This window comes from Brevibacillus brevis (assembly GCF_031583145.1).
GTDB lineage: Bacteria > Bacillota > Bacilli > Brevibacillales > Brevibacillaceae > Brevibacillus > Brevibacillus brevis_E.
Map to the genome: position 1 here is coordinate 5,597,501 of NZ_CP134050.1, position 57,671 is coordinate 5,655,171.

Genomic DNA, 57,671 nt, shown 5'->3' on the forward strand with positions numbered 1-57,671 from the left:
AAAAATAATGAACAGGATAATAAACGAGGCGGAAACCGCAGTTGCGTCGCCAAAAATTCCTTCGGTGGTGACGTACATGTAGTTTGCAATGTCGCTCAGCGTGTACCCCCGGTGTCCGAAGTCACCGGGCAAGTACGGGCCCACGTATGCGTACACGACAAATATGGCTGCCATCGCCGTCAGCTCCCAGCCGGCTACGCGACGCGACGCTTCCAGCACGAGTATGCACGTAATCGTCGCAAACACGACATCCAGCATCGACGGGATCCCGCCCCGATTCACAATGTCCAGGTAATAGATGAAAATGTAACCTGCGGTGCCTAATGACAGGACGGCCAATACACCATCCAGCAAGGACAGCGTTTTGCGCGACGCCTTTTTCCAGCCAGGATAAAGGATAAAGATCAGGCAGAGGACGATTGCGACATGCAGGGAACGATGCTTTAAGGTCACGAGCGGAACCGCATAGGCAGCGTACATGTGGTACAGGGCGAAAGCGACCGCAATAGCCGAAACCAGAACAGTCGGCCATTTCTTCGTAAAAACGCGGTATCCCGCTTCCTTGTCGTACTCCTGCAGGATGGCCTGCGCCTTGCTTTCATTGCTGCGGATCTCTTCTTCATTCGGCAGTTGATCGTGCGCGTTCATTCACTCATCACTTCCTCTCTTCCAATCCGTGTATATACAGGTACCACCAAGGGTACCAACTGACGGACAGCTCCAGCGAGGTACCCAGCGGCAAAACTTCAGACAGCTTCCAACTGGCATTCCCCACCGTCAGCGTGTAATCGTCGCGCGTGATCAGGTACAAGACGGTATCTCGACGCTCATTCAATCCGGAGACGGTAATCCAGCCATTTTGAACAGTCACACGCACAGCTTTCCGATCGGGAAAGTCGGCCGGGACACCTGCCCCGAACGAGCGGAAGGAGGTCTCGGACAGTTCCATTTGCGACAGGCCGGACAACCGATACGTTTCGCGCCATGGCGTCAATTCCACGGAGTGAACCCACCCGACCGTAAACGTGTCCTGAAGACGCAGCGGCACTACGCCGATCACAGCCTGACGCTGAAAGTCGCGTAGCTGCAAATAAGGATGGGGCCCTGCCAGGATGAGCCCCACGATCAGCAGGAGGAATATACGAGCCAGCCATTTTTTCATGATGTACCCTCACCTCCTGCCTGTCCCCTCGAATCGTCCGCCCCTTGAAAGCCAGCCTAGTTCAAGGCGCCGACTTCCTTGTAGTATTTTTCTGCACCTGGATGAAGCGGAACGACGAGATTTTTCCCCGCTTCCTTCACATCGATTTCATTGGCTGCGTTGTGCGCTGCCTTCAGCGCAGGCATTTCGTCGAAAAACGTCTTGGTCAGCTTGTAGACCTGATCGTCGGACAGGTCGCTCCTCACCAGCAAAATGTTGCGAATCGCGGCCGTCTGGATCGGCTGGTCGTTTTTATACAGGCCAGCCGGTATTTCCGCCGAGACGAAGAACGGGTACTGCTGCGCCATTTTGTCCACATCTTCTTTTTTGATCGGCACGATCTCGACGTCTTTGGTTGTACTAAGGTCAATGACGGTGGAGTTGGGCAGACCCGAAGTGACAAAGGCGGCGTCTATCGTGTTGTTTTTGAGCTGTTCAATGGCCTCCGCATACGAGAGGTAGTCCGCTTTGATGTCGTCGTACGTGATGCCGTGACCGGCCAGCACCATGCGCGCATTGACTTCCACTCCGGAGTTCGGCGCTCCCACGCCGACGCGCTTGCCTTTCAGATCGGCGACGGACTTGATATTCCGATCCTTGAGCGTCACGATCTGCACGTAGTTCAAGTACAGACCCGCCATGGCCCGCAAATCCTTGATAGCCCCGCCCTCCTTGAAATTTTCCTGGCCGGCGTAGGCAAACGTCGTCACGTCCGACATGACAAATGCCACATCCGCTTTCTTCGCCTTGATCAGGTTGATATTTTCCACAGAGGCTCCCGTCGATTGCACGGATGCGTTGTAGCCCAGCTTGTCCTTGTAGATTTTGGCCATCGCGCCGCCAAGCGTGTAGTAAGGCCCGGAGCTTCCTCCAGTGGCGATCGTCAAAAATTTTTGCTCGGCTCCTCCGCCCGACGTCGCTTCCCCTCCTTGCGGCGCAGCTCCCGGCGCTGTTGCAGCCCCGCCACCACAAGCCGAAACGGTCAATACGAGCAATACAGATGACAGGACCGTCAGCATCTTTCTTTTCAACACCTTTCATTCCCCCTTTATGTTTCTGAAACCGCTTACAACATTTGCTGAAAATGCAACTTCTGTGCCAATTCCGAAGTGGAGGAAGCTACCCGTCATGTCGGCACCCGCCAATAAAAATCCGGCAAAAAAATCCCCTTCCGTGAGGAAATTTTTGCCGGTTCCCTTTTATTCCGTTTCCAAATACTGCTTCAGCTTTTGCCGCAGTCCCCGTTCGCTGATCCCCAGCTGATCGGCCGTTTTCTTGCGATGCCCCCCGTTTCTCTCCAACGCATGCAGGATGATCCTCCGTTCCGCTTCTTCCAAGGTAATGCCGCCCGGGATCGTCACGCCGTCCGGCTCAAGCGGACGTTCTTGTCCCTCTCGCTTGCTTCCGGTCAGGGCAGGCGGCAGGTCTTCTACCGTAATCAGCTCCCCTTGGGACAGCGCAACCGCGTACTCGACGATATTGGACAGTTCCCTGACATTCCCGGGGTACGAATAAGCGTACAGCCGTTTTTTGGCCTCGGGAGTAAAGGCTTTCTCCCGCTTCCCCATGCTCAGCGTGCATCTCTGCAAAAAGTAGTCGATCAGAACCGCCACGTCCTCCATCCGCTCCCGCAGCGACGGCGTGCGAATCGGGATGACATTGAGGCGGTAAAAGAGATCTTCCCGAAAGGCTCCTCGGGCCACCTCCTCCTCCAATTGCCGGTTGGTCGCCGCGATGATGCGGATATCGACCTCTTTTGGCTCATAGCTGCCCAGCGGAGTCACGACTCTGTCCTGAATGACCCGCAGCAGCTTTGCTTGCAACGAGAGCGGCAATTCTCCGATCTCGTCGAGAAAAACCGTGCCGCCGTGGGAGCGCTCGAACAACCCCTTCTTGCTTTGATAAGCGCCGGTAAACGCCCCCTTTTCGTGCCCGAACAGCTCGCTTTCCAGCAGAGGCTCGGGGATCGCCGCGCAGTTGATCACGGAAAAGGGAGCCGCAGCGCGATTGCCTTCGAAGTGGATGGCCCTCGCCACCAGTTCTTTGCCTGTCCCGCTTTCCCCCGTGATCAGGATGCTGGACGGTATATCCTTCACTTTTTCGATCAGTGCGAACAGTCTTCCCATGACAGGGCTCTTCCCGATGATTCCGGCGTACGACTGCTGCTGTTTGACGGCTTCGCTGAGCACTCGCACCTGTTTGTGCAAGGCTTGAAATTCCAGCGCCTTCGCCAGCAGCAGCTTGACCTCATCGACGTGCAGAGGCTTGGTCAAGTAATGGTACGCTCCGGCTTTGATCGCCTCCACCGACGATTCGATCGTTCCGTAGGCTGTCATCATGATGACGGTCAGCTCGGGCCGGACAGCCTTGAGCCGGGGCAACAACGCGAGCCCGCTCGTCTGTCCCAGGCTTTGGTCCAGCAGCACGCAATCGATTCGCTCTGCCTGAACCATTTCCAACGCCGCATGGGCATCCGTCGCTGTCCAAACCACGTAGTCGTCTTCAAGCGCAAACGAGAGCGATACGCAAATCGAGGGTTCATCATCGACAATCAACAAGTGCTTCATCGCTGGCCTCCTGTTCAAACCTCAAGGTAAAAGTCGTGCCCGACCGCTCGACGCTGCTCACTTCCAGGCGAGCCCCGTGCTCCCGCATAATCTTTTGGCTGACGTACAGGCCGAGGCCGATCCCTTGGGCTTTGTTCGTATAAAACGGCTCAAACAGCTTGTCCAGCTGCTCCGGCAAGATGCCTTCACCCGTGTCCGAAACCGCCAGCCACACTCCTTTGGCATCCGCACCCGCCTGGATGATCAGCCGTTTTTCCCTGCTGGCTCCCATCGCTTCCAGCGCGTTTAAGACCAGGTTGATCAACACTTGCTTGAGCCTGGCTCTATCCACTGCAATCGTCAGCTGTTCCGGCACATTCACCCGCACCGCGATTTGCTCGGTTTCCAATCGTCTGGCAAATAGGCCAAGAACGGAATCGACGAGCTCTTTCACCCGGGTGTGCTGCATCTGGAGAGGTCTGGTGCGGGAATAATCCAGCAAATCCTCGAGAATCCGGTTCATCCGCTCCATTTCCTCGGGCATGTACCGGAGCATCTCTGTGCGAAAACGCGGGTCGTCTATCTTTTTCGGCAGCAGCTCGACGAAAGTCTTGATGGCTGTTAACGGATTGCGCAGCTCATGAGCGATCCCCGCCACCAGCTGTCCGAGCGCACGCAATTTCTCCTGGTCGACCAGCCGCGCTTGCATCCGTTTTTGTTCGGTCCGATCCTGCAAGGTGACGATCCACCCGACATGCTCCTGTGCCGCATTGGAAAACGGCGCCATGTAAAAGTGGTACACTTGCTGCGCGTCCCGGTCCCAGTAAAACTCATCCTCGTACTGCCTGCGTCCGTCCGCCGCAGCCGCTTCCCACGGCAGCTGCGGCAAGACGGAGGCGATATGCCTGCCGATGGGATCGCCCCGCAGCGACAGCATCCGCACCGCGACCTGGTTGACCAGCGTGATATGCCCATGGACGTCGAGGGAAAGGATCGAGCTCTCCGTGTGGTCCAGAACTTTCCGCTGGAAGGCCAGGACATCCGCCAAAGCTCCCGTCTGCCTTCTGACCTCTGCCTGCAGCCGCTTATTCCACGTGTAAAAGGTGGCGAGGGAAATAATCCCCACTGCCAAGACGATGAGCAGTCCCGCTACGACCTTGCGCCACCAGTCCGTGAGATGAGGGGAGTACGGCTCGAAAAATTTGCTGTACAGCCGGGTGTACGTCCCGTCGCGATACAGCTGATTCAACCCTTCATTGAGGGCCCCGATCAGCTCCCCATGCCCGTCTCGGACCGCGAAAGCGTAGTCGGTCGGATTGATCAGGCCGGATCGCATCGTAAAATCATCCCAGCGGTTTTCTTTTCGCAGCAGGTACTCAGCCGTCCAGCGATTGCCGATAAACGCGTCTGCCCTTCCGCGAAGGAGATTCGACAGCGCCTCCTGCTGGCTGAAGGAGACGATCATTTTGACTCTTCTGACACTTTCCAACAGATCCATGCTCGAATGCCCCCGCTGGACAGCCACCACTTTCTCCGACAATTGATTGAGTGTATAGATGCCGCGATCGGTGGCAGGGACGAGAAGCACCTCCGACATGGTAAAAAACGATTCGCTGAAGTCGAACAGCTCATCGTACCGGCTCGTGTATTTCATGCCGAGGAGCACATCAACTTCCCCGTTTCGGAGGGCATCCACTGCCTCCTCCCAGTCGAGCGGTACATACTCCAGCTCCCAGTTGTTGTGGCTGGCGATGGCTTGGATCAGCTCGATGTTGAAGCCGGATATTTCTCCGTGTTCATCCACGGACGAAAAAGGGGGCAGCGCTTTGTCTAAAGCAACGCGCACGACTTTTTGTTCGGCTTGCGCAGCGACGGGAAACGAGCAAAGCAAGCAGCTGCAGATGACTAGCCATATCCACGATCTTTTCCGCATACCCATGTCCACTCTTCCCCCCTTGTCCGAACTGGCCAGCTCACCGCTGCCCCAAACTGATCCTCGCATAGAAAAGCCCCCCGCGGCGGCAGGGGACGAAGGTTTTTACGCTTTGCCAAGAAACTCTTCCCGTAAGAGCCCCATCACGATCGTATCGTAATATTGGCCATCCACGTACTCGTTCTGACGCAGACGCCCTTCCAAGACGAAGCCGCATTTTTCATAAGCGCGGATCGCGCGCGTATTGCCGCTCCACGTATCCAACTGCACCCGGTTCAGATTCAGCTTGAGAAACAGAAATCGGAGCAAGACCTGAAGCGTATCGGTTCCGTACCCTTTGCTCCAGTAATTCTTATCCATGATAGCGATGCCGATGGTGGCAGTGCGCGTAATCGGATTGACATCGCGATAAGAGCAGCTGCCGATATGAACGCCTTCACGTGTATAAACCGAAAAATGCGATCGTTTTTCCGAAGCTTTTGGCTGAATATTCTCATCATACGCAGCGTACAACGTATCCAGCGAGACATTGCCGTAGGACGCCGCCGATGAACCCGCAGCCCATGTGACTGCCTCTTCATCGTTCCGCCAAACGTACTGTCTTTCCATATCTTCTCTGCTAACCGGCCGCAGTTCGACCAACTTTCCTGTATACATGCAGACTTCTTCCTTTCGATAGAGAATGAGCATATGCGTCGCGTCGAATGCATCTCTTTCTTTTCACCATGGTCACCACGCTCCTCGAAAGCAAGATGCCCTAATCATAACAAAAAAGCCACTCTCTGGTAAAGAGAGCGGCCTTCGCACGCAAAGCGGTCAGCGGCGGCTTTGGAGCTCAGCCAAGACCTGGTCCAGCGGCAGCTTTTGTTCCCGCAAGAGCACCAGCAGGTGGAAAATCAGGTCCGACGCTTCGTAGCGCAGTTCCTCGTGGCTGCGGTTTTTCGCGGCGATGATGACCTCAGCGGCTTCCTCGCCCACCTTTTTCAAAATTTTGTCGACGCCTTTTTCAAAGAGGTACGTCGTGTAGGAGCCTTCGGGGCGCTCTGCTTCCCTGGCGGCAATCAACTGCTCGAGCTCTCCGAGAATGGCAAAGCGATCGGCCTCCGATGAACCGGCAGTCTCCGCTGCTCCCTCCACCAGCTCCCCGGCAAAGCAGCTGTAAGCACCCGTGTGGCAGGCCGGACCGTTTGGTACCACCTGCACGACCAGGGCGTCACTGTCGCAGTCCGGGCGGATGGACACGATTCGCTGTGTATTTCCGGAAGTAGCGCCTTTATGCCACAGCTCCGCACGCGAACGGCTCCAGAACCACGTCTCCTTCGTCTCCAGCGATTTTTGCAGCGATTCCTTGTTCATGTACGCGAGCGTCAGCACTTCCTTGCTGACGGCATCCTGCACAATGGCGGGAATGAGGCCATTTTCGTCAAATTTCAATTGTTCCCACAGGGTCTCTGCTGTCATGGCCGCACTACAACTCCTTTGGTCTGGAGATACTCTTTCACCGCTTGGATCGAGGTCTCCTCATAATGGAAAATGGATGCCGCCAAAGCCGCGTCCGCTTTTCCTTCTGTCAGCACATCGTAAAAATGCTCCCGGGCTCCCGCGCCGCCGGAGGCAATCACCGGAATGCCTACCGACTCGGATACCCGTCTGGTCAGCTCGATGCCAAAGCCCTTCTTCTCGCCGTCGTCGTCCATGCTCGTCAGCAGGATTTCCCCCGCGCCCAATGCCTCGGCTTCCTGGGCCCATGCCACGACGTCTCTTCCCGTAGCATTGCGTCCGCCGTGGGTGTACACTTCCCAACGATCCCCACCCACGTTGCGGGCATCGATCGCGACGACGATACATTGCGATCCGAAAACAGTCGCCCCTTCGCCGATCAGCTCCGGCCTCAGCACGGCCGCTGTATTCAACGAGATCTTATCGGCTCCGGCCCGCAATATGCGCCTCATGTCATCGACGCTGTTGATTCCGCCGCCGACCGTAAACGGGATCGTGATGTTGGCAGCGGTGCGTTCAATCACGTCCACCATCGTCTTGCGGCCCTCATGCGAAGCGGAAATGTCGAGAAATACCAGCTCGTCCGCCCGCTGCTCGCTGTATTTTTTGGCGAGCTCCACCGGGTCTCCCGCATCGCGCAGCCCGACGAACTGTACGCCTTTTACGACCCGTCCGTCTTTTACGTCCAGGCAGGGAATGATTCGTTTTGCCAGCATTTCACACACGCTCCCCCATGCGATTCAGCGCCTCATCCAAGGAGAACGCCTCTGTATACAGGGCCTTTCCGACGATGGCACCGGAGACTCCGTCCTTTTCATGAGCGGACAGCGCAAGCAGATCGTCGAGGCTGCTGACTCCGCCGGATGCGATGACCGACTTGCCTGTGGCAATCGCCAAGGCCGTAATTTCCTCCACATTGGGGCCGGTCAGCGTGCCGTCCCTTGCGATGTCGGTGTAAATGAAGGTCTCCGCTCCGTACGACACCAGCCGTTTAGCCAGCTCCGTGGCGGATACATCCGTCGTGTTCAGCCAGCCGCGCGTAGCGACCATGCCGCTTCTGCAATCGAGTCCAATCGCGATTTTGTCCCCGTACGTCTCGAGAATGCGACGGGTAAACGGCTCGTCTTCGATGGCCGCCGTCCCGACGATGACCCTCGCTACCCCCGCTTGCAGGTAATCCGCGATCTGCTCCTCGGTCCGGATACCACCGCCCACCTGCACGGGGACCGGGATGCTGCGGGCGATTTCCTTGATCAGCTCGGCATTGGCAGGCTTGCCTTCCTTCGCCCCGTCCAAATCGACCAGATGCACCCAGGAAGCGCCTTGCGCGACCCACCGCTTCGCCATTTCCACCGGAGAGTCGGCATACACCGTCTCCTGCTCGTAATCCCCCTGGAACAGCCGAACGCATTTTCCCCCGCGTATGTCAATGGCCGGATAAATGAGAAAGCTCATGCCAATACCCCCTCGCACTGTACCGCGAAATTTTGCAGCAGACGCATCCCCGTCTCTCCGCTCTTCTCCGGGTGGAACTGCATGCCGTATACGTTCTCCCGTCCGACGATGGCCGTCACATCCTGGTGATAGTCGCTCGTTGCCAGCAAGATGTCCGGGCTTCCTACCCGCACATGGTACGAGTGCACGAAATAGACGTAGTCGCCGGTCTGTACGCCGTCGAGCAGCCAGTGGCTTTGCGCAAGGGTGAGCTGGTTCCAGCCCATGTGGGGAATCTTGTACTCTCCACCGGCAAAACGAACCGCTTCTCCATTCAGGAGCCCAAGCCCGATGTGCTCGCCATGCTCTTCGCTTTTCCCGAACAACAGCTGCATGCCGAGGCAAATGCCGAGGATCGGACGTCCGGAAGCTGCATAGTCGTGAATGGCCTGTTCCAGCCCCAGCTCCCGAATATTCGCGACAGCATCTCCAAACGCTCCCACGCCGGGGAGAATCAGTCCGCTGCATTCATCCAGACGCTCCGGCTGGGAGACGAAATCATAGGAATAGCCCAGACGCTCCAGCGCCTTGCTCAAGCTGAACAAATTCCCCATGCCGTAGTCGATAATGCCGATCATGTCACAAAACCCCTTTGGTAGACGGGACCCCTTTGACTCTCGGGTCGATCGTCGTCGCTTCGTCCAGCGCGCGGCCCAGCGCCTTGAAGATCGCTTCAATCATATGATGGGTATTGTGCCCATAGTGCAGGATTACGTGCAGGTTGATCCGCGCTTCCAGGGCGAACTTCCAGAGGAACTCATGGACGAGCTCCGTAGGGAATTGCCCGACGACGTTGGAAGGGTAAACCGCCCGGTACTCCAGATGCGGCCGGTTGCTGATGTCGATCACGACCTGCGCCAGCGCGTCATCCATCGGGACGAAGGCGTTGCCGTAGCGCTTGATGCCCTTTTTGTCGCCCAGCGCCTCACGCAGCGCATGCCCCAGGCAAATGCCGATGTCCTCCACCGTGTGATGGTAGTCGATTTCGATGTCGCCCTTCGCTTTGACGTTCAGATCAAAGTGTCCATGCCGCGTAAACAGGTCCAGCATGTGATCGAGAAATGGAACGCCGGAGTCCTGCTTGCTCTCCCCCGCGCCGTCGATTCCAAAGGAAAGGGCAATCTGGGTCTCATTGGTGTTGCGTTCGATTCTGGCTTCGCGCTTTTGCAGCTCACTCATCCGTTTTCACGCTCCTGCTCTTCGCTATCAAAGTCCCGCAGACGTTCGGCAATCGCCCGTCCGTGTGCCGCCAGCCCTTCCTGCTCGGCCAGCGCTACGATTTTATGTCCGTTCTCCCGCAAGTCGCGCTTGGAGTAGGAGACGACGCTCGATTTTTTGATGAAGTCGTCGACCGAGAGCGGCGAGGAGAAACGAGCCGTCCCGTTGGTCGGAATGACGTGGTTCGTCCCCGCGAAGTAATCGCCGACCGGCTCCGAGCTGTACGGCCCGAGGAAGATGGCCCCGGCATTCTCCACTTTTCCCAAGTGCTCGAGGGGATCCGCAATCATGATTTCCAGGTGCTCCGGCGCGATCCGGTTAATGGCGGCGAAGCCCTCTTCCAGATCGTCGACCAGCAGGATCGCTCCGAAATTGCGCACGGCCGCCTCTGCAATTTCGCGGCGCGGCAAGTCAGCCAGCTGGCGCTCGACCTCGCCTGCCACTTCTTCCGCTACCTTTCGCGACGTAGTCACGAGGACGGCCGCCGACATCGGGTCGTGCTCCGCCTGTGACAGCAGGTCCGCCGCTATGTAGCGCGGATTGGCGGTCTCGTCGGCCAGGACGGCGATCTCGCTCGGTCCCGCCACCATATCGATGCTCACCAGGCCGAATACTTCCCGCTTGGCCAAAGCGACGTAGATATTGCCCGGGCCCACGATCTTGTCAACCGCCTTGATTTGCTCCGTCCCGTAGGTAAGGGCCGCAATCGCCTGCGCTCCGCCTACCTTGTACACTTCCTTCACGCCGGCGATCTGCGCCGCCACGAGAATGGCCGGATTGACTTTGCCATCCCGTCCGGGCGGAGTCGTGATGACGACTTCGGGCACTCCGGCGATTTTGGCAGGAATGGCGTTCATCAGGACGCTGGAGGGATAGGCGGCGGTTCCGCCCGGCACGTACAAGCCCGCGCGTCTGAGCGGCCGCACGATCTGCCCGAGCAGCGTCCCGCTCTCCTTCGTCGTAAACCAGGACTGGCGCACTTGACGGCTGTGGAAATCACGAATGTTCTCTGCCGCTTCCTCCAGAGCCGCCTTCACTTCCGGCGATACCTGCGCGCTTGCCTCCGCAAACTCTTCTTCGGTTACCAGAAACCGCTCCAGGCGCACGCGATCGAATCGCTCCGTATATTCCCGCAGCGCCTCGTCTCCCCGCGCCCGCACCTCGGCAAGGACGGCTCTGACTGTTTCCTGCTGCTCTCTCGTGCCGGCGTCCACCGACCGCTTTCCATCGAACTGACTGGCTGACATGATGCGCATCGCTTGCGTCACCTCTCCACTTTTTCTCTATGCTCGTTTCGGAATGACTTCGAGGAACTTGCCCGCGATGTCATCCACTGCTTCGCTTTTCATCCGGTAGCTTGCGCGATTGGCAATCAGCCGCGTCGTGATCTCGCAAATGTGCTCGAGCTCCACCAGCCCGTTTTCCTTCAATGTCCGCCCCGTCGATACGATATCGACAATGCGGTCCGCAAGTCCAATCATCGGCGCCAGCTCCACAGAACCGTTCAGCTTGATGACCTCCACCTGCTGACCTTGCTCGCGGAAGTAACGGGAGGCGATCTTCGGGTATTTGGTCGCCACCCGCGGCGCGTCTGTCGGCTTCCAGTCCGGCATCCCGGCCACCATCATCCGGCAGTACCCGATCTGCAGGTCCAAAAGCTCGTAAACATCCCGCTCTTCCTCCAGCAAGACGTCCTTTCCTACCACACCCACATCGGCCACGCCGTATTCCACGTAGGTGGGCACATCAGTCGGTTTTGCCAGGATGAATTCCAGCCGGGCGTTCTCCACAGGGATCACCAGCTTGCGGGAATCTTGCAGCTCTGCCGTCACCTGCAAGCCGGCCTGCTGCAAAAAGTGGACGGCCTCTTCAAAAATCCGCCCTTTCGGCATCGCGATCGTCAATTTTTGCGAGTGATCGGAAAAAGCCATGTCCTATTCCTCCTGTGTCGTCAAGCAGATGATTTTGCTGTACGCCGCCCCTTGGGCTGCATCTGCCTCCGCCTGATTGTTCACGAGCCGCGTCACGACTACCAGTCCGTCTTCCCGGAGCAATTGCGCCTCCGCCAGCGCCTCCGTCCGCTTGTCTTCCGTGTAGCATAGCAGTACCCGGTTGCGAGGTTCGGTTTCCACAGCCGGCGTCACCTGCAGCAGGCGGTCCATCTTGATGGCAAAGCCCGTCGCATGAGCCGGACGGCCAAACTGGGCCAGCAAGTGATCGTATCGTCCCCCGCCGAGCAGCGGTGAGCCCAGATCAGCGGCGTAGCCTTCAAAAACCACGCCCGTGTAGTAGTTCAGATTGATGATCAAATTGAAGTCGAGCAGCAAATCATCCGTGACGCCGTACGCCTCCAGCGATTCCCACAGAGACGCGACGGTTTCTACTGCCCGTCTCGCTTTCCCGTTTTCCGTGAGCTTCCGTGCCTCCTCGATCTTCCCTTTGCCGCCGCGAAGCCGCAGCAGCGCTTCCAGACGTTCCTTGGCGCTGGGAGAGAGGTCGAGAGTAGACAGCAGCTGGCGAAATCCGACGAAGTCCCGCTCCGCTAAATGCTGTCGGAACTGGTTGCGGATCGACTCGTCAGCGATCCATTCATCCAGGAGGCCATCCACAAAATCCACATGTCCGATGGCGATGCGGAACGTCTCCACCCCTGCAGCCCGCAAGCAAAAGACGGCCAGCGCGATCGCCTCGGCATCCGCATCGACGGACGCATCTCCGATCAGCTCAATTCCGGTTTGGAAAAACTCGGCGTTCCGCCCCGCTTCCTTTTCCTGCGCCCGGAACACATTGGCCTGATAAAACAAACGGATGGGCAACGGTACATCTTTATATAAAGAGGAGACGACGCGGGCGATCGGCGCTGTCATGTCTGGTCGGAGTACCACCGTATGTCCCTGTTTGTCCAGCAAACGAAACATCCGGTCCGTCAGCGTCGCGCTGGCTGCCCCTACCGTGTCGTAGTATTCCAGTGACGGCGTAGAGATTTCTTCGTATCCCCACGGCTCGATGCACTGGCGCAGCGCCCGCTCCAAATGCCGTTGTTTGGCCAATGAATCCGGCAAAATGTCCCGCATCCCCAGCGGCTTTTCAAATCCCAACGGCTTTGCCATCGTACTTCCCTCCATCTCATGTGCTTTACTCTGCTAATATGGTAACAAGTTAAAGTATTATGAAGAAGAGTACCACGTTCGTTCCCTGTGGTCAACACAGATAAGAATAGTCAAAAAATTCGATATTGGTCTACCTTCCTTCCTGAAAGTAACAAAAAAGGAGTGTCCGCCCAATGCAGCAGACACTCCCTAGTATGACCTTCTCTCCGTTGTTTGTTGCTATTCCCGCTCTTCTCCCGAGGCATTCCCGCTGCGGATGAGCTGCATGGGATTTCCTCCGACAAACGCCCCCGGCGGCACGTCCTTGTGCACGAGCGTTCCCGCGGCAACAATGGCGCCTTTTCCAATCGTCACCCCCGGCAGGATGGTAGTGTTGGCCCCGATCAACACTTCATCCTCGATGCGCACTTCGCCGAGCCGGTACTCCTTGATCAGATATTCGTGGGCGAGAATCGTCGTGTTGTAGCCGATGACGCAGTTGCGGCCGATTTTGATCAGCTCGGGGAACATCGTGTCCATCATGACCATCAGGGCCACTGCCGTGTGCTCTCCTACTTCCATTCGGAGGAAAGTGCGGTACAGCCAGTTTTTCCAGGACAAAAACGGCGTATATCTCGCCAGCTGAATCACGAGGAAGTTTTTCATGACCTTCCAAAAGCTCACCGTCCGATACATTTGCCACAGCGGGTTCGCCCCTTGGACGGAGTAGCGCGTCGTATTTCTCATGAGAGGGTCTCCTTCTTGCTGATTCTACAAATCGGCATCGGCATCTTCGAGGATGGCATCCGACTGCTTGCGGGAGAAGTGAACAGCTGCGTTGTACCCCATCCGTTTCAAACGGAAGTTCATCGCCGCTACTTCGATGATGACTGCCAGATTTCGGCCGGGACGGACAGGTACGGTGATGATCGGAATATCGGTATCCATGATCTTCAGCGTCTCTTCATCCAGCCCGAGGCGCTCGTACATTTTTTGCGGTTCCCACAGCTCCAGCTGCACGACCATCTCGATATTTTTCACATTGCGTACGGCTCCGGCTCCGAACATCGTCATGACGTTGATGATGCCTACGCCGCGGATTTCCAGCAAGTGCTGAATCAGCTCAGGCGCGCTTCCGCTCAGCTGCCCTGCTTGTGTCTGGCGAATTTCGACGGCGTCGTCCGCCACCAGCCGATGACCGCGCTTGACCAGCTCCAGCGCCGCCTCACTCTTACCGATCCCGCTGGAGCCCATGATCAGGACGCCCACACCGTAAATATCCGTCAAGACGCCGTGTATGGTCGTCGTCGGGGCCAGGCGGTTTTCCAGGAAGTTCGTCATTTTTCCTACCAGTGTCGTGGTAGCGAGAGGAGATTGGAGGACAGGCACACCGCGCGCATTCGACACTTCTATCATTTCTTCCGGAACAGGCTGATTGCGAGTCACGCAAAAGCAAGGCGTCTGCCCCTGCATGAGGAAGTTCATTCTCTCCAGGCGCTTCTCTCGATTCAATGTCTGAAAGAAGTTGATTTCAGTCAGCCCAAAGAGCTGGATCCGCTCTTCCGCGTAGTATGAATAATAGCCTGCAAGCTGCAAACCGGGTCTGCTGAGATCGGTTACGGTAATTTCCCGTCCCAAGCCTTCTTCGCCACTGAGGATGGCCATGTTGAAGTGCTCGGCGAGATGACTAACATTGGTCTTGCGCATGAGAGTTCCCCCTACCTTGGGATTTCCGTCCCTTTTGTGTACCCCTATTGTATCGAATAGGCAACAGTGGCGACAACCACCGAGGTCCGAATCCAGACCGGGATAATTGTCGTATCATTTACATTTTTCGCGTTATTTTTTAAGATAGAAAATGTATTGGTCTCAGACGCCGCATGGGTTACAGTAAATTTGACATCATTTGCACTCCGAATTTCGGACTGAGGGGAGGCAACACCTTGGATTTTCTACTTCGCTTTGTACTCGTGGACATACCTGAAGCCTTCTTGCTGCTTACGATCGGACTTGCCATGTTCAACCACTCGGTATTCGAAAAAAAGAAGCAAGCGCTCATTTTCAGTCTGCTTTATTCGATTGCCGGCGAAGTCCTGTCGTTTTTGGAAGTCTCCTATCAGCCAAAAATTTTGCTCATGTTTTTGCTTTTCACCCTGACTGTTTTTCTGCTCTACCGATTCCATCTGCTTAAGACGGTCTTTCTCGGAATCGCAGCCATTTGCACGCTGATCATCAACGAATCCATTGTCATCATGATCTATAATATTCAGCACATTTATTGGGAAGAGATTCTTTCCACGACGATGCAGACGGTTACCATCCGGTCTATTTACCTGGGCATCTTCCTGTTTATCGCTGCAATTCTGCGGTTCACGAAGTTTGATGTCCATCGGCTGCTGCCGGAAAACCGCTACAACCGCTACCTATTTTTACTGGTGCTCGTGGGTAGTGTCGAGTTTCTCTTAATCTTGTTTTTAAATACGTCTTACTTCCTAAAAGATAACAACTCACAATTCCTTACATTTTATTTGCCAAAGTTCCAGCTCTTGTTTCAGCTCCTGATTCTCGCTTTTTTTATTGTCATTGTCATCCTCTTTCGGATTTATTTAAATTTGACGATCAATCGCGTGGAAGAAGAGACAGAAACTCCCTACTTAAACAGCATCCACGATCTGGTCACCGCAATTCGTTCCATCAAGCACGATGCCTTGAACCATTACACGGCAATCAACGGATTTTTAAAAACAGGGTACGTGGACCTGGCGAAAGAATACGTAGGGCAGCTTTTGCAAGAGACCGTCACCGTAGAAAAAACGGTCGACTCCAGCTCGCAAGAACTGGAAACCGTCAAAAACCCGGCAGTCTCAGCGCTGCTACAATCCAAAATGGAAGTTTGCCTGGCGGAACGCATTCATTTGTCCATGAACATCCGAACCGTCAGCCAGCTCTCTCAGTTGAAGACCTATGATTTGATCAAGGTTCTGGGCAATCTGTTTGACAACGCGATTCGAGCCACTTCGTACGAGTTGGAAGAAAACCGTTTTATCCGTTTTGAATGGGGCCAGAGCGAGGGAGAGCATTACCTGGTGATCGAGAATAGCGGTCCGACCATCCCGCAGGAAAAGCTCTCCAGCATTTTTCAGTCCGGATACACCACGAAAAAGGACGGAGATGGCGGGCTCGGGCTGGCAATCGTCCGAACGGTCACCGATCGTTATGGCGGAAAAATTCAGGTCCGCTCGGAAGATGGGATCACCAGTTTCCGCATTTCCTTTCTCAGCCGTTAATGTTTTCGTTTTGGACAGGCATCACGTGTGCTAGGAGGAGGGGTAGTATGACTTGGACGGAAAAGGTGTCGTTATACATAGCCAAACGGATCCAAATAGAAGGAGCCCCCCACTCGCTGGGTCAACTCGCGCACGGCGTAGAGATCTTCCTTCTCAACGTCATTCATGTCCTGGCACTGGTGATTTGCTCCGCAGTCTTCCATATGTTCAAAGAAGTGATGCTATTATTTACGCTCTTCTACCTGCACCGGCTGTTCACGGGCGGCGTTCACATGCGAAGCCCGTGGACATGCCTGCTCGCCACCCTCCTCCTGATGCTGACGGGCGGAGTTGTGCTGAAGCACCTGCCGTTACTTCCGGCTCCCTTTGCCCAACTGGTAATCTTGCTAGGGTACGGGTTCTCTTTTTGGGTGAACGTTCGACATGCGCCTGCAAAGCATACCTATGTGCCGACAGATCCACAAATCCAGCGAAGAAGTAAACTTATTGTGCTATGTCTGATTCTCGCAGGTTGCGTTCTCTCAATCGCTTTGGTAGGATATACCTATACACTCTCTATGACTTTCACATTAGCTGTACTATTGCAATCCGTTCTTCTCATGCCGATTTCCTTTCGATTCGTATCACTATTGGAAAAAACATTTTGAGAGGATGATTGTCAGTGAAGCAGTTAAAAATGGCTTTTTCCTTGTTCTTCGCTTTGATTTCCACGTTGAACATTTCTGGTGTATTAAAAGTCGGCGCCATATATGAACCGCGCCCACCTCATCTTCGCGAGAAAGACAAGCAGCCGAATCGCAAATAGATTTCAGCCCATACGAAAACCCGCGGTCTCCGAGCCCCGCGGGTTTTCTTTTTTCATGTCCGCTATTTTTGCGTCTTCCTTATCGCCCAATCAATGAGCCAGCCAAACAGGCTCATGAGGGCGGATGCTACGATGACGATCCCGATATTGTCCGGCCATGGGCCGACTTCGAAGCCGCGTATGAAAAAGGCGGTGAGTGAAAACGTAATGGCATTGATGACGAACCAGAACAGACCCAACGTCAAAATGGTCAGCGGCAGTGTGAAAAACGTCAGCACCGGGCGAATCAGCGAGTTGACGATACCCAGAATCAGGGCGGCCCATACCGCGATGCCATAGCTGGATACTTGAATGGACTGAAACCAGCTGCTGATCAGAAGCAAAGCCGCTGCATTCAACAGCAATTTGATTATCCACCGGATCATCCTTATCCTCCCTTCTCGTCACACGGGTCACCGATTAGCGGATTCCCGCCACTTCTTCTTTCCAACGCTTAAAAAACTGAGCCATGAACCGATGCCGCTCCTCCGCAATCTGCCTGGCCGTTTTCGTAAACAGCTTTTCCCGGATCCTCTGCAGCTTCCACTCGTATTCCGCGAGCGGCGTATGCTGGCCGGGCTGGTCGGATTGGATGGGCTGACCCAATACCCCGGAATAGGCAAAGGCGCGCGCAACCCCGATGGCACCGATGGAATCCAGCTTGTCGGCATCGAATAAAATCTGTTCCTCTAGTGTAACAGGCGGACGGTCCTTGCGAAAGCGATGGGCGAGGATGGCACGCTGTACCGATTCAATTACGTCGTCTGCACAGCCTACCTCCCGCAGAAGCACCCCGGACGCTCTGGCACTGATCTCTGCGTGGCACTCCCCCGTTCGCCTTTCCTCTGCCCTGCCGATATCGTGCAGCAGCGCGGCCAAGCCCAAGACGTCCATGCTTGCTCCTTCTGCTCGCCCGATTCGCTCGCACATAGCCATCACCCGAAGGTTGTGCTGCCAGTCGTGCGCAGGGTCTTGCCCATCAAAACGCTCTCTCGCCACCTCGACCAGTCTCCCCGGCAATCGATCCAAGGCGGCTGCGAGATAGTCCGTTGTCGTCTCCTCTGCCATCTCCAACCCACTCTCCCTTTACGGCAAGAGGGGCGCTCTCCTTCGCTGAGAACGCCCTTCTGTGATCCCTTACTCATCCTTATTTGGAAACGAGCTGTTCCATTCTTGCCGCCGTACGCGCGCGATCGCGCTCCAGGATCGGCTTCAAGTATTCCCCGGTATACGAGCCTTCCATCTCCGCCACCTCTTCCGGCGAACCGGTGCCGATGATCTGGCCGCCACGGGTACCGCCCTCCGGCCCCAGGTCGATGATGTAGTCGACCGTCTTGATGACGTCCAGATTGTGCTCGATCACCAAAACGGTTTCGCCGCTTTCCACCAAACGCTGGAGCACCTTGAGGAGGCGGTCGATGTCATCGGTATGCAGACCTGTGGTAGGCTCATCGAGAATGTACAAGGTCCTCCCCGTACTGCGACGGTACAGCTCGGAAGCCAGCTTGACGCGCTGCGCTTCCCCGCCTGACAGCGTGGTCGCCGGCTGGCCCAGCTTCATATAGCCCAGTCCGACGTCGACGATCGTTTGCAGCTTGCGCTCGATTTTGGGCAGATTGCGGAAAAACTCCACCGCGTCCTCGATCGTCATGTCCAGCACGTCGGCGATGCTCTTGCCTTTGTATTTCACATCGAGCGTCTCCCGATTGTAGCGCTTGCCATGGCACACTTCGCACGGCACGTAAACGTCCGGCAAAAAGTGCATTTCGATCTTGATGATCCCGTCGCCGCTGCACGCCTCGCAGCGTCCGCCCTTGACGTTGAAGCTGAACCGGCCCTTTTTGTAGCCGCGCACCTTGGCTTCGTTGGTAGAGGCGAACAGGTCGCGAATGTCGTCGAACACACCGGTGTACGTGGCCGGATTGGAACGCGGCGTTCGCCCGATCGGGGACTGGTCGATGTCGACGACCTTGTCCAAATGCTCCAGGCCCACGATGCGCCGGTGTTCGCCCGGCTTGACCTTCGCGCCGTTCAGATCGCGCGCCAGCGTCTTTTGCAGGATTTCATTGATCAAGGTACTTTTCCCCGAACCGGATACGCCCGTCACCGCCACAAACAGCCCGAGCGGTATCTTCGCGTTCACGTTTTTCAAGTTGTTTTCCTTGGCGCCCTCGATCTTGAGCCATTTGTCGTTCGGCTTGCGGCGCTCCATCGGCACCGGAATGAACTTGCGTCCGCTCAGGTACGCCCCCGTGAGCGATTTGGGGTCTTTCATGATTTCCTCCGGCGTGCCGGCCGCGATGACCTGGCCGCCGTGGATTCCCGCTCCCGGTCCGATGTCGATAATGTAGTCGCATGCGAGCATGGTGTCTTCGTCGTGCTCCACGACAATGAGCGTATTGCCCAGCTTGGTCATATGCTCCAGCGTGCGGATGAGGCGGGCGTTGTCCCGCTGATGCAGCCCGATGCTCGGTTCGTCCAAGATGTACAGGACGCCCATCAGACTGGAGCCGATCTGCGTCGCCAGGCGAATCCGCTGCGCTTCTCCACCGGACAAGGTCCCGGCAGCTCGGCTCAGCGTCAGATAGTCGAGTCCGACATCGATCAAAAAGTTGAGACGCGCCTTGATTTCCTTGACGATCAGGTTGGCGATCTTCTCTTCCCGCTCGGTCAATTCCAATCCGTCCACAAATTGATGGGCGTCCAGAATCGACAGATTGGTCAGCTCGGAAATGCTCCGTTGGCCGACCTTGACGGCCAGGCTCTCCTGGCGCAGACGATGGCCCTTGCAGACCGGACACGGCTTCTGGCTCATGAATCCTTCGATTTGCTCACGAATGTACTCCGAGCTTGTTTCGAGATGGCGCCGTTGCAGATTCGGAATGACCCCTTCAAAGGGGACGACCGCTTCCCGCACTTGGCCGAACTCGTTTTCGTAGCGAAACTCGATCTTTTCTCCGTTGCTGCCGTACATCAAGATCTGCCGCTGATCCTCGGGAAGCTCTTCGTACGGAACGTCCATGCGGATCCCAAAATGGCGGCATGCGGACTCCAGCAGCTGCTGATAATACGTGGAGGACTTGGGCTCCCAAGCCCCGATCGCGCCGTCGTGCAGCGTCTTGGTCACGTCAGGCACGACCATATCCGGGTCTACCTCCAGCTTGACGCCCAATCCGTCGCACTCAGGGCAGGCGCCAAACGGACTGTTAAAGGAGAAGATCCGCGGCTCCAGCTCCCCGATGGAAAAGCCGCAGATCGGGCAGGCGTGCTTCTCGCTGAAGAGCAGCTCCTCCTGCTCCATCACATCGACGATCACTTTGCCGTCGGCCAGGCGCAGCGCAGTCTCCAAAGAGTCGGCCAGTCGGGGCTGCACCTCCGGCTTGATGACGACGCGGTCCACGACCACTTCGATGTTGTGCTTCTTGTTTTTCTCCAGCTTGATGTCTTCAGACAGGTCGCGGATTTCTCCGTTGACGCGCACGCGCACAAACCCTTGCTTGCGGATGTCCTCCAACAGCTTGACGTGCTCGCCCTTGCGCCCCTGTACCATCGGCGCGAGAATTTGCATGCGGGTGCGCTCCGGATATTCCATTAGGCGGTCGACCATTTGCTCCACCGTCTGGGACTGGATCTCGATCCCGTGCTCCGGACAGATCGCCCGACCTACGCGGGCGTACAGAAGCCGCAAGTAATCGTAAATTTCCGTGACGGTCCCCACTGTGGAGCGAGGGTTGCGGCTCGTCGTCTTCTGGTCGATGGAAATGGCCGGAGAAAGCCCCTCGATGGAGTCGACGTCCGGCTTGTCCATTTGCCCGAGAAACTGCCGGGCGTAGGCGGACAGGGACTCGACGTAGCGGCGCTGCCCTTCTGCGTAGATCGTATCAAAGGCGAGGGAGGATTTTCCCGAGCCGGACAAACCCGTGAGCACCACGAATTTGTCCCTCGGAATCACCACGTCGATATTTTTCAGGTTATGGGCGCGGGCACCCTTTACCACAATATGTTCCAAAGGCATGAAAAAATCTCTCCTTAGAGTTCGGCCTTCAGCTCCAGAATCAAATCGCGCAATTCCGCCGCACGTTCGAACAAGAGATTGCGGGCCGCTTCTTTCATTTCTTCTTCCATTCGTGCAATGACTACCAGGCGATCTTTCTTCGGCATCTTTTTGAAATCTTCATGCGGCAGGTAATCGGCTTTTTCCTCCGCCACCTTGGTCGCCTCGATCACATCGCGGACCGCTTTCTTCACCGTTTGCGGCGTGATTCCATGAGCTTCGTTGTAAGCCATCTGGATGGAACGCCTCCGCTCCGTCTCCTGGATGGCCGCTTTCATCGAATCGGTCATCTTGTCGGCGTACATGATGACGCGGCCCTCGGCGTTGCGCGCCGCCCGTCCAATCGTCTGGATCATTGAGCGCTCGTTGCGCAGGAAGCCTTCCTTGTCCGCGTCGAGGATTGCTACCAGCGACACTTCCGGAAGGTCGAGACCTTCCCGCAGCAGGTTGATTCCGATCAGGACGTCAAACTCGCCGAGACGCAAGGAGCGCAGGATTTGCATGCGCTCGATCGTCTTGATGTCCGAGTGGAGGTACCGTACCTTGATCCCCACTTCCTTCAGGTAGTCGGTCAAGTCCTCCGCCATCTTCTTCGTCAAGGTCGTGATCAGCACGCGTTCGTCTTTCGCGATGGTCGCCTGGATCTCGCCGATGAGGTCGTCAATCTGTCCCTTGATCGGACGCACCGTGACGATCGGATCGACCAGACCGGTCGGCCGAATGACCTGCTGCACCACTTCCGGGCAGTGCTCCAGCTCGTACTGACCTGGCGTCGCGGATATATAGATAGCTTGGTTGACTTTTTTCTCGAACTCAGCAAAGGTGAGCGGCCGGTTGTCCTTCGCAGAAGGCAGACGGAATCCGTGCTCCACCAGAACGTCTTTGCGTGCCCGGTCGCCGTTGTACATCGCCCGCACCTGCGGCAGCGTCATATGGGACTCATCCATCAGGAGAAGGAAGTCGTCCGGAAAGTAATCGAACAGCGTATACGGCGGATGCCCTGCCGGCAAGCCGGTCAAGTGGCGGGAGTAGTTCTCGATCCCGGAGCAAAAGCCCATCTCCATCATCATTTCAATGTCGTAGCGGGTGCGCTGCTCCAGCCTCTGCGCTTCCAGCAGCTTGCCTGCACCGCGAAGCTCGGCCAGCCTCTCTTCCAGCTCCGCCTCGATGCTTTTGACAGCCAGCTTCATTTTTTCCTCGCGCGTCACGTAGTGGGAAGCCGGGAAAATCGCGACGTGATCGCGCTGGCCCAGGATTTCTCCGGTCAGCACGTCAATGGAAGTGATCCGCTCGATTTCGTCGCCGAAAAACTCCACGCGAATGGCCTGCTCGCTCTGCGAAGCCGGAAAGATCTCTACCACGTCGCCGCGCACACGGAAAGTACCGCGGGTGAAGTTGATGTCGTTGCGCGTGTACTGGATGTCCACCAGACGGTGCAGGATCTCGTCCCGGCTTTTCTCCATGCCTACGCGTAGGGACAGGAGCAGCTCCCGGTACTCCTCGGGTGAACCCAAGCCGTAAATGCACGAGACAGATGCCACGATGATGACGTCGCGTCTCTCGAACAGCGCGCTGGTCGCCGAGTGGCGCAGCTTGTCGATCTCGTCGTTGATGCTGGAGTCTTTTTCAATAAACGTATCCGACTGGGGAATGTATGCTTCTGGTTGATAGTAATCGTAGTAGCTGACGAAGTATTCCACGGCATTGTTCGGAAAAAACTCCTTGAATTCCGCGCATAGCTGAGCCGCCAGCGTCTTGTTGTGGGCCATGACCAAAGTCGGCTTGTTTACCTGCGCGATCACCTGGGCGGCAGTAAACGTCTTCCCCGTACCTGTCGCTCCCAGGAGGGTCTGGTGCCGCTTGCCCGCCTGGATCCCAGCCACCAGTTCAGCGATGGCAGTCGGCTGGTCACCGGAAGGCTGATACTCCGATACCAATTCAAAACGCTCCATTCCCTCGTTCATCTCCTCATTGCCTAACGATTTCTATTTTCCATTATAACACATTCCGTACAAAAATAAGCCGAAATTCGAACAAATGTTTGTCTTTAGCACACTCTCCCATTTTCCGATACTGATAATGGAAGTACATGCCCGCACGGATAAGACCCGTACAATGAGGGAGGAGCACCATGTCTGACGCCAACACACAGGTTAGCAACCGTTCGAATATACCATCCTATCTCAGCTACAAAGGCAAGAAGGAGTTTTCCACCGAACTGGACAACGATGCCTTCATGAAGCTGCTCCTCGAGCAGCTGAAGAATCAGGATCCGATGTCTCCGATGGATAACTCCCAGTTTATTCAGCAGTCCAGCATGATGACCATGGTCGAAAAGATGACCAAGATGGCCTCGCTGATGGAACAGTCCAACAACAGCATGCTGACGCTGGAAAAATACGAGGCGCTGGTCGGACGTTCCGCGAAGTACGAACTGACAACTACCGATGACATCACGGGAGAGACTACGACCGTGACCAAGAAAGGCATCATTCAGTCCGTCTTCATGGACAACAGCAAACTCTACTTCCGCATGGCCGATGAACCCAATCCGATTCCGCTGGCGAATGTAAAAGGACTGGAATCGCAAGGCATGACAGGAAATGCCCTGGACAGCAGCCTCAAGTATATGGACATGATCGGCAACCAAATTTCGTACAAGACACCTGCCAGCGACTCTTCGGTCGGCGATGTCAGCAACGCCGTCATCACAGGGTTTACCATGAAAGACGGCACCGCCCAGTTCCAGCTGGACAACGGCTCTACCGTCAAGCTGGATCAGATCGTGGGCATGACCGTCAAGCCGGACAACCAGGCGATGAGCAATTCGCTGCAATACGCCCAGATGATCGGCTTTACCGTCACGTACAACGACTCCCAGACCAATGCGGACGGCACGACCGCCGGCACCAGCCAGACCGGCGTGATCCAGGCGGTCAGCATGAAAAACGGTCTTGTGGAGTTCGTCCTGGAGGATGGCAAGAAAGTGTCGCTGAACCAAATCACCGGATATGAGGCAAAGGCGTAACGGCCATTAGAAAACCTGGCTACGCCATGCCTTTTGGCGAAGCCTCGGTACCCAAAGGGCACAAGTCTTGCTATCTCACTGTGTTCGAAGTCTCGCTATGTTGCCCTTATCCTGGATAGGAATTTTATAAATTCCTGTCTGTAAAATGAAAATCCGCGCTTTCCCCCATGGAGGAGCGCGGATTTTTCCGTTGTCCCGACTCTTATTCGCTTGCGATGACTTTTCCCGTCACAGCATCTACCTGAACAGTGAGATCCACCTTGCTCTCGCCGCCGCAGAAGCAATGGGCTTCTGACTGCCGGAAAGAAAGGTCGTAGCCCAGCTTCCAGGTGATTTCTCCCGTCTGTGGATCAGTCTGATGAATGTAGGTCAGCTCCAGCGGATACGCCTGCAGCAGGCGATCGACGGCAGCCTGCTCCGTCAGCGCCTTCGCTTTGGCCGGTGCGATCACTTCTGCCGGACGATTGACAACGATCTCTTTCACTTTTCCCGTAGAGGAGTCCACCTGGATGGTGTACATGCCTTGCTCGGCGGTGTGGTCTTCCTGATAAACGGGAATGCCATCGATCATCGGATCTGCTGTGTAGAGGGTAAAATTCTCATCCCCTGCATCGTGAATGCGCATTTGACTCGATCCAGTCGGGAGCAGACGCTTGAGCACCGCCTCTGCCGATTGCCAGTCTCTTTTCTTGTCAGTCTTCAGACGGCTGTTCACTCCGTCGCTCATGACAAGCCGGAGCAGTTGGCCTGTCTTGGCGTCCGCCTCCACCAGTACGTGCAGACGCTCCGCCGGCTTTACTCCGGAAGGAATTTGACCGATCTGATAGCGCTTGTCTTGATCGGACGTCCCCTCTTCGAAGTACCCCCAGATGAAGAAGCGTCGCTCCTGTCCGTTTTCGTAGGTCTCCGTGAATGTCCCGAGCGGCAGCGTATTGGGCTCTACCCGCAGCAGCTTCCTCACGACATCCTTTGCCTGATCCGCGGATTGGACGATCCACTTTTCACCGGTTCCGTTTATCGAAACACTCTGGGCTTGCAGCTTTTGTTGTGAAGAGGCCAACCGCTTTCCGCTAAACGCATCAAGCGCGCTTCCCGTATGCGGCGCCCTGATGATCCCGTCCTTGACGACGTACGTCAGTTTCGCTTGTACCGACCCGTTCCCATCATATTGGCTGGGGAGCAGATAGATGAGCTCCAAGGGATGGCTTTCTTTATATTTGGCAATCGCCTGCCCTGCCGAGATGACACGCTGCGGCGAAGGTAGCCCTGTCTGGCTGACTTTTTCGTAAAGCCTGCCGTCAAACGTGCGAAACGCAATGATTCTGCCCTTCCCGTCCAGCGTGACGAAAGCGTCGTATGCATCATCCAGCGCGATGTTGTTCAGCTTTCTGACCAGCCGCACAGTCGTCTGGCCTTGTTCGCGCGTCACCTCTCTCGGCTGATACGCGTTGCCGACCGGGAGCAGACTCGCGACAAAGGACGACGCCTTTGCTTTTGCCTGTTGATCGGTTATTTCCGCCGGCTTCTGCGCCGTTTGGGGCTGCAGGTCGAGGATAAGCAGATTGCCCGTCGCTGCGTCGAAAACGGCCCGATCTTTGGCCGTCTCCGCTTCGGCAGCAGATGGGGCAAACGTCACACTCACACCGCTGACTCCCGGTCCGTCCACTTCTCCGCCGTAGACGACATAGCGATTGGACAGCTCCGGGATCGCCCGGACCAATTGCTGCACGCCTTTCGTTACCTGCACGGGCACAGGCACGACGACTCTCGCCAGCATCCCCTCGTCATAGCTGGCGGCACTTGCTCCGTTCATGGCCGGGATCGGCGCGGTGTACAGACTCACAGCGGCCAGCGCCCCCGCAAGCGCACACAAGACAGGTTTGCGTTTCATTCCCACGATGTTTGTTCACTCCCCTAATTTTCCATCATAGGTTGAGACGCACTGCCGGCCAAATTGTTTCTGAATCCATCCGGCATTCTGAAAAAGAATTTCTTCACTTCCAACATCAAAAGGGAGTGAGACACGTGCCATCCCGACGCGGATCCCACTCCCTTGCTTACGCTCCGATGTGCAGTTTTTCCAGCCGCTGCTTGATCAGCTCCACCACACTGGCCCGTTTGAGGTCGACATAGACGCTGGTGCCTGCATCCGGGACAACGATGATGCCCAGTTGATGATGGTTCCCCGCATAGACCGCACATTGCACAAACTTGAGCTCGCCGCCGTGCGTCAGCACTTCCATTTTGCAAAAGGCCGGGTTCGCTTGGAGAGCCGGATACAGCTCTTCCCGGTTGCGTACGCTGATCCCGTTTACCTTGACGATAATTTCGCCAGGGACAATCCCGATCTCCTCCGCACGCGTGCCCGGGATGACCCCCATCACCTTGACACCCTTCGAAGACTGGATGAAATACGGCGTATGTCTGCGCTCCTGACGCTGACTCATAAAAAACAGGGCTTCATGTCCCAAAAGGGCAAACAGTGCAGGCAGAAGCAACAATGCCGGGACCCATGCGGCAAGCGCGGCCAGCCCGAGCAAGACCACTGCGTAAACCGCCAGCTGCTTCGCAATGTCCCTCGACTTTTGCCGTGGCGTCATCGTCTGGGTCATATCCGAAAATCCCGTCACCGTCGGCAACAGCATCAAGCCAAATGTGGAGGCGTCCGGCCAAAAGAGCGGCCAGCCCGGGTAAAGCGCCCCGCTCAAGGCACCGTTATCCTGCTGGACAAACAACACGACCGGCGTCAGCCAAAAGGAATGCAGCAAATACGCTCCCACGATTCTTCCCCGTTTCCCTTCGATGAAAAGCGGAGAGGCATCCCGGCCGGCGTTCCAACGGACGAGCATGGCTTCGAAGAGGTGCATGACCGCCACGAGCCCGAGAAGCGGCAGGGGCTTCGCCAGCGCAAACAACTGCCACACAGGACCGATCAACGCCACGTCGCTCACAGCCGGCGTGAGCTGAGCGATGCTGTGCAAAATGGCGAGCAGACCGGCCGCATAAGCAAAACAGAGAAAACGTAAACGGATCAACGCCATCACGAGCGCCAATCCCCATAATAGCCACAAGTCCTGCACCTGCACTACGACGCCGAGCGCACCGGCGAGTACGGAGATCAGCACCCCGGCCGTCACTCCCATCCCCGCAGAGCGAATGGTCTGGAGCAGCGGGGACTGAATGCGCACAGCAAACAGCTGCCTTTCCAGATTCATCTGCCGCCGGTAATGAAGGTAAATGAAGATCAGGAACAGATAAAGAAGCGGATTGAGAAAGATTCCAGCCAATCCATACACGATGGAGAGCATGTCTGCCTGTATCGCCAATTGCCTCACCTCAATTGGAAAAAGAAAACCACGGCATTCGATTTGCCGTGGTTACCATTTCTACGAACGTCAGGGAATTCCCTGCCTTTTTCGCATGGATTATTTTGGCTGAGTGCTGACGACCTCAAGCGCTTTTTGCAGCTGCAGATCATTCTCCGGTTTGCGCATCGTTTCCCGTAGGCTGTCCTCGAGCTGCGTACGGGTAGCCGCATCCACTTTTCCTGTTGCCGGCATATTGTGCGTAGTCTGGAACTTCTTGATTACCTGTTCGGTTTTCTCGTCGAAGTACCCGTCGTCCCTGCCGGGAGACAGGTTCAACCCGGTGAGGATCAGCTGCAGGTTTTTCACGTCGTTGCCTGCCATGTCGCGAGCCAGCTCCTTGTCGGCAGGCAGCTGTGTGGCATTGAAGTACGCCGGCTGACTCACCTTGAAATCAGGCTCGATTCCCTTCTTGTGAATCCATTCGCCCTTCGGCGTAAGCCATTTGGCAATCGTCAGCTTCAGCTGGCTCTTGTCCGTCATCTCCATGGTGCTTTGGACCGTGCCTTTTCCGAAGCTCTTTTCCCCTACCAGCTTGTAGTTGCCGCTATCGCGCAGCGCGCCTGCGAGAATCTCCGAGGCGCTGGCGCTTCCGCCGTTGATCAAGAGAGCGATCGGGTACGGCTTGGCAGCGTCTGTCGTCGAGCGGTACTCTTCCTTCTGCTGGCCGTGGGCGCCGTATTCGATCTGGACGATCAGGCCCTTGTGCGGTACGAGCACTTCGCCGATTTCCTTGACCGCCAGCAAGTAGCCTCCCGGGTTGCCCCGCACGTCGATCACCAGTCCGCCGATCCCTTGTTTCTCCAGAGCGGCCAGCTGCTCTTTGAAATGCTTTGCCGTATCCGTCGAGAATTGGGTGATCGCGATGACCCCGACTTTTACGCCGTTCTTTTCGAGCACTTGGCTGTTCACCGTCTCGATCGGAATATCATCGCGCACGCAGACGATGTTCAGTGGCTCCGCTACACCCGCGCGGACGACTTTCAGTACAGCTTTCGTCCCTTTTGGACCGCGGATTTTCGTCACGGCCTCATGCAAGTCGAGCCCTTCCAGCGATTCGCCGTTTACGCTGATGATCTGGTCGTTCGGCCGCAAGCCCGCGCGCTCGGCAGGCGAGCCCTTGAACGGCGAAACCACCGTGACTCGCCCGTTTTGCAGCGTCACTTCCGTCCCAATGCCTTGGAACGTGGAGTGCAAGGTAGACGTAAATTCTTCGGCGGATTTGGGGTCCATGTAGTCGCTGTACGGATCGTCCAGAGACCCGACCATGCCGCCAATTGCCCCTTCTACCAACTGATCCGTGGTGACATTTTGGATGTAGTCTTTCTTGATCGCCGAAAAAGCCTCGTACAGCTTCTTGAACTCCTCGGGATACCCGGAAGTAGTCCCTGAAATCAGGGGGGTGCTAGATGCCGTGAGCGTCCCGCCTTGATTCGAATTGGCATTTGCCGATGTTTTCATCATCGTCATGGTCAAAAGACTGCTGGCCATCATCGAGACGAGTACAAGCGCAAATACGGTACGTCCTTTCCATTTCACTGTTGCGTCACCATCCTTTGTGCTACCGGCAAAAAGATATGCAGCTAGTGTATGCTGTTTCCGCTAGCAATATTTGTCAGGCGCAGCTGCTCTACCTGATGTACGGCGTTGGATCGACAGCGACATCGTTTTTGTAGACGGTAAAGTGCAAGTGATTACCGGTTGCCCTGCCTGTCGCACCAACCTCCGCAATCTTTTGCCCTCTCTCTACTGATTGTCCCACAGAAACCATGATTCCGCCCTCCCGAATGTGCCCGTAAAGGGTGGTAATTTCTGAGTTGTGCTTGATCATGACCGTATTGCCGAAACCGTTCGAGTAGCCCGCAAAGATCACGATGCCTTTTTCTGCTGCCCGGATCGTGGTGCCTTTTGGCGCTGCCATGTCTAATCCATTATGCCCAGCAGCACGTCCGGTAAACGGGTCCGAACGCATTCCGAAGCCGGAGCTGATGCGGAAGGACCCCGATGCGATCGGCAGGCCGAGCTTGCCGCCCTTATAGCCGCTCGTACCAGCGCTCATCGCCCGGACGCGCTCGGCGTATTTGGCCGATTGCTCCCGCGCGATCGCCAGGAGCTGCTCTTCCTCTTCCTGCTTGATTTCATGCAGCTCTTTCTCCTGCTTTTGCAGCTCCGCCTTTACGACCAGGCTCTGCTTGTACTGCTTGTCCAATTCGGCTTTGAGGTTCTCCGCCTCTTCAAACATCCCCGCATAGACGACGAGCTGATGGTCGATTTCTTTCTTTTTCGTTTCGATGGTTTCCTTGTCCCGTATGTTGTCTTCCAGGATGCGTGTGTCTTGCTCCAAAATCATCTGCAGCCCCTGCATCCGGGTGAGGAAATCGCCGAAATCCGATGAGCCCATCAACACGTCCAGGTAAGAGACGTTGCCGCGTTCATACATCGACTTGACGCGGGTCTTCAGCAAGGTTTCGCGTTTGGCGACGCGGTCCTTGGCCTCATCGAGCTGATCCTGGGCTTGCGCCGCCTTTTCTTTCGTATCTTCCATTTGCGATTCGAGCTTGTCCAGCTTTTTCTGTGTATCGTTGCGTCGCAGGTCGATTTGCATCAGCTCCGTCTGCAAATCTTTCTGCTGCTTTTGGACGGATGCGATCTTTTGATCGGTCGCTTTTACTTGCGCCTGCTGCTCTTTATATTTTTTCTGGATCGCTTTCAGTTCCTGATTGATCTTGTCCAGCGATGCCTTGCTTGCTGCCCAGCTCACATTGGTCGGGATTGCTGTGCCGGCCACCAGACCGGCTATCAAGAGTGCAAGCGTAATCTTCTTCCGCATGATACTCCTCCCACATCGTTCTGTATTAAACCCGCAAGAAACGTCTGACGGACACCAAGCTGCCCCAGATGCCGATAAACGCGCCGATCGCGATCAAAGCGAGCGCCACTTGATACACCAGCGGGAACAGTGGCAACAGTTTGAACAGTTGGGCAGCCTCAAAGCTCGACTGAATCCCGTCCAGCAGATAATAGTAACCAACCATCAGCATCACCGTAGGGATCAGCGCCCCGAGAATACCCATCATCAGCCCTTCCACAAAGAACGGCCAGCGAATGAACCAGTTGGTAGCGCCCACCAGCTTCATGATCTCGATCTCGCGGCGGCGTGCCACAATCGTCAGCTTGATCGTGTTTGCGATCAGGAACATTGCGGTAAAGCCCAGCCCGATGATAAAGGCAATCCCGACATTGCGGACCGCGCCCGTCAAGGCAAACAGCTTTTCCACCGTGCCTTCTCCGTAGTTGAGGTTTTTCACATATTGGAGCTTCTTGATCTGTGCGGCTACCGCTGAAGTGTCCTGAGGTTCTTTCGTTTTGACCACAAAGGTGTCAGGCAAAGGATTGTCCTTTTCCAGCCCGTCGAACAAGTAAGCCTTTTCCCCGAGGCTTTCCTTGAACTGCTTGAGCCCTTCGTCCTTCGGGATAAACGAGACCGTGTCCACCTTCGGAATCGCCTTGATATTTTGTTCGACCTGCGCGACGTTTTCCTTAGTCGCAAGCACGTCGAGGAATACGCGGATTTCTACCTGCTTCTCCACCGATTGGGCGAAGTAATTGACGTTCATCGCCAGGATGAGGAAGACTCCCAGGATGAAAAGGGTAATGGTAACGGCACTGATTGAAGCGAACGACATCCAGCCGTTCCGACCGAGGTTTTTTACCCCTTCACGGACGTGGCGTCCCAGCGTTCTAATCTTCATAACCGTATTCCCCTCTCTGCTCGTCACGGGCAATTTGCCCCGCTTCAATCGCGATGACCCGTTTTCTCATGGTGTTGACAATCTCCCGGTTGTGCGTCGCCATTACGACAGTCGTACCGCGCTGGTTGATCTCCTCGAACAGCTTCATGATCTCCCAGGAGGTCTCCGGGTCCAGGTTCCCTGTCGGTTCGTCCGCGATGATGATGCCGGGGCTGTTGACTAGCGCCCGGGCAAGAGCGACCCGCTGCTGTTCGCCGCCGGAGAGCTCGCTCGGCAGCATTTTTGCTTTGTGCTTCAGTTTGACCAGCCCCAGCACGTCCATGACGCGAGGCTTGATTTGCTTGGGATTGCTCTCGATGACTTCCATGGCAAATGCCACATTTTCGAATACCGTGAGCGTCGGCAACAGTTTGAAATCTTGGAATACGACGCCGATGCTGCGGCGCACCAATGGAATTTGCCGCTCCTTGATCCGGCTCACGTTGAACCCGCCCAGGAAAATTTGGCCCTTGGACGGCTTCTCTTCGCGGTACATCAGTTTAATGAAAGTGGATTTCCCTGCACCGCTGGGACCAACCACATATACGAATTCGCCTTTTTCAATCCGAATATTGATACCCTTCAGTGCATTGGTTCCGTTCGGGTATGTCTTCCATACGTCAAACATCTCGATCAAGCTACTCACATCCTACATTGTCAGATCCATCTTTATCTTTTGATCCTTGATTTTATCGACAAAAATCCCCTATCCCTCTGCCCCGCTACTCCTGTAAAAACGAATATCGACAAAAATAGCGGGAACTCCCATCCTACATATTATACCACCCACATTCTAGGATGGTATCCACTAAATCTCTCATTTCTTGTCGAATCCGCAACCCTTTCGCTTTCTTCCGACAGGAATTCGTACAAATGGCTCAATCGGCACATCGCCGCCTAGCTTCCTTTTCATCGGTTGGATACAATAGATAAGGAGCTTATTTTGGAAAGGAGCATGCACGATGAACAACTTCGTTTACTACAATCCGACGCAGCTCATTTTTGGGAAGGGACAGCTTTCGATGCTGAAGGAAAAGGCCCAGCAGCTCGGGACCACCGTCCTGATGGTGTACGGCGGCGGCAGCATCAAGCGTTCGGGCCTGTATGACAAGATCCTCGCTCTTCTTTCGGATGCGGGTTGTCGCGTGCTGGAGCTTCCTGGAGTGGAGCCGAACCCGCGCCTCAGCACTGTCAAAAAGGGAATCGACATCTGCCGCCAGGAAGGCGTCGACTGGATTCTCGCGGTCGGAGGGGGCAGCGTCATCGACGCATCAAAAGCGGTGGCCGTTGGGGTACCTTACGAAGGCGATGTGTGGGACTTCTACTCCCGGAAAGCGACGCCGAACGGCGCATTGCCGCTTGGCACCGTACTTACGCTGGCTGCGACCGGCTCCGAAATGAACAGGGGCAGCGTGATCACGAACTGGGACACGCAAGAGAAGCACGGCGCCAGCACCACGTTCCCTACCTTTTCGATATTGGATCCGGAAAATACGTTTACGGTTCCCCGGGATCAGACGATCTACGGAATGAGCGACATCTTGTCACACGTGTTTGAACAATATTTCACCCATACGACGGAAATTCCTTTGCAAACCCGCTTTGCCGAGTCCATCATGAAAACCGTGATCGAAAACGCCGAACGCGTACTGGCGAACCCGGAGGATTACGATGCGCGCGCCAACATCTTGTACTGCGGGACCATGGCCTTGAACGGAACCTTGCCGGTAGGCGTGACCACAGACTGGGCCACGCACTCCATCGAGCACGCCGTCAGCGCCGTCTACGACATCCCGCACGGTGGCGGGCTGGCGATCATCTTCCCGAAATGGATGCGCTACGTCTACCGCGAAAACGTATCCCGCTTCGTCCGGTTTGCGACAGAAGTATGGAATGTCGATCCGACGGGAAAAACCGACGACGAGGTAGCGTTGGAAGGAATTGCGGCGACCGAAGCGTTCTTTGCGCGGATCGGTGCTCCTACCCGGTTGGCGGACTATCAGATCGGCGAGGAGAAGCTGCAGGTCATGGCGGAAAAAGCAACGCCATTCGGCCCGATCGGCAATTTCAAGCAACTGCACAGCGAAGACGTGGCGCAAATTTTGCGCATGGCCTTGTAACGGCGATTGTCTTCAGACGAGGAAAGCCGAACTCCGAGTACAGGAGTTCGGCTTTTCGCATAGGCGGGGCCGGTATGAACCGCCGCTACGCTCCCCTTACGACTCCGGCGCCACCTTTTTTCCTGAAGTGATGGCGTCCAAGTGCACAAACGGGCCACCTCCCCTTGGGAAATGCAAAAAAGCGGACAGGCGCCCGTGCCTATCCGCTACTCTTCGCTGGGAAAGATCTCTACCGCTGCACCGGAGCTCCGATGTCGATCAGCGATTCGATCATGACCTTTTGGCTGTTTTTTTCGACCCAAACATGCGTTTCGGCCAGCTGCTTGCGATACCATTCGATCTGGGACTCCACCTGATTGCGGGCGGTTCCCCCCAGAACGTTGCGGGCATTGACCACAGTCTCGACGGCGAGCGCCTCGTACACGTCCTCGCCGATGACCTCCGAAAAGCTTTGGAACTCCTCCAAAGACAGATCGAGCAAATATTTTTGATGCTCGATGCAGTACAGGACCGTGCGGCCGACCACCTCGTGGGCCTGACGGAACGGCATATCCTTGCGCACCAAATAGTCCGCCAAATCGGTGGCGTTGGAGAAGTCCTTGGTCACCGCCTGGCGCATCCGCTCGGTTTTCACCTGCATGGTCTGGATCATCGGCGTCAGGAGAGCAAGCGCTCCGTGAATGGTCGATACGGTGTCGAACATGCCTTCCTTGTCTTCCTGCATGTCTTTGTTGTACGCCAACGGCAAGCCTTTCAGCACGGTCAGCAGGCCGAACAGGTTGCCGTAGACGCGGCCTGTTTTCCCGCGGACGAGCTCCGCCACATCCGGGTTTTTCTTTTGCGGCATGATGCTGGAGCCCGTGCAGAACGCATCATCCAGCTCCACGAAGGAAAACTCCTGGCTGCTCCAGATGACGAGCTCCTCGCACAGACGCGACAAGTGAGTCATGAGCAGGGAAGCATCCGCCAAGAACTCGACGATGAAATCACGATCGCTGACCGCATCCATGCTGTTTTGATAAATGCCGTCAAACTGCAGCAGCTCCGCTACAAATGCGCGATCGATCGGGAACGTCGTCCCGGCCAGCGCGCCTGCGCCAAGCGGCAGGACATTTACCCGCTTCCAGGTCTCGGTCATGCGCTCGATGTCGCGCTGCAGCATGGAGACGTACGCCATCAGATGATAGCCGAACAGAACCGGCTGCGCGCGCTGCAGATGGGTGTATCCCGGCATGACGGTATCGAGATGCTGCTCCGCCTGCTCGAGCATCGCTTCTTGCAGATACATCGCGAGCTGGATGATCTCCATCAGCTTTTCCCGGAGGTAGAGGTGCATATCCAAAGCGACCTGATCGTTGCGGCTGCGTCCGGTGTGGAGCTTGCCCCCCACCGGACCGATTTCTTCAATCAGCATCTTTTCGATATTCATGTGGACGTCTTCGTGGGCGACGAGGAACTCAGCCTGCCCACGCTCGATCTTTTCTTTCACTTTTTTCAGACCCGCAATGATTTGTCTGACTTCCTCCATCGGCAGGATACCGCACTTGCCCAACATCGCTACGTGAGCTAGGCTGCCGACGATATCCTGGCGCCACATCTTCTGGTCGAATGAGATAGAAGCTGTATACTCTTCTACGAGCTGATTCGTCGGCTTCGTGAAGCGTCCTCCCCAGAGTTTCATTGCTTGATCGCATCCTTTTCATCCAAGATCTTGATGTCCGTCTTCATGTTCTCATGCAGGACACCTTCGTTTACTTGTGCGTATACTTTGGTCGGCAGACCCCACAGCTTGATGAAGCCGAGTGCCGCTTTGTGGTCGAACTGGTCTCCTGCGTTGTAAGTCGCCAGCTCGTGGCTGTACAGGGAGGAAGCGGATTTGCGTCCTACTACGATCGCATGGCCTTTGTGCAGCTTCACGCGAACGACACCTGTTACATGTTTTTGCGTTTCTTCAATGAACGCCTGCACGGCATTGCGGATCGGCGAGTACCAGAGGCCTTCGTAGATCACTTGCGCCATTTTTTGTTCCACGATCGGTTTGAATGCGGCCACTTCGCGAGGCTGTGTCAGGAACTCCAGCTCGCGGTGCGCGAGAATCAAGGTCGTTGCCGCAGGTGTCTCGTATACTTCGCGGGATTTGATGCCCACCAGGCGGTTTTCGACGTGGTCGATGCGCCCTACGCCGTGGTTCCCTGCGATCTTGTTCAGCTTCAGGATCAGCTCGGACAACGGGAGCTCTTCTCCGTTCAGCGCGGTCGGTTTGCCCTGTACGAATGTGATTTCGATTTCTTCCGGCTCTTCAGGCGCATCCGCGATGGATTTCGTCAGATCGTACGCACCTTCCGGAGGAGCTGCCCACGGATCTTCCAGCACGCCGCACTCGCAGCTTCTGCCCCACAGGTTTTGGTCGATGCTGTACGGATTGTCCAGGTCGATCGGGATCGGAATGTTGTTCTTTTTCGCATATTCGATCTCTTCGTCGCGAGTCCAGCCCCACTCGCGCACCGGAGCCACGATTTTGATAGTTGGATTCAATGCCGTAAAGGATACGTCAAAGCGCACTTGGTCGTTTCCTTTTCCGGTGCATCCGTGTGCCACTGCTACCGCGCCTTCCTTCTCCGCGATCTCGACCAGCACGCGGGAGATCAGATAGCGGGACAGTGCGGATACCAGCGGATATTTGCCTTCGTACATGGCATTGGCTTTCAGTGCCGGCAGTACGAATTCTTCCGCGAACGCTTCTTTCGCGTCCACCACGATCGATTTCAACGCACCGACCTGCAGCGCTTTTTTCTGCACGAAGTCCAGGTCTTTCCCTTCCCCAACATCCAGTGCTACTGCAATGACATCGAAGTTGTATGTTTCCTGGAGCCATTTAATTGCTACGGATGTATCTAAGCCGCCCGAATAGGCCAACACAATTTTATCTTTTGCCATCGTTCTTTCTCTCCTTGTTCCGAAGATTTATTCATGTGAGTAATTATACAAATAAACTTATAAAAATACAACCACTTTTCTTCGTCCCTGCTCCCAGAAAAACAGGAAGAGTGAGGAGCCATACGCCCTCACTCTTGATTTGCATAGGATACTTGCGGAACGTGTTCCGCTCCCTTGTGCTTGCGGATCCATTCAAGCTCCGCTCTTGCCAGACGCTCGAAGTTTTCCGCGATATGAATATCGCCCTCCGCTCTCCATGAAGCGATGATCGGGTACATCGGGTCGAAAAACCCGTTCACGTACCACATGTCAAAAAGCAGATCCGGATGAACGAGGCCGTTTTTATGCAAAACACCCACCATCTCAAAAAAGCCATACAAGGTCACAAACGATTGGAAGCCCTCACTCCCGCGGGGGAATTGCCGCCAAAAGCTTTCCGGCTGCAGCGGTTCGCCTGCCAGCTCGGTCCTGAACCACGCTTTGGCTGCCCGCATGCGCTCCGATTCAAACTGGTCGTAAAGCTTGAGAATGATGTCAGCATCCTGATAGGTCGGAATCATTTCCGGTTCACCCCTTGAAAAATATTCCATCTTCCTTCAGTATGTCTGTATTGGGGACAAGACGCAAGCGAACAGAAAGCGGTTCCCCTTCATTTCCCATCACTTCGAAGGAGGCTGCCATGAAGCAAATCTATCTCGTCCGTCACTGTCAGGCGACCGGCCAGGAGTCTGACGCCCCTCTCACGCCGTCTGGAAAAAGGCAGGCGGAACAGCTCGCCGAGTTTTTCCGCGACCGCCCGATTGACCGAATCCTCTCCAGCCCTTTCCTGCGAGCCGTAGACACCGTCACGCCACTTGCCGGGCAGCGCGGGTTGTCCATCGAACAGGACGAACGCCTGGTCGAGCGCGTCCTTTCTGCTCAGCCGATGACGGATTGGTATGAACGCCTGCGGGCCACTTTCGACGATCTTACCTTGCAGTACGAAGGGGGAGAATCCAGCCGGACCGCTATGGATCGTGTAAACTTATTGCTGGCGGAGGTGCTTGAAAGCGAGCACAGGCATATTCTGCTCGTCTCCCACGGCTGCTTGCTGGCGCTTTTGATGAAATCGATTGATGACTGCATCGGATTTGCGGAGTGGGAAGCGCTGAGCAACCCCGATGTCTATCAGCTGACCGTGGCAGACTCCAGCCGACAGCTGCACCGCATCTGGAAATAGAAAGCTCATCCGTGTCAAACCAAAAAACAGTTACAGGACGGCACTGTTAGTAAATCGCCTCCTGTAACTGTTTTTGGGATTGCGTGTCTTGCCTGATGATGCTTTCCAGTTCCCCACGGGGCAGTCTTTCAATAATTCCGATGAAATGCTGGGCAAGCTCTTCGTCAAATTGCGTTCCCGACCCGCGCCTGATCTCTTGGAGGGCTTCCTCGACAGGCAGCCCTTTTCGATAAGGGCGATCGGCCACCATCGCATCGAATGCGTCCGAAATCGCCAAGATTTTGGCCATCAACGGGATTTCGTTGCCAACCAGCCCATCCGGATACCCTTTTCCGTCTATGCGTTCATGGTGGGAGCGAATAGCAGGCAGGAGCTCGTTAAACATCCCGGCCTGCAAAATGATTTCGTAGCCGATCACCGTATGCTGCTTGATCCTGTCGTATTCCTCCGGCGTCAGTCTGCCCTTCTTATTCAAAATCTCGTCTTCTATTCCGATCTTGCCGATGTCGTGCAAGATTCCTCCTATGTATATCTCCTCGACTCTTTCCGGTGCCAGCCCGATATCCTTGGCAATTTCCCTGCCCCAGTGTGCGACCCGAAGAGAGTGGCCGCTCGTGTATCGGTCACGCGCGTCGATGGAAGCAGCCATCGTAGTCAGGAATCTGTGGTTGAAGGATTTGACTTCTTCTACTTTTTGTTGGAGCTTATTGAGACTGTCATAGTATTGATGATAAACAAAACTCATGGTGATGAAAGCGCTCATGATCGGGATGAGAGTGACCAGCCCGTACAATTCCACGAGTCTGGAACCTATGCCGCCCATTACCATGAGCAACAGGTAGGTCAATGTCGTTCCTCTCGCCAATTCCTTAATCGTAGGAATCCATTTCACTTTAAAGTAATAGGAAATTCCAAGAGCACAAAGCGACATGTTGACATACCAATAGACAACTGCCAGAATCATGTCGGAAATCATCGGGGATATTTCCAAACCGATCATATAGTTCTTGAGAAAATCTACAACCCATATGGTGATCAGGATTTGTCCCACATTGGCTAAAGCCTTAACCGGATGAAACCTCACCAGAAACGAAATGATCAGGGTTTCAATCAGAGCGGACCAAACACCAATCCATGCTCCATACAAAATAATCCCCGAACAGATCACGGCATTGTTCAAGGTGAGTGTCGAATTGAACGTCCGGATCGGAGCAAAAGAGGAGACAACGGTCAATAAAGCATAAGTAATCAGGGCACCCCAATGCTCCCGCGAGTTCCATTCCCCCATCGAGCTAAAAACGATCAAAAGCCCTAGTACGGTAAAGCCAATTTGTACGATTATTCCTTTCACATGGTTCTGGAAGTTAGTTTTTGGTAGCATAGCTCTTACCTTCACGAAGTTGAATTAGCGAGATAGGTTTGTTCATGAAACGTTGAACAAGCAAAAAAGTCCCCAACATAATAAATATATCACCAATACTGATGACACGCGGAATTACGAAAGGCATATAAATAATATCGGTTAAGAAAGGCAGATTTGTAGCTTCTGTCAAAACGCTGTGTTTGAAGTTGGTCCCTTCAATAATGGGAGTCAAATCATAAGGCGTCTTTTTCGCCTGTTCCAAGTCAATCGGCATTTTCCCTTGGTTCGTCCAAATGGCAAGCGCATTCAAAAACCAACCTATCATGAAGATTCGGATATCCTCATACTTCCGATTCGACGCCAGAAACAGCAAAATAAATACGTAAGCGATCGAAACAAATATACCTCCGTAACTCGGAAAAATCGCGGAGAGGATCTGAAGGCCGATGCTGGTGAACAGCAAATACAGCATCCGAAAACTCGGGATCGATTTGATTCTGCCGCCTCTCAAAAAAGCAACTAGAAAAGAGAAACAGATTACATCGAGTAACATTTTTCTGCCTCCAAATCTTAAGAAAAAACACCACTTTATTTAAAGCGGTGTTTTTATCTAGAAAAAATCAACCGAAATTATAATTTGCCGAAGTAGCAGCTACGATTGCAGCAACCATCAAAAATGTAACCACCCATTTTTTCATCTCTTTTTTCCCCCCCTTAACTATAGTGGAGAAAGCTGGATTCGCTATTGGTTCACCCAGAGGCCAAGCGACCAATTACAGCCCCTGTGCCACTTTCCTTTTCATATGGAAAAGGGCGGATTCGCTACTGGCTCCATACGGACCAAGCGACCAAATACAGTCCGTACTTCTTTGCGACTTTCATACCTATATTTTACACATAAGTGACAAAATTCGGCAATCATATATTCATAGTCTATTAGATTTAATTCACAGGTAGTTCCAAAGGACTAGCACTATCCTCACACCAGTGCGGCCAGAATGGCTTTCTGAGCGTGGAGGCGATTCTCCGCCTGGTCAAAGATAAACGAGCGGGCTCCGTCGATTACGCCGGCCGTCACTTCTTCGCCGCGATGTGCAGGCAGGCAGTGCAGGAACAGGTAGTTTGGATCTGCAAGAGCTACCAGTTCTTCGTTGACCTGATAGTCTGCGAAAGCTTTCAGACGCACCTCGTTTTCAGCTTCAAAGCCCATGCTGGTCCATACGTCAGTGTAGACCGCATCCGCACCCGCCACTGCTTTTGCCGGGTCGTGCGTCACCATCAGGGCGCCTCCGTTTTGCTGCGCATATTGCTTCGCTTTCTCAACGATAGCGCTGTCCATTTCATAGCCGGCCGGAGTCGCCACCCGCACGTCCATTCCGAGCAAAACAGCCGCCAGTACCAGTGAATTGGCTACGTTGTTTCCGTCGCCGACGTATGCCAGCTTGATTCCTTTCAGCTTCCCTTTGTGCTCCCAGATCGTCAGCATGTCAGCCAAGGCCTGGCAAGGATGATACAGGTCGGTCAAGCCGTTGATGATCGGGATGGTGGCGTGCTCCGCCAGCTCTTCCACATACGAGTGCGAGAACGTGCGGATCATGATCGCATCGACGTAGCGCGAAAGCACCTTGGCCGTATCGCTGATTGGCTCGCCGCGACCGAGCTGCAGCTCTTTCCCGCTGAGGAACATGCCCATGCCGCCCAGCTGATACATGCCTACTTCAAAAGAAACACGCGTCCGTGTCGAAGCCTTGTCGAAAATCATGCCAAGCGTTTTGCCTTGCAGAGGCTGGAACGGCTGTCCCAGCTTCTGCAAATGCTTGACGTGAGCCGCCAGATGCAACAGCTCCATCAATTCTTCCCCGTTGAACTCGTCGATTCTGAGCAGGTCCTTTCCTTTATGCTTGCTGAGCGGCAAGCTTGGAAAGTGTTCCAATATCTTCACTGGCTGCATGAGAGCCACCTCTTTTCTCCTGAATGGATTTCACGTACAAATCGAATGTCTCCACCGCCGAAAACAGCGGCACGCCATGCTGTACCAGGCGTCCGCGAATCGCGAATCCGGTGCGCCCCTGGCGATTTCCGACAGTAGCCGTCACCAGAGCAAATGCCGCCTTTTCCTTTTGCAGCAGCTCGATCAGCTTGGCTTCGTCCGCAATGACATGGCTGACGGCTACCCCGTTTGCTTGCAGCCATTCGGCTGTGCCAAGCGTCGCCGCAAGTACAGCCCCCTCTGCTTTCAGCTGCGCCAGCGTCCTGCCCACGCCTCCCTGCTTGTCGGCGTCTTTCAGCGACACGATGACGGTGTGGCCAGCCTTCCAGTCTCCGTACCATTTGTCTTTGAAAGCGAATGCCTTGCCTGCCGCCTCGGCAAAGGTGCGTCCCAGACCGAGCACTTCGCCGGTCGATTTCATTTCCGGCCCCAGCACCGGATCGACTCCGTTCAGCTTCACCGTGGAGAATACCGGCGCTTTGACGACAGCGAACGGGATGTCCGGCAAAAGTCCCGTACGGTATCCCATGTCCGCCAGCTTCCCGCCCAGCTGCGCCTGAACCGCCAGCTGCACCATCGGAATGCCGGTTACCTTGCTCGTGATCGGAACCGTACGCGATGCGCGCGGGTTCACTTCCAGCACGTACACGGTGCTGCCGTCGATCACAAACTGAATGTTGATCAGGCCGACCGCGCCCATTTCCTTCGCGATCGCCTCGGTATAGCGGGCGATCTTTTGCTTGATTTCGTCGGAGAGACCAGGTGCAGGGAAAAGCGCCACGCTATCCCCGGAGTGAATCCCCGCTTTTTCGACATGCTGGAAAATGCCTGGAATAATGACGCTCTCACCGTCGCAGACGGCGTCCACTTCCGCTTCCTGGCCCGGCACGTATTTATCCACCAGCAGCGGGAAGAACGATTTGCTGTCAGGGTGGTTCAGCCATCCGTTGATAGTGGCAGCCAGCTCTGCATGGTCGTGAACGACTGCCATACCCTGGCCTCCAATCACGTAAGACGGACGCATCAGCACCGGAAAACCGACCTCTTCAGCGATGGCCGTCGCTTCCTCCAGCGAGGATACGCCTTTCCCAGGGATGTGCGGGATGTCCAGCTTGCGCAGCATTTCGTAGAAAAGCTCGCGGTCTTCCGCACGCTCGATGGCCGACAGGGACGTGCCCAGCACTTTCAGACCCGCTTTCTCCAGCTTGGCTGCCAGATTGATCGCCGTCTGGCCGCCGAATTGCACCATGACCCCTTCCACCTGCTCGCGCTCGGCGATGTGCAGTACGTCTTCCGCGTGAAGCGGTTCAAAATACAAATGGTCCGCCGTTTCATAGTCCGTACTGACGGTCTCCGGGTTGTTGTTTACGACGACCGCAGCGATGCCGTTCTTTTGCAGCGATTTGGCCGCGTGCACCGAGCAGTAGTCAAACTCAATCCCTTGCCCGATGCGGATCGGACCGGATCCGAGCACCATGATCTTGCGTCCGGTCAAGGCTTCGACTTCATCGACGCCTTGCCAGTCGGAGTAGTAATAAGGCGTCTGCGCGTCAAACTCCGCCGCGCATGTGTCCACGATTTTGTACGTCGGCGCAATGCCTGCCTTGTCTCGCATTTGTTTGATCGCGGCCGCATCCCGACCGGTCAGGGCAGCAATCGTCTCGTCCGCGAATCCGCGGCGCTTCGCTTCGAGGAGCAGCTCAAGCGGCAGATCGCCGCCTTCGCAGCATGCCAGCTCGAGCTCCAGGTCGACGATTTTGCGGAGACTGCGCAGGAAGAACCGATCGACTCCCGTCAGACTGTGCAGCTCTTCTTCCGTAAAGCCTTTGCGGATCGCCTCCGCGAACACGAACAGACGGATGTCCGTCGCCTCTTGCAAGGCATGAGACAGCTCCTCGCGCGTCCACGAAGCCAGCTCCGGCCGGGACAGATGCGTGCAGCCCTGCTCGAGGGAACGCACCGCTTTCAGGAGTCCTGCCTCCAGATTGCGTGCGATGGACATGACTTCGCCGGTCGCCTTCATCTGCGTCCCCAGCTTGCGGTCGGCGAGCGGGAACTTGTCAAACGGGAAGCGCGGGATTTTCACTACGACGTAGTCCAGCGACGGCTCGAAGCTCGCGTACGTATAGCCGGTGATCGGATTCAGCACCTCGTCCAGCCCGTAGCCAAGTGCCAGCTTGGCCGCGATCCGTGCAATCGGGTAGCCGGTCGCTTTGGATGCGAGCGCACTGGAACGGCTCACCCGCGGGTTTACCTCAATCAGGACATACCGATCGGAATGCGGGTCAAGCGCGAATTGGATGTTGCAGCCGCCAACGACGCCCAAGGAACGGATGACCTTGGTCGATACGCTGCGCAGCATTTGGTACTGGCGGTCCGTCAACGTCTGGGAAGGTGCCACGACAATGCTGTCTCCCGTGTGGATCCCGACCGGGTCCAGGTTTTCCATATTGCAGACGATGATGCAGGTGTCGTTGGCATCCCGCATCACCTCGTATTCGATTTCTTTCCAGCCCTTTACGCTGCGCTCGATCAGCACCTGGCCAATCGGGCTGGCTGCGATGCCGCCCGCAGCCACTTTGCGCAAAGTCGGTTCGTCTGCGGCGATGCCGCCTCCTGCGCCGCCAAGTGTATACGCCGGACGCACGATGACGGGATAGCCGATGGAATTTGCAAACGCGATGGCTTCCTCGACGGATTCGACCGTTTCGCTCTCCGGCACAGGCTCGCCGATTCTCTGCATCAGCTGCTTGAACAGCTCGCGGTCTTCTCCGTTTTCGATCGCAGCAAGGGGTGTCCCCAACAGCTCTACGTTGTATTTTTCCAAAACGCCCGCTTCCGACAGGGCAACCGCCAGATTGAGACCGGTTTGGCCGCCGAGAGTCGGCAACAGGCCGTCCGGGCGTTCCTTGGCGATGATCGCTGTCACGGAATCCACGGTGAGCGGCTCCAGGTACACCTTGTCGGCCACCTGTTCATCCGTCATGATCGTGGCCGGATTGTTATTCACCAGGACGACCTGCACGCCTGCCTCCTTCAAGGAAAGGCAGGCCTGCGCGCCCGCATAGTCAAATTCTGCTGCCTGGCCGATCACGATCGGCCCGGAACCGATAACCAACACCTTATGGATGTGAGACAATTTAGGCATAATTCTTCGCTCCTACTACGCGCATGGATTGCATGAATTGGTGGAAAATATGAGAAGTGTCGCTAGGTCCGGGATGTGCTTCCGGGTGAAACTGCACGCTGAAAACGGGCAGGCTCAGGTGGCGAAGTCCTTCGACCGAGCCGTCGTTGACGTTGCGATACGAAACAACCAGGTGACGTTTGTCCAGAGCCTCTTCTTTGACCACATACCCGTGGTTTTGTGAAGTCAGATACACTTTGCCCGTCGTCAGGTCTTTGACCGGATGGTTGCTGCCGCGATGGCCGTACGCGAGCTTCTCGGTCTTGCCGCCGTACATGAGCGCCAGCACCTGGTGGCCCAGACAGATGCCCAAGGTCGGGTACTGCTCCACCGCTTTGCGCCATTCGCTGCAGTACGCGAGCAGGTGCTCCGGATCCCCGGGGCCGTTGGAAAACAGCAGGCCGTCCGGCTGCAGCGCCTTGATTTGCGCATACGTCGCATCAAACGGAACTACCGTCACGCGGCATCCCAGCTCCAGCAGCGCATCGAGGATCGACTGCTTCATCCCCAGATCTACCAGCACGACATGCTCTCCCGTACCCGGGTAGCGCTCGACTTGCTGGGTGGATACATTCGCCACGAGCGACTTTTTGGCGTGTTTGTACCGCATCGCCGCGACTTCCTGCGCCTCGAGAGGGTGATCGGAAATGACTCCGAAAACAGGGCCGTCTTGACGTACCCGCTTGGTAATCGTCCGGGTATCGATGCCGGCCAGAATCGGAAAGCCGAAATCCTCGGCTGCTTCCGCCAGCGTTTTGTTCGATTCGTAGTGGCTCGGCTCCATGCAGAGCTCGCTGACGATCATGCCGGTCAAGGCGGGTTTTGCCGCTTCGTAGTCTCTTTCGTTAATTCCGTAATTGCCGATCAACGGATACGTGAAGGTAACGATCTGCCCCGCGAAGGACGGGTCTGTCATCACTTCCTGATAACCGGTCATTCCTGTATGAAAAACCACTTCGCCAAAGCCGGTGATGGGTGCTCCGTACAACGTCCCCGTGAACACTTCCCCGCTCTCCAGCGTGAGATATCCGATCCCTAGTCCTTTTTTCTCTGTACTCATCTATGAAAGCCACTCCTCTCCAAAGGGCACACTTACCGAGAATTTATGCAACTCTTTGTATTAATATACATTTGAAATTATAAAAATGCAACGAGTTTTTTGTCCTTTCCCACTCGTTGCATTTTTCCAATGCACGCACTATTTCCTTTTTACGCCTGGGACAGCCCTTCGCTCAAGGCGGCTACTGCCTGCTTCACTTCCGCTTCCGTCGTGATGAAGGAAGGGAGAAGCCTGACGACGTTCGGCCCTGCCGTAAGCAAAATGACGCCTTTCTTTTCACGGGCGTAGTTTACTGCACCCGCTGCCGGGACGGTCAGCTCTACTCCCAGTAACAGCCCTTTGCCTCGCACCGTTACCACCTTGTCCGGATGGGCGGCTTTGAGCTGCTCCAGCTCCTGGACCAGCAGCGCATGAACTTTCGCCACTTGCTGAAGGATGTTCGCTTCTTCCATGGCCTCCAGCGTCGCGATGCCCGCGGTCGTCGCCAGCGGGTTGCCGCCAAATGTGGTACCGTGGGTGCCCGGAGCAAATGCTTCCGCCACTTCTTTGGTAGCCACCATCGCTCCGATCGGGAATCCGCTGCCCAGCCCCTTCGCCAAAGAAATGGCATCCGGCTTCACGCCGTACTGCTGGAAGGCAAACCAGCTTCCTGTGCGGCCGATACCGGTCTGAATCTCGTCGACCAGCAGAAGCAGTCCATGCTCGTCGCAAAGTTCACGCAGCCCTTTTACCCACGCCTCCTCGGCAGGATGGACGCCGCCCTCGCCCTGGATCAGCTCCAGCATGATGGCGCAGGTCTTGTCGGTGATAGCCGCCTTTACCGCTTCCAGATCATTGTATGCCACGGTGACGAACCCTTGCGGCAATGGAGCGAATCCGTCCTTTACCTTGTCCTGTCCGGTCGCCGTGAGGGTCGCGAGCGTCCGTCCATGAAACGATTGCGCAAACGTGATGATCTCAAAGCGGTCCGTCCCTTTCACTTTTTGCGCGTAGCGGCGAGCCAGCTTGATCAGTCCCTCGTTCGCCTCCGCCCCGCTGTTGCAGAAAAAGGCTTGGTCCAGTCCGGACAAGCGGCTCAGCTTTGCCGCCAGGATCGCTTGCTGCGGAACATGAACCAGGTTGGAGCAATGCCACAGCGTATCGAGCTGTTCGTGGAGCTTGGCGGTTACTTTGGGCGGAACGTGCCCGAGAGACGTGACCGCGATGCCGGACGTAAAATCGAGGTACTGCTTGCCCTGGTCGTCCCACACCTGGTTTCCTTGGCCCTTGACCAGGCTGATCGGCCATCTTGCATAGTTATTCATGAGATGAAGCGGCGCTGCAATGGTGCTCATATGGGGTCCCCTCCCTATTGTGGTTGATTCACGTTCATGCGTACGGTCGTGCCTGCTGCTTCGCCCGCGCATACCGCAAGCAGATCGTCTGCAGTCCCCCGGCAGATGACGACCTGATCGACTCCTTGGCCGAGCGCATCCAATGCCGACTGAACCTTCGGAATCATTCCGCCGGTAATGATTCCTTCCTCTATCATTTGCCCGATTTCCTCCGCGCTCGTCTCCTGCACGAGCGACTTGCCGCCATCCGGCTGCGGCCGCAAAATGCCAGGCACGTCGGTCACCATGACCAGCTTCTCCACTGACAGTGCCGCCGCGATCACGCCAGCCGCCACATCCGCATTGACGTTGAAGGATTCTGCCCCATCCGCGCTTACGGACAACGGAGCGATGACCGGTACGTAGCCTTGGCTGAGAATCGCGAGGGGAATGGACGTATCCGCTTTCTTTACTTCGCCTACCCAGCCCAGCGGTTTGGATGTCTTCTCCGCGATCAGCGTTTGCCCGTCGATCCCGCTGACGCCCCATGCTTTCGCACCTGCCGCCGTCAGTCTCCGTACCAGCGCCTTGTTGATGCTGCCGCACAACACCATCTCCACAATGCGCAGCGTATCTTCGCAGGTCACGCGCAAGCCGTCGACGAACTGCGGAGTGATCTGCACCCGGTCGAGCATGCCGTTGATCGCCGGCCCTCCGCCGTGGACGATGACGATCGGCTTGCCCTCAGCCTGCAGCTTGGCGATTGCCTGAAAAAACGTATCCGGCAGCTGATCCATCGTAGACCCGCCGCATTTGATGACAATGATGCCTTGCATCCGCTCTCCTCCTCTTTACGGGAACACCGGCACGAGTGGCAATCCGGCTTTCTCGGGGAACTGGAACATGACGTTCATGTTTTGCACCGCCTGACCCGCCGCGCCCTTCACCATGTTGTCGATGACGGACAGCAGGATGATCCGTCCGGTGCGCTCGTCGACATGAGCGGCGATGTCGCAGTAATTGGAGCCGAGGACTTCTTTTGTACGAGGCTGGCTCCCGGCAGGCCGGATCCGCACGAAAGGTTTATCCGCATACGTCGACTCCAGCAGCTCCTGGACCTGCTCCTGGGTCACCTTCGTTTCCAGCTGCCCGTATGCCGTCACCAAAATGCCCCTCGTCATCGGAACAAGATGGGGAGTAAACTGGACGAACGATTCCACTCCGGACTGTCTCGCCAGCTCCTGTTCGATTTCCGGTGTATGCTGATGCTTGGATACTTTGTACGCATGGATGCTTTCGTTGATTTCGCTGTAATGGACTCCCAGATTCACGCCCCGCCCTGCTCCCGATACTCCGGACTTGGCATCCACGATCCAGCTGCCCGGCTTCACCCAGCCGCTGCGTGTGAGCGGGATCAACGCCAGGAGCGTCGCTGTCGGATAGCACCCGGGATTGGCGACGAGACTGGCGCCGGCCACTTGCTCCCGGTTCCACTCGGTCAAGCCGTAGGCCGCTTTTTGCACCCACTGAGCAGGGGCCGGCTCCCGTTTGTACCAGGTGCGGTACGCCTCAGCGCTTTCCAGGCGAAAATCTCCGGACAAATCAATCACTTTAGCTTTGCCGAGCTCCATCAGCTGCGGTGACAGCCCCGCGCTTACCCCTGCCGGAGTCGCCAGAAAAACGACATCGTTATCTTCGCTCATGCTCTGCGCATCGATGGGCATCAAATCCGGCAAGCCCAGTCCGCTCACATGCGGAAACGATTTGTCGAACGCTTCGCCCTCGGCGGAGCTTGAATACAAGTTGGCGATTTGCACATGCGGATGCCCCGCCAGCAGACGAATCAATTCCGCTCCGCCGTAGCCAGTTGCCCCGACTATCCCGACCCGAACCATAAGATCTCTCCCCTTCTCCCACGATTTCTGTATTTTTATACATGAATAATAATAAAAATTCACACGGAATACAACCCTAAAAAACGCCGGCATGCAAAAAAGCGCCCGATGGGTACCGGACGCTTTCGCGGGTGAACGCTATTTATTTCTTGTCTGCGAGCCATGCAGCAATCGTATCGGCATCGGAGCCTTTTACCAATCCAGCCGGCATCGCGCCTTTTCCGTTTTGCAATATGGACAATATCTGATCTTTGCTTAGCTGACTTCCGATCTTTTGAAGATTGGGTCCAACTGCGCCTTCCAGCGATTGTCCGTGGCAGCCGGCACATGTGTTTTTGAACAGTGCCTCTGCTGTTGCGGCATCGTAGCTGCCCGACGGAGCCGTCGTGGACGGTGTTTCCGTCGAAGGTGCGGTTCCGGTTGAGGGCGTGGTTCCTGTCGAAGGCGTCGTTCCAGTTGAAGGCGTGGTTCCCGTCGATGGCTGATTCGCCGGCGGCTGAGTCTGCTTGCTCGTGCCGCAAGCGCTTAGCGAGAATGCGAGTACAGCCGCAACCACAGCGAGTGAGAAGCGTTTCATGGGCTGTTTCCTCCTTTGCTAGATAATTCTTCGCTAAGTATGCCTCACGCGGGTCCAACTCATTCCTTCCGAATCAAAGAAGTTATGCCAGCGGGAATTCCAGCGGACTCCATTCGCGCAGCTCCAGGGTGCGAGCGCCTTGCGCGACTACCGGATCTGCCTCCGCCAGCTTTCGCGCTTCCTCCAGAGATGCTGCCTTGTAGATGACGAGACCGCCTTCCTTATCCGTAAATGGGCCTGCCATGAATACCTTGTCTTGCTTATACAGGTCATTCAGATAGTCCAGGTGAGCGGGTCTTATTTTGGCGTTCAGTTCCTGGTCGATAATCGGTAAAAACGCTACGTACAGCATGTGGCACTCTCCTTTGAACTGCGTTATTTGTTCGTCTGCGGCTGCCGTTTTTACTCCTGGGCAATCACCGCATCCCTTTCCAACTTACCACTTGGCCGACAAGCCGGTAAACCTTTTTTGGCTCTGAACCACGTTTGCTTTCACCGCTCGCCCGGTTCGACGAATTGGAGCAGCTCGCGGTCCGGTCCGTAAAAGAGGATCGTCCTCCCGCCGTCCAGCGCGGGCATGGGTTCGTCTGTCTTGAATGTAATCCCTTTTTCCCGATAATGGCGAATGGCTTCTTCGATATCGTCCACCGTAAAGGCTAGATGATTGACGATGCCATGCTCCGCATAATTCTCCATCGGCTGCAAGTCACGGATCAGCTCGATCTCAAAGCCCGGCTGGTCTTCGTGAAACAAAAACGTCATCTCCCGTACGGCATTCTGCCCCCGGAGCCTCACCTGATACCCGAACATGCTGCTGTAAAACGCGATGGATCTGTCCATATCCGTGACCATCATGGCCACATGCTCCGCTTTTTTGATCATGAGCTGTCCTCCTGTAAGGCTTGTCTATTTTCCCAAAATTTTATCACTTCCACAGGAGCCTGCCTACCATTGAGCCCTTCTTTTGCGCCAAAAAAGGCGAGGAATTCTCCTCGCCCTCTGTCCATCCCTTATCGATTGATTTGCGAACGCAAATACGCATCGATGAAAATGTCAATTTCTCCGTCCATGACAGCCTGCACGTTGCCCACTTCCACGTTGGTGCGGTGATCTTTGACCAGGCTGTACGGGTGAAAGACGTACGAACGAATCTGGCTGCCCCAGGCGATGTCCTTTTGCTCGCCCTGAATCGCTGCGATCGTTTTTTCCTGCTCTTCCCGTTTGCGCTCAAACAGCCTTGCTGTCAGCATTTTCATCGCCCGCTCGCGGTTTTTGATTTGGGAACGTTCTGTCTGGCAAGTCACGACGATGCCTGTCGGCAAATGGGTAATCCGGACTGCGGAGTCTGTCGTGTTGATGTGCTGACCACCTGCGCCGCTGGAGCGGTACGTGTCGATCTTGAGGTCTTCCGAGCGAATCTCTACGGAGGTGTCGTCTTCAATCTCCGGCAGGACGTTGCAGGAGACGAAGGAAGTATGCCGGCGCCCGGAAGCGTCGAATGGCGATATCCGTACGAGTCGGTGGACCCCCTTTTCTGATTTTAAGTACCCGTACGCATTGTGCCCTTTGATCAACAGCGTCACGCTCTTAACCCCTGCTTCGTCACCTGGCAGGTAGTCCAATGTTTCCACTTTGAAGCCTTTGGCGTCGCCCCAGCGTGTATACATGCGCAGGAGCATCGACGCCCAATCCTGGGACTCCGTACCACCCGCACCAGGGTGCAGCTCCAGGATCGCGTTGTTCTTATCGTACTGGTCGCTCAGCAGGAGCTCCAGCTCAAAGCTCTCGAAAGCCTTTTTCAGTTCCTGGGTGCTGTCGTACAAATCCGGGATGAGGGACCGATCTCCCTCCTCGATGACCAGCTCCAGCATCACTTGCAGGTCTTCGTATTGGGAATCCAGCTTGCCCATCGTTTCGACGAGGCTTCTGATGGCGTTCAGCTCGCTGATGGTTTTTTGCGCCGCATCGTTGTCGTCCCAGAAGTCCGGGGCCAGCATGCGCTCCTCCAGTTCGCCGATTCGCTCTTCTTTTACTGGGAGGTCAAAGAGACCCCCTGATATCTGCTAAACGCTTAGCCATACTGGACATCTCTTGCTTGATGTCCGCAATATCGATCAATGCCATGCTTTAAAACCACCTTCTCTTTACGTAAGCTTACGTTTATTGTATCGTAATTTGCCAGATCCGCAACCTGACAGAGTGCCGGGAGACGGGGAAGGTGAGTTTTCAGCCAGCGAATTTGCGGGTCAAGCCCGCGTCCCGGCTGGCGGCGAGGGCGAGGATCTCAGGTCTCGGATCTCGAGAGACGAGGCTCTCTCCGCTTGCGGCGGCTTGACGAGCGTCAGATGCGCAGCTCTGGGTTCAACCGAACGTTTGCGTGCTTTTGTATGTTTATTCACTTTTTTCCCGGGTGTATTTCGCTGGATTATCGGCTCTGGATTCTCTTTTTCCGTCAGCGCTTTGGGCTCGGCGAGCAACCCGTTCATCCAAAGCGGCTCCGGTATTTCCGAGATCACCCTTTCTTCGGCGAAGACAGGATCTCGGGCGGTAAATACTTTCAACTCGGCTTCTGCCGATGTTTCATCATGGATGACTTGCATGGATCTATTTTCTTTTCCGACTCGCAGCACCGCTTTCAGAGTAACGGCGATTCGCTCCAGAATGTTTACTGCCTGTATACCCATCACGTTGACTGACGTTTTCATGATTGATTCCTCCGTCATCTTCGTTATTTGGAAAAGTGTTGTACTTACGATTCTATGTGATTTTGCAAGGATTTCCACAAGAATCGTTCGATGGCTTTTTCCAGTGTTAGACAAATCGACGTGCCTATGCCGACGAGGAACTAGGGATCGGGACGAACGCTGTCTACCCGAAAGGAATGAAGCAGAAAAAAACCTCCGAGCGCGAAAGCTCGGAGGTCGGGTGAAACGATCAGTCGGTAAGCGCCTCGTAAATGTTTGCCTCACCGGCGCCAAAATACTTATCCTGCCCGTTTTTGCCGAAATCCAGTGCGGTCTTTCTGATCAGCGCGGCTACCTGCGAAGGCTTGTAGTTCGGATGCTCGGCCTTGATGACCGCAGCGATCCCGGCTACTTTGGGCGCAGCCATCGATGTGCCGTGCATGAACGCGTACCCTTTCAAATTGGAAGTGAAGTAAGGAGGCAGGTACGTAGGCCATGTCGACAGGGTGCGGTAGCGGAAGTCCCGTTTGTCGAGGTAATCGCCTTTGGGGTCTTCGCGGTACAGCTCGTCGTATTCCGGACCGTTGTCTCCGCCCGGTGCCGCAATATCGATCGGATTGCCGTAGTTGGAATAGAAGGCGACCTTGTCGTCCGACCATTCGACGGAGGACGATACCGTGATGACTCCGGGGAGCTGTGCCGGCACGACTCGGGAAGGCCCCTTGATGTCCAGGCCGTACGTCTCCTTCCAATATTCTCGCATATCGTGGAGGTCGCCCAAATTCCTCGAGTCGTTTCCGGCCGCTACCACAACCGTGACGCCCTTCTTCACCGCATATTGAACCGCCCGATGGTACGCGACCATGGAAGCGGAGTCACCTTTTTCGCCGTAATTATGAGCCATCCAGCGCCAGCCGCCCAGCGACATGTTCACGACATCCACCTTGTCGTTCGCTGCCGTCACCAGTGCATTGGTGATCCACGATTGCTGCGCCCCTCCTGTCGCCCCGAAAACGCGGTAGGCACGCACGGTCAGCCTGGGTCCAATCCCCAAAACCTTGCCGTCTGCAGCGATCGTCCCTGCCACATGGGTGCCGTGTCCATTTTCATCCCAAGCGTCTTTCGTCCCGGGAACAAACGTTTTGCTCCCTTTCTCGTCCGCATTTTTCCGCAGGTCCGGATGGTCAAAGTCCAAACCGGTATCGATGATGCCTACCACGGTTTTGGAGTTGCCCTCGCTTATTTCGTGGGAGGCGAAATCGTTGGTGACCCGCTTCACGTCCCATTGCAAATCGTGGTAATTTTGATCCGGATCATCCCAGTCAGGCTGCGGAATATCCGTGATTGGCTGGCCGTCTGCCGCATCCGGCTCCTCTTCGTCCAGGAAGACTTCCAGCTCCTTTTCTGCTGCGAGTACGTCACTGGAGGCACTGAGCTTGTCCAAAAAGTCTGGATCGTCGGAGCTGGCAGACACAATGCCGATATCCTCGACGACTGTCTCCACGCTTCCACCCGCTTCCGCGATCTGCTCCTCAAAATCGTCCGGCAGGCTTTCCTTCTTGAAGGCAATCAGATAGGAGGTTTCTTTGCTTTTGCCTTGTACGGGCGCCTGAACGGCGGAAAGCACAGATGCTGCCAGCCCAAGCACCAGAGCGGAATTCAAGAGTACAAGCTTCAGTGATTTCTTCAATGTTCATTCCCCCAATCCATTAGTAAACGCTTATCTCATTGTAAAATTTTCCATGATCTTGCTCCAGACAAACCCTTCGATTCTTTCCCCGAGGAAATGACAGAAAGCACAAAAAAACATCCCTTTCCTCCAGCTTTTGCTGTCGGAAAGGGATGGATCTGTTGACTTAGGTTCTTTTACTGGTTGCGTTTGTTGCTGCGGCGGCGCTCCTGCTCTTCGGCACGGCGCTGCGCGCGATTTTTCGGATCCGCATCTCCGGACGTATCTTTGTCCGGGCGTTCGGATGGTCCGGAGGTCTGCAGCTGATCCGGATCCATTCCTTGTCCGCGGATGACATCCTGACGCTCCAGGTTTTGGCTGACCTCCGCTTTCATGATGTACATCGCCACTTCTTCTTCGACGGCTGCAATCATGGACTGGAACATTTCGTAGCCTTCAAACTGATATTCGCGCAGCGGATCGTTTTGACCGTAAGCGCGCAAGTGAATCCCTTGACGCAGCTGATCCATCGCATCGATGTGATCCATCCACTTGCTGTCTACCGCACGCAGGATGACCACTTTCTCGAACTCGCGGATCATCTCGCCGATTTCCTCTTCGCGCTTCGCGTACTGCTTGTCGATCTCGTTTTTCAGGAGCTCGCGAATCTCTTCCGCTTCTTTGCCTTTCAGCATTTTCACGGTGATGGTCTCATCATGCAGGAACATATTGTTGGCTGCATCCGCCAGCGCTTGCAGGTCCCAATCCTCCGGCACCTCTTCTTTCGGGCAGTGAATCTCAATGTTGCGGTCCATGACACTGTACAGCATGCCCAGCGCGATCTCGCTCAGGTTTTCCTTCTCGAGAATGTCGCGGCGCTGCTTGTAGATGACCAGACGCTGCTGGTTCATGACGTCGTCGTATTGGAGGACGCCTTTACGAGCATCGAAGTTGGAGCCCTCTACCCGTTTCTGGGCGGACTCGACAGCGCGTGTAACGAGACGGCTCTCGATCGGCATGTCTTCTTCCATGCCCAGACGATCCATCATGTTCATGATGTTGTCGGCACCGAATCGGCGCATCAGCTCATCCTGCATCGAAAGGAAGAACTGGGAGGAACCCGGGTCCCCTTGACGGCCGGCACGACCGCGCAGCTGGTTGTCGATCCGACGGCTTTCGTGACGCTCCGTACCGATGATGTGCAAACCGCCCAGTTCCGCTACCCCTTCCCCGAGCTGAATGTCCGTACCGCGCCCAGCCATGTTGGTCGCGATCGTGACGGCTCCGTATTGACCGGCGCGCGCTACGATCTCGGCCTCGCGAGCATGCTGCTTCGCATTCAGGACGTTGTGCGGAACGCCTTTTTGCTTCAGCATTTGCGACAGGCGCTCGGAGTTTTCGATGGAGATGGTACCCACCAGAATCGGCTGGCCCTTTTTATGGCGCTCTACGATGTCGTTCACAACGGCACGGTACTTCGCCGCTTCCGTCTTGAACACCAGGTCGGGCAAGTCGACGCGGGCTACCGGCTTGTTTGTCGGAATCACAACAACGTCCAGTCCGTAAATCTTTTTAAATTCTTCTTCTTCCGTTTTCGCCGTACCGGTCATCCCGGACAGCTTTTGGTACATGCGGAAGTAGTTTTGCAGCGTAATCGTCGCGAGCGTCATGCTTTCGCTCTGTACACGCAGGCCTTCCTTGGCTTCGATCGCCTGGTGCAGACCGTCGCTGTATCGGCGTCCCACCATCAGGCGTCCGGTGAATTCGTCGACGATCACCACTTCGCCTTCCTGCACCACGTAGTCTACGTCGCGCTTGAACAGGACTTGCGCCTTCAAGGCAGCCGTGATGTGGTGGTTGAGTGTGATGTGCGCGGTGTCGTACAGGTTTTCGATATTGAAAGCCTGCTCGACCTTGCTGACACCTTCGTCCGTCAGGGAGACGATCTTCAGCTTTTCGTCAATGGTGAAGTCTTTTTCCTGCTCCAATCGCTTCACGAAGTGCGAGCAGATGTAGTACAGCTCCGTCGAGCGGTTGGCCGAACCGGAAATGATCAGCGGCGTACGCGCCTCGTCGATCAGAATGCTGTCCACCTCGTCGATGATGGCGTAGAACAGCGGACGCTGAACCATCTGTTCCTTGTACAGCACCATGTTGTCGCGCAAGTAGTCAAAGCCGAATTCGTTGTTGGTACCGTACGTGATATCACACGCATAGGCAGCCCGCTTTTCTTCCGCGGACAATCCGTTCTTGTTGAGACCTACGGTGAGGCCGAGGAAATTGTAGAGCTGACCCATGATGGTCGAGTCGCGCTCCGCCAAGTATTCGTTCACGGTAACGACGTGGACGCCTTTTCCCAGCAAGGCGTTGAGGTACGTCGCCAGCGTCGCAACCAGCGTTTTCCCTTCCCCGGTCTTCATCTCGGAGATGCGGCCTTCCTGCAGGACCATACCACCGATCAGCTGAACGTCAAAGTGCCTCATGCCGAGAACCCGCTTGGAAGCTTCCCGAACGACGGCAAAGGCTTCGTTCAAAATATCGTCCAATTCTTCCCCGTTTTGCAGGCGGGCTTTAAAATCCGCTGTCTTCTCCCGCAACTGCTCATCGGAGAGTGCCGCTATACTTGGTTCCAGCGCATTGATCAATTCCACGCGCTTAAACATTTTTTTGACTTCGCGCTCATTGCTATCGCCAAATATCTTTTTAACGAGTCCTAACATGAGGACACCCCTTCCATATGCTCCCAAGGCAAGATAAGTCTTTCGTCTCAGATTGGGAGGGTTCCACATACCCCATACGGGATACAGATTCTCCGAAAATAAACTCTCTCTAAAAATCTATTCTAACAAATAAATTCGCCTATGCACAAGTAAAGGGAGTTGCAGGTAGCAACTCCCTAGTCTTATACGTGTGATAGCCTGATAAGTTTCGTTATTTTGGTTCGATCAAACCGTAGCGTCCGTCGTTGCGGCGGTAAACCACGCTCACATCGTTCGTATCGCTGTTTTGGAATACGAAAAAGCTGTGTCCCAGCATATCCATTTGCATGACCGCTTCATGCGCGTCCATCGGCTTTAAATTAAAACGCTTGGTGCGTACGATATTGATGTCTACGTCTTCCTCGTTGCCTTCATCTGCGAGAGCCACAGCTACCGGCTGACTTTCGCGCCCGGCGGCTTTGTTCATAGATTCAACTCGCAATTTTCGCATCAGTTTGGTTTTGTGCTTGCGAATCTGACGTTCCAGTTTTTCTACCACCAGATCGATAGCAGCGTACATGTCCTCATGCGTTTCCTCAGCTCGGATAATGACCCCTGCTAGCGGAATCGTTACCTCGATCGTGCCCTCCCCCCGTTGAACCCTCATGGTTACCTGGACATCGGTGGGCTGTGGTGCTTCGAAGTATTTTTCGAGACGGCCGACTTTCTTTTCCACATACTCTTTAAGTGCTGCGGTGACTTGAATGTTTTCTCCACGAATGTTAAATTTCATGGTTCCAACCTCCTTCCGTCTATTTAAGAATATTCGCCGGAATTGTAAATAATCCTCCTGTTTGGCTTCGAAAAGACTAAACAAAATATTTACAATCCAGCGACAATCGACAGAATTTTACCAATACTTACTAGATTCCCTATGCTATAATACCTAGTAGTCACTCCACTTACTTCCCATTCGCGGTCGTACATCGCACAGGAGGAATCCTCATGGCAGAGGTGAAACCTTCCCATTCCCTTATCGGCACTACACTCGCACAAGACGTCTACAATGAGTACGGACTGCTGCTTTTGCCCGCCGGGGCCGTCCTGCATCCGAGTGACATACGGCTCCTCGAAGCCCATCAAGTGGGCAGTGTTCATATCGCTGCCACACAGGAAACCGCCCAGATGCCTTTCCCTGTCTTGCACTGGAGCGAAGCGCAGGCCGCTCGCGAATACGTGCTCGCCGTGCAGCAGACCAAGGGGCTTTTCAAACAGATCGCATCCGGTTCCCTGCCTTCCCTGGGTCAATTTCGCGATACCTTCTATCCGTTGCTCGACCAGGTGCTCCAGCGCTGGGGCTTTCTCCGCTTCATTTATTTGAAAGAAGGCACAGAGGACTACACCTACCGCCATTCTCTCCATGTCGGCATCGTCGCCGCGCTCATCGGCAAGCTGATGGGGAAGTCGGAAGAAGAGATTTATCTTTTGGGGCAAATCGGACTGCTGCACGACGTAGGAAAAATAATGATTCCCGATGAGCTGCTCTCCAAGCCGGAGCGCCTGACGGATGAGGAATATGCAATCATGAAGCGCCATACCGAGTACGGC

General features: G+C 55.4%; 51 protein-coding genes (2 of these 51 running past the window's edge). 6 read left to right on the plus strand and 45 right to left on the minus strand.

Going from position 1 to position 57,671, the window contains the following annotated elements; genetic code table 11:
• From RGB73_RS27670 to hprK, 16 genes are all read right to left on the minus strand, one after another.
• Positions 1-648, minus strand: partial view of a TRAP transporter permease gene (locus tag RGB73_RS27670; protein WP_310766408.1) — the 5' portion only. 1,320 nt of this gene lie to the left of the window's left edge; the window shows 648 of its 1,968 coding nt (coding positions 1-648); the start codon lies at positions 646-648; the stop codon falls past the left edge of the window.
• A 7-nt stretch (positions 649-655) separates the two neighbouring features.
• Complete coding sequence (locus RGB73_RS27675; RefSeq protein WP_310766411.1) at positions 656-1,162, minus strand: DUF1850 domain-containing protein; 507 nt, start codon at positions 1,160-1,162, stop codon at positions 656-658.
• 56 nt (positions 1,163-1,218) lie between these two features.
• The gene (locus RGB73_RS27680; protein WP_396136240.1) at positions 1,219-2,220 is read right to left on the minus strand and encodes a TAXI family TRAP transporter solute-binding subunit; all 1,002 of its coding nucleotides are present in this window, start codon (positions 2,218-2,220) and stop codon (positions 1,219-1,221) included.
• 180 nt (positions 2,221-2,400) lie between these two features.
• The gene (locus tag RGB73_RS27685) at positions 2,401-3,768 is read right to left on the minus strand and encodes a sigma-54-dependent transcriptional regulator (protein WP_310766416.1); all 1,368 of its coding nucleotides are present in this window, start codon (positions 3,766-3,768) and stop codon (positions 2,401-2,403) included.
• Positions 3,743-5,749: a transporter substrate-binding domain-containing protein gene (locus tag RGB73_RS27690; protein WP_310766418.1), complete on the minus strand. Its 2,007-nt coding sequence runs from the start codon at positions 5,747-5,749 to the stop codon at positions 3,743-3,745. Before RGB73_RS27690 ends, RGB73_RS27685 begins: the two co-directional genes overlap by 26 nt.
• A gap of 36 nt (positions 5,750-5,785) precedes the next feature.
• Positions 5,786-6,337: a GNAT family N-acetyltransferase gene (locus tag RGB73_RS27695; RefSeq protein ID WP_310766421.1), complete on the minus strand. Its 552-nt coding sequence runs from the start codon at positions 6,335-6,337 to the stop codon at positions 5,786-5,788.
• Positions 6,338-6,496: 159 nt separating this feature from the next.
• A complete protein-coding gene (hisIE, locus tag RGB73_RS27700; RefSeq protein WP_310766424.1) occupies positions 6,497-7,141 on the minus strand; it encodes a bifunctional phosphoribosyl-AMP cyclohydrolase/phosphoribosyl-ATP diphosphatase HisIE in 645 nt (214 codons plus the stop codon).
• Positions 7,138-7,896, minus strand: coding sequence for an imidazole glycerol phosphate synthase subunit HisF (gene hisF, locus RGB73_RS27705; RefSeq protein ID WP_310766425.1), 759 nt, complete (start codon positions 7,894-7,896; stop codon positions 7,138-7,140). Before hisF ends, hisIE begins: the two co-directional genes overlap by 4 nt.
• 1 nt (position 7,897) lies before the next feature.
• On the minus strand, positions 7,898-8,635 hold the full coding sequence (hisA, locus tag RGB73_RS27710) for a 1-(5-phosphoribosyl)-5-[(5-phosphoribosylamino)methylideneamino]imidazole-4-carboxamide isomerase (protein WP_310766428.1): 738 nt from the start codon (positions 8,633-8,635) through the stop codon (positions 7,898-7,900).
• A complete protein-coding gene (gene hisH / locus RGB73_RS27715; protein WP_310766430.1) occupies positions 8,632-9,252 on the minus strand; it encodes an imidazole glycerol phosphate synthase subunit HisH in 621 nt (206 codons plus the stop codon). Before hisH ends, hisA begins: the two co-directional genes overlap by 4 nt.
• Before the next feature lies 1 nt (position 9,253).
• Positions 9,254-9,853, minus strand: a complete 600-nt coding sequence (gene hisB / locus RGB73_RS27720; RefSeq protein ID WP_310766433.1) for an imidazoleglycerol-phosphate dehydratase HisB — start codon at positions 9,851-9,853, stop codon at positions 9,254-9,256.
• Entirely contained in the window at positions 9,850-11,148 is a 1,299-nt protein-coding gene (gene hisD, locus RGB73_RS27725; protein WP_310766435.1) for a histidinol dehydrogenase, read from the minus strand. Before hisD ends, hisB begins: the two co-directional genes overlap by 4 nt.
• 27 nt (positions 11,149-11,175) lie before the next feature.
• A complete protein-coding gene (gene hisG / locus RGB73_RS27730) occupies positions 11,176-11,823 on the minus strand; it encodes an ATP phosphoribosyltransferase (RefSeq protein WP_310766438.1) in 648 nt (215 codons plus the stop codon).
• Between the two features lie 3 nt (positions 11,824-11,826).
• Positions 11,827-13,002, minus strand: coding sequence for an ATP phosphoribosyltransferase regulatory subunit (locus RGB73_RS27735; protein ID WP_310766441.1), 1,176 nt, complete (start codon positions 13,000-13,002; stop codon positions 11,827-11,829).
• A gap of 219 nt (positions 13,003-13,221) precedes the next feature.
• Entirely contained in the window at positions 13,222-13,728 is a 507-nt protein-coding gene (locus tag RGB73_RS27740; protein WP_310766443.1) for an acyltransferase, read from the minus strand.
• A 24-nt stretch (positions 13,729-13,752) separates the two neighbouring features.
• Positions 13,753-14,688, minus strand: coding sequence for an HPr(Ser) kinase/phosphatase (gene hprK / locus RGB73_RS27745; protein WP_310766446.1), 936 nt, complete (start codon positions 14,686-14,688; stop codon positions 13,753-13,755).
• Between the two features lie 236 nt (positions 14,689-14,924).
• Here hprK and RGB73_RS27750 point away from each other — a divergent pair, with 236 nt between their 5' ends.
• Positions 14,925-16,268, plus strand: a complete 1,344-nt coding sequence (locus tag RGB73_RS27750; protein ID WP_310766449.1) for a sensor histidine kinase — start codon at positions 14,925-14,927, stop codon at positions 16,266-16,268.
• A 47-nt stretch (positions 16,269-16,315) separates the two neighbouring features.
• The gene (locus tag RGB73_RS27755) at positions 16,316-16,915 is read left to right on the plus strand and encodes an accessory gene regulator ArgB-like protein (RefSeq protein WP_310766451.1); all 600 of its coding nucleotides are present in this window, start codon (positions 16,316-16,318) and stop codon (positions 16,913-16,915) included.
• A gap of 220 nt (positions 16,916-17,135) precedes the next feature.
• Here the strand turns inward: RGB73_RS27755 and RGB73_RS27760 are convergent, their stop codons facing one another.
• The 4 genes from RGB73_RS27760 to uvrB all read right to left on the minus strand — a co-directional run bounded on the left by RGB73_RS27760 (position 17,136) and on the right by uvrB (position 23,118).
• Positions 17,136-17,498, minus strand: a complete 363-nt coding sequence (locus RGB73_RS27760) for a phage holin family protein (protein ID WP_310766453.1) — start codon at positions 17,496-17,498, stop codon at positions 17,136-17,138.
• Between the two features lie 34 nt (positions 17,499-17,532).
• Positions 17,533-18,180 carry an HD domain-containing protein gene (locus RGB73_RS27765; protein ID WP_310766456.1) on the minus strand — a complete coding sequence of 216 codons (648 nt, stop codon included), beginning with the start codon at positions 18,178-18,180 and terminating at the stop codon, positions 17,533-17,535.
• 79 nt (positions 18,181-18,259) lie between these two features.
• Positions 18,260-21,127, minus strand: a complete 2,868-nt coding sequence (gene uvrA, locus RGB73_RS27770; protein WP_310766458.1) for an excinuclease ABC subunit UvrA — start codon at positions 21,125-21,127, stop codon at positions 18,260-18,262.
• Between the two features lie 14 nt (positions 21,128-21,141).
• Positions 21,142-23,118: an excinuclease ABC subunit UvrB gene (uvrB, locus tag RGB73_RS27775; RefSeq protein WP_310766461.1), complete on the minus strand. Its 1,977-nt coding sequence runs from the start codon at positions 23,116-23,118 to the stop codon at positions 21,142-21,144.
• A 179-nt stretch (positions 23,119-23,297) separates the two neighbouring features.
• Between uvrB and RGB73_RS27780 the strand changes: the two genes are divergently transcribed.
• Positions 23,298-24,194 (plus strand): flagellar hook assembly protein FlgD, encoded by an 897-nt coding sequence (locus RGB73_RS27780; protein WP_310766463.1) that lies wholly within the window; start codon positions 23,298-23,300, stop codon positions 24,192-24,194.
• A gap of 202 nt (positions 24,195-24,396) precedes the next feature.
• On the opposite strand, the gene RGB73_RS27785 is transcribed toward RGB73_RS27780, so the two are convergent.
• From RGB73_RS27785 to ftsE, 6 genes are all read right to left on the minus strand, one after another.
• On the minus strand, positions 24,397-26,085 hold the full coding sequence (locus RGB73_RS27785; RefSeq protein WP_310774579.1) for a hypothetical protein: 1,689 nt from the start codon (positions 26,083-26,085) through the stop codon (positions 24,397-24,399).
• Between the two features lie 166 nt (positions 26,086-26,251).
• On the minus strand, positions 26,252-27,520 hold the full coding sequence (locus RGB73_RS27790) for a PDZ domain-containing protein (RefSeq protein WP_310766466.1): 1,269 nt from the start codon (positions 27,518-27,520) through the stop codon (positions 26,252-26,254).
• 99 nt (positions 27,521-27,619) lie between these two features.
• Positions 27,620-29,098: a S41 family peptidase gene (locus tag RGB73_RS27795; protein ID WP_310766469.1), complete on the minus strand. Its 1,479-nt coding sequence runs from the start codon at positions 29,096-29,098 to the stop codon at positions 27,620-27,622.
• A 91-nt stretch (positions 29,099-29,189) separates the two neighbouring features.
• Positions 29,190-30,389, minus strand: coding sequence for a murein hydrolase activator EnvC family protein (locus RGB73_RS27800; protein WP_310766471.1), 1,200 nt, complete (start codon positions 30,387-30,389; stop codon positions 29,190-29,192).
• Between the two features lie 25 nt (positions 30,390-30,414).
• Entirely contained in the window at positions 30,415-31,311 is an 897-nt protein-coding gene (gene ftsX, locus RGB73_RS27805) for a permease-like cell division protein FtsX (RefSeq protein ID WP_310766473.1), read from the minus strand.
• Positions 31,301-31,987: a cell division ATP-binding protein FtsE gene (ftsE, locus tag RGB73_RS27810; RefSeq protein ID WP_310766474.1), complete on the minus strand. Its 687-nt coding sequence runs from the start codon at positions 31,985-31,987 to the stop codon at positions 31,301-31,303. Before ftsE ends, ftsX begins: the two co-directional genes overlap by 11 nt.
• Before the next feature lie 325 nt (positions 31,988-32,312).
• Between ftsE and RGB73_RS27815 the strand changes: the two genes are divergently transcribed.
• Entirely contained in the window at positions 32,313-33,470 is a 1,158-nt protein-coding gene (locus RGB73_RS27815; RefSeq protein ID WP_310766476.1) for an iron-containing alcohol dehydrogenase, read from the plus strand.
• Between the two features lie 229 nt (positions 33,471-33,699).
• Here RGB73_RS27815 and argH read toward each other — a convergent pair whose 3' ends face one another.
• The 3 genes from argH to RGB73_RS27830 form a co-directional block, all read right to left on the minus strand.
• A complete protein-coding gene (argH, locus tag RGB73_RS27820) occupies positions 33,700-35,151 on the minus strand; it encodes an argininosuccinate lyase (protein WP_310766478.1) in 1,452 nt (483 codons plus the stop codon).
• The gene (locus RGB73_RS27825; RefSeq protein ID WP_310766480.1) at positions 35,148-36,407 is read right to left on the minus strand and encodes an argininosuccinate synthase; all 1,260 of its coding nucleotides are present in this window, start codon (positions 36,405-36,407) and stop codon (positions 35,148-35,150) included. The genes argH and RGB73_RS27825 overlap by 4 nt, the downstream gene beginning before the upstream one ends.
• A gap of 128 nt (positions 36,408-36,535) precedes the next feature.
• Positions 36,536-36,967, minus strand: coding sequence for a DUF4760 domain-containing protein (locus RGB73_RS27830; RefSeq protein WP_310766483.1), 432 nt, complete (start codon positions 36,965-36,967; stop codon positions 36,536-36,538).
• Between the two features lie 119 nt (positions 36,968-37,086).
• Between RGB73_RS27830 and RGB73_RS27835 the strand changes: the two genes are divergently transcribed.
• Complete coding sequence (locus RGB73_RS27835; protein ID WP_310766485.1) at positions 37,087-37,626, plus strand: histidine phosphatase family protein; 540 nt, start codon at positions 37,087-37,089, stop codon at positions 37,624-37,626.
• A 46-nt stretch (positions 37,627-37,672) separates the two neighbouring features.
• Here the strand turns inward: RGB73_RS27835 and RGB73_RS27840 are convergent, their stop codons facing one another.
• The 16 genes from RGB73_RS27840 to hpf form a co-directional block, all read right to left on the minus strand.
• Positions 37,673-39,007, minus strand: coding sequence for an HD-GYP domain-containing protein (locus RGB73_RS27840; protein ID WP_310766489.1), 1,335 nt, complete (start codon positions 39,005-39,007; stop codon positions 37,673-37,675).
• A complete protein-coding gene (locus RGB73_RS27845; protein WP_310766492.1) occupies positions 38,991-39,542 on the minus strand; it encodes a DUF5317 domain-containing protein in 552 nt (183 codons plus the stop codon). The genes RGB73_RS27840 and RGB73_RS27845 overlap by 17 nt, the downstream gene beginning before the upstream one ends.
• 426 nt (positions 39,543-39,968) lie before the next feature.
• The gene (gene argF / locus RGB73_RS27850; RefSeq protein ID WP_310766495.1) at positions 39,969-40,940 is read right to left on the minus strand and encodes an ornithine carbamoyltransferase; all 972 of its coding nucleotides are present in this window, start codon (positions 40,938-40,940) and stop codon (positions 39,969-39,971) included.
• Positions 40,885-44,127 (minus strand): carbamoyl-phosphate synthase (glutamine-hydrolyzing) large subunit, encoded by a 3,243-nt coding sequence (gene carB / locus RGB73_RS27855; protein ID WP_310766497.1) that lies wholly within the window; start codon positions 44,125-44,127, stop codon positions 40,885-40,887. Before carB ends, argF begins: the two co-directional genes overlap by 56 nt.
• Positions 44,120-45,226, minus strand: coding sequence for a carbamoyl phosphate synthase small subunit (locus RGB73_RS27860; RefSeq protein ID WP_310766500.1), 1,107 nt, complete (start codon positions 45,224-45,226; stop codon positions 44,120-44,122). Before RGB73_RS27860 ends, carB begins: the two co-directional genes overlap by 8 nt.
• Before the next feature lie 149 nt (positions 45,227-45,375).
• Positions 45,376-46,560 (minus strand): aspartate aminotransferase family protein, encoded by a 1,185-nt coding sequence (locus RGB73_RS27865; RefSeq protein ID WP_310766503.1) that lies wholly within the window; start codon positions 46,558-46,560, stop codon positions 45,376-45,378.
• A gap of 14 nt (positions 46,561-46,574) precedes the next feature.
• Positions 46,575-47,375: an acetylglutamate kinase gene (gene argB / locus RGB73_RS27870; RefSeq protein ID WP_310766506.1), complete on the minus strand. Its 801-nt coding sequence runs from the start codon at positions 47,373-47,375 to the stop codon at positions 46,575-46,577.
• Between the two features lie 15 nt (positions 47,376-47,390).
• Entirely contained in the window at positions 47,391-48,434 is a 1,044-nt protein-coding gene (gene argC, locus RGB73_RS27875; RefSeq protein WP_310766509.1) for an N-acetyl-gamma-glutamyl-phosphate reductase, read from the minus strand.
• A 142-nt stretch (positions 48,435-48,576) separates the two neighbouring features.
• Positions 48,577-49,011, minus strand: a complete 435-nt coding sequence (locus tag RGB73_RS27880) for a c-type cytochrome (protein ID WP_310766511.1) — start codon at positions 49,009-49,011, stop codon at positions 48,577-48,579.
• 82 nt (positions 49,012-49,093) lie between these two features.
• On the minus strand, positions 49,094-49,363 hold the full coding sequence (locus RGB73_RS27885; RefSeq protein ID WP_310766514.1) for a YciI family protein: 270 nt from the start codon (positions 49,361-49,363) through the stop codon (positions 49,094-49,096).
• Positions 49,364-49,503: 140 nt separating this feature from the next.
• Positions 49,504-49,893, minus strand: a complete 390-nt coding sequence (locus tag RGB73_RS27890) for a VOC family protein (RefSeq protein WP_310766516.1) — start codon at positions 49,891-49,893, stop codon at positions 49,504-49,506.
• Positions 49,894-50,021: 128 nt separating this feature from the next.
• Positions 50,022-51,135, minus strand: a protein-coding gene (gene prfB / locus RGB73_RS27895) for a peptide chain release factor 2 (protein ID WP_310766520.1) whose coding sequence is annotated in 2 segments (ribosomal slippage) — positions 50,022-51,053 and positions 51,055-51,135 — 1,113 coding nt in all. Because the reading frame shifts where the segments join, the coding sequence is not laid out codon by codon here.
• Positions 51,136-51,257: 122 nt separating this feature from the next.
• Positions 51,258-51,716 (minus strand): hypothetical protein, encoded by a 459-nt coding sequence (locus RGB73_RS27900; protein ID WP_310766522.1) that lies wholly within the window; start codon positions 51,714-51,716, stop codon positions 51,258-51,260.
• Between the two features lie 229 nt (positions 51,717-51,945).
• Positions 51,946-53,385: a S8 family serine peptidase gene (locus RGB73_RS27905; RefSeq protein ID WP_310766527.1), complete on the minus strand. Its 1,440-nt coding sequence runs from the start codon at positions 53,383-53,385 to the stop codon at positions 51,946-51,948.
• A 176-nt stretch (positions 53,386-53,561) separates the two neighbouring features.
• Complete coding sequence (gene secA / locus RGB73_RS27910) at positions 53,562-56,084, minus strand: preprotein translocase subunit SecA (protein ID WP_310766530.1); 2,523 nt, start codon at positions 56,082-56,084, stop codon at positions 53,562-53,564.
• A gap of 211 nt (positions 56,085-56,295) precedes the next feature.
• A complete protein-coding gene (hpf, locus tag RGB73_RS27915) occupies positions 56,296-56,856 on the minus strand; it encodes a ribosome hibernation-promoting factor, HPF/YfiA family (protein WP_310766533.1) in 561 nt (186 codons plus the stop codon).
• A 212-nt stretch (positions 56,857-57,068) separates the two neighbouring features.
• Between hpf and RGB73_RS27920 the strand changes: the two genes are divergently transcribed.
• Positions 57,069-57,671 carry the 5' portion of an HD-GYP domain-containing protein gene (locus tag RGB73_RS27920; protein WP_310766537.1) on the plus strand. 450 nt of this gene lie beyond the right edge of the window, so only the first 603 of its 1,053 coding nucleotides appear in the window; the start codon lies at positions 57,069-57,071; its stop codon lies off the right edge, out of view.

Bases quoted from the DNA above. Each gene is read 5' to 3' on its own strand.
- RGB73_RS27675 (WP_310766411.1), bottom strand. From the start codon at position 1,162: ATGAAAAAATGGCTGGCTCGTATATTCCTCCTGCTGATCGTGGGGCTC.
- RGB73_RS27680 (WP_396136240.1), bottom strand. From the start codon at position 2,220: ATGCTGACGGTCCTGTCATCTGTATTGCTCGTATTGACCGTTTCGGCT.
- RGB73_RS27685 (WP_310766416.1), bottom strand. From the start codon at position 3,768: ATGAAGCACTTGTTGATTGTCGATGATGAACCCTCGATTTGCGTATCG.
- RGB73_RS27690 (WP_310766418.1), bottom strand. From the start codon at position 5,749: ATGCGAGGATCAGTTTGGGGCAGCGGTGAGCTGGCCAGTTCGGACAAG.
- RGB73_RS27695 (WP_310766421.1), bottom strand. From the start codon at position 6,337: ATGTATACAGGAAAGTTGGTCGAACTGCGGCCGGTTAGCAGAGAAGAT.
- hisIE (WP_310766424.1), bottom strand. From the start codon at position 7,141: ATGACAGCAGAGACCCTGTGGGAACAATTGAAATTTGACGAAAATGGC.
- hisF (WP_310766425.1), bottom strand. From the start codon at position 7,896: ATGCTGGCAAAACGAATCATTCCCTGCCTGGACGTAAAAGACGGACGG.
- hisA (WP_310766428.1), bottom strand. From the start codon at position 8,635: ATGAGCTTTCTCATTTATCCGGCCATTGACATACGCGGGGGAAAATGC.
- hisH (WP_310766430.1), bottom strand. From the start codon at position 9,252: ATGATCGGCATTATCGACTACGGCATGGGGAATTTGTTCAGCTTGAGC.
- hisB (WP_310766433.1), bottom strand. From the start codon at position 9,853: ATGAGTGAGCTGCAAAAGCGCGAAGCCAGAATCGAACGCAACACCAAT.
- hisD (WP_310766435.1), bottom strand. From the start codon at position 11,148: ATGCGCATCATGTCAGCCAGTCAGTTCGATGGAAAGCGGTCGGTGGAC.
- hisG (WP_310766438.1), bottom strand. From the start codon at position 11,823: ATGGCTTTTTCCGATCACTCGCAAAAATTGACGATCGCGATGCCGAAA.
- RGB73_RS27735 (WP_310766441.1), bottom strand. From the start codon at position 13,002: ATGGCAAAGCCGTTGGGATTTGAAAAGCCGCTGGGGATGCGGGACATT.
- RGB73_RS27740 (WP_310766443.1), bottom strand. From the start codon at position 13,728: ATGAGAAATACGACGCGCTACTCCGTCCAAGGGGCGAACCCGCTGTGG.
- hprK (WP_310766446.1), bottom strand. From the start codon at position 14,688: ATGCGCAAGACCAATGTTAGTCATCTCGCCGAGCACTTCAACATGGCC.
- RGB73_RS27755 (WP_310766451.1), top strand. From the start codon at position 16,316: ATGACTTGGACGGAAAAGGTGTCGTTATACATAGCCAAACGGATCCAA.
- RGB73_RS27760 (WP_310766453.1), bottom strand. From the start codon at position 17,498: ATGATCCGGTGGATAATCAAATTGCTGTTGAATGCAGCGGCTTTGCTT.
- RGB73_RS27765 (WP_310766456.1), bottom strand. From the start codon at position 18,180: ATGGCAGAGGAGACGACAACGGACTATCTCGCAGCCGCCTTGGATCGA.
- uvrA (WP_310766458.1), bottom strand. From the start codon at position 21,127: ATGCCTTTGGAACATATTGTGGTAAAGGGTGCCCGCGCCCATAACCTG.
- uvrB (WP_310766461.1), bottom strand. From the start codon at position 23,118: ATGGAGCGTTTTGAATTGGTATCGGAGTATCAGCCTTCCGGTGACCAG.
- RGB73_RS27780 (WP_310766463.1), top strand. From the start codon at position 23,298: ATGTCTGACGCCAACACACAGGTTAGCAACCGTTCGAATATACCATCC.
- RGB73_RS27785 (WP_310774579.1), bottom strand. From the start codon at position 26,085: ATGAAACGCAAACCTGTCTTGTGTGCGCTTGCGGGGGCGCTGGCCGCT.
- RGB73_RS27800 (WP_310766471.1), bottom strand. From the start codon at position 30,389: ATGCGGAAGAAGATTACGCTTGCACTCTTGATAGCCGGTCTGGTGGCC.
- ftsX (WP_310766473.1), bottom strand. From the start codon at position 31,311: ATGAAGATTAGAACGCTGGGACGCCACGTCCGTGAAGGGGTAAAAAAC.
- RGB73_RS27815 (WP_310766476.1), top strand. From the start codon at position 32,313: ATGAACAACTTCGTTTACTACAATCCGACGCAGCTCATTTTTGGGAAG.
- argH (WP_310766478.1), bottom strand. From the start codon at position 35,151: ATGAAACTCTGGGGAGGACGCTTCACGAAGCCGACGAATCAGCTCGTA.
- RGB73_RS27825 (WP_310766480.1), bottom strand. From the start codon at position 36,407: ATGGCAAAAGATAAAATTGTGTTGGCCTATTCGGGCGGCTTAGATACA.
- RGB73_RS27830 (WP_310766483.1), bottom strand. From the start codon at position 36,967: ATGATTCCGACCTATCAGGATGCTGACATCATTCTCAAGCTTTACGAC.
- RGB73_RS27835 (WP_310766485.1), top strand. From the start codon at position 37,087: ATGAAGCAAATCTATCTCGTCCGTCACTGTCAGGCGACCGGCCAGGAG.
- RGB73_RS27840 (WP_310766489.1), bottom strand. From the start codon at position 39,007: ATGCTACCAAAAACTAACTTCCAGAACCATGTGAAAGGAATAATCGTA.
- RGB73_RS27845 (WP_310766492.1), bottom strand. From the start codon at position 39,542: ATGTTACTCGATGTAATCTGTTTCTCTTTTCTAGTTGCTTTTTTGAGA.
- argF (WP_310766495.1), bottom strand. From the start codon at position 40,940: ATGCAGCCAGTGAAGATATTGGAACACTTTCCAAGCTTGCCGCTCAGC.
- carB (WP_310766497.1), bottom strand. From the start codon at position 44,127: ATGCCTAAATTGTCTCACATCCATAAGGTGTTGGTTATCGGTTCCGGG.
- RGB73_RS27860 (WP_310766500.1), bottom strand. From the start codon at position 45,226: ATGAGTACAGAGAAAAAAGGACTAGGGATCGGATATCTCACGCTGGAG.
- RGB73_RS27865 (WP_310766503.1), bottom strand. From the start codon at position 46,560: ATGAGCACCATTGCAGCGCCGCTTCATCTCATGAATAACTATGCAAGA.
- argB (WP_310766506.1), bottom strand. From the start codon at position 47,375: ATGCAAGGCATCATTGTCATCAAATGCGGCGGGTCTACGATGGATCAG.
- argC (WP_310766509.1), bottom strand. From the start codon at position 48,434: ATGGTTCGGGTCGGGATAGTCGGGGCAACTGGCTACGGCGGAGCGGAA.
- RGB73_RS27880 (WP_310766511.1), bottom strand. From the start codon at position 49,011: ATGAAACGCTTCTCACTCGCTGTGGTTGCGGCTGTACTCGCATTCTCG.
- RGB73_RS27885 (WP_310766514.1), bottom strand. From the start codon at position 49,363: ATGCTGTACGTAGCGTTTTTACCGATTATCGACCAGGAACTGAACGCC.
- RGB73_RS27890 (WP_310766516.1), bottom strand. From the start codon at position 49,893: ATGATCAAAAAAGCGGAGCATGTGGCCATGATGGTCACGGATATGGAC.
- RGB73_RS27900 (WP_310766522.1), bottom strand. From the start codon at position 51,716: ATGAAAACGTCAGTCAACGTGATGGGTATACAGGCAGTAAACATTCTG.
- secA (WP_310766530.1), bottom strand. From the start codon at position 56,084: ATGTTAGGACTCGTTAAAAAGATATTTGGCGATAGCAATGAGCGCGAA.
- hpf (WP_310766533.1), bottom strand. From the start codon at position 56,856: ATGAAATTTAACATTCGTGGAGAAAACATTCAAGTCACCGCAGCACTT.